The organism is Streptomyces nanhaiensis, assembly GCF_046614825.1.
GTDB lineage: Bacteria > Actinomycetota > Actinomycetes > Streptomycetales > Streptomycetaceae > Streptomyces > Streptomyces radiopugnans.
On record NZ_JBKJFM010000004.1, the window covers coordinates 56609 to 114279 of the forward strand.

Annotated in this window: 45 protein-coding genes (2 of these 45 running past the window's edge); 15 read left to right on the forward strand and 30 right to left on the reverse strand. The window is 72.8% G+C overall.

What is annotated here, in order from left to right; all coding sequences use genetic code 11:
* Nucleotides 1–1608: the 5' portion of a DNA gyrase/topoisomerase IV subunit B gene (locus ACLIYP_RS02420; RefSeq protein ID WP_412711516.1), read on the reverse strand. Its footprint begins 504 nt before the window's first position; only the first 1608 of its 2112 coding nucleotides appear in the window; its start codon is at nt 1606–1608; its stop codon lies beyond the left edge, outside the window.
* A gap of 471 nt (nt 1609–2079) precedes the next feature.
* Here ACLIYP_RS02420 and ACLIYP_RS02425 point away from each other — a divergent pair, with 471 nt between their 5' ends.
* On the forward strand, nt 2080–2310 hold the full coding sequence (locus tag ACLIYP_RS02425; protein ID WP_093662696.1) for a DUF7455 domain-containing protein: 231 nt from the start codon (nt 2080–2082) through the stop codon (nt 2308–2310).
* Nucleotides 2311–2670: 360 nt separating this feature from the next.
* On the opposite strand, the gene ACLIYP_RS02430 is transcribed toward ACLIYP_RS02425, so the two are convergent.
* The 4 genes from ACLIYP_RS02430 to ACLIYP_RS02445 form a co-directional block, all read right to left on the reverse strand.
* Entirely contained in the window at nt 2671–4248 is a 1578-nt protein-coding gene (locus ACLIYP_RS02430; protein WP_412711467.1) for an RNA polymerase sigma factor, read from the reverse strand.
* Between the two features lie 388 nt (nt 4249–4636).
* Nucleotides 4637–5671: a FadR/GntR family transcriptional regulator gene (locus ACLIYP_RS02435; protein ID WP_412711468.1), complete on the reverse strand. Its 1035-nt coding sequence runs from the start codon at nt 5669–5671 to the stop codon at nt 4637–4639.
* Between the two features lie 218 nt (nt 5672–5889).
* Nucleotides 5890–6657: an NUDIX hydrolase gene (locus ACLIYP_RS02440; protein ID WP_412711469.1), complete on the reverse strand. Its 768-nt coding sequence runs from the start codon at nt 6655–6657 to the stop codon at nt 5890–5892.
* Between the two features lie 55 nt (nt 6658–6712).
* Nucleotides 6713–7882 carry a DUF4192 domain-containing protein gene (locus ACLIYP_RS02445; protein ID WP_412711470.1) on the reverse strand — a complete coding sequence of 390 codons (1170 nt, stop codon included), beginning with the start codon at nt 7880–7882 and terminating at the stop codon, nt 6713–6715.
* 163 nt (nt 7883–8045) lie between these two features.
* Here ACLIYP_RS02445 and ACLIYP_RS02450 point away from each other — a divergent pair, with 163 nt between their 5' ends.
* Together ACLIYP_RS02450 and ACLIYP_RS02455 are read left to right on the forward strand one after the other, a co-directional pair.
* Nucleotides 8046–10211, forward strand: coding sequence for a RecQ family ATP-dependent DNA helicase (locus tag ACLIYP_RS02450; RefSeq protein ID WP_412711471.1), 2166 nt, complete (start codon nt 8046–8048; stop codon nt 10209–10211).
* A gap of 124 nt (nt 10212–10335) precedes the next feature.
* Nucleotides 10336–10968: a hypothetical protein gene (locus ACLIYP_RS02455; protein WP_412711472.1), complete on the forward strand. Its 633-nt coding sequence runs from the start codon at nt 10336–10338 to the stop codon at nt 10966–10968.
* Nucleotides 10969–11004: 36 nt separating this feature from the next.
* Here the strand turns inward: ACLIYP_RS02455 and ACLIYP_RS02460 are convergent, their stop codons facing one another.
* The 6 genes from ACLIYP_RS02460 to ACLIYP_RS02485 form a co-directional block, all read right to left on the reverse strand.
* Entirely contained in the window at nt 11005–11472 is a 468-nt protein-coding gene (locus ACLIYP_RS02460; RefSeq protein ID WP_412711473.1) for a hypothetical protein, read from the reverse strand.
* A gap of 235 nt (nt 11473–11707) precedes the next feature.
* Complete coding sequence (locus ACLIYP_RS02465; RefSeq protein ID WP_412711474.1) at nt 11708–12385, reverse strand: ribonuclease HII; 678 nt, start codon at nt 12383–12385, stop codon at nt 11708–11710.
* A gap of 128 nt (nt 12386–12513) precedes the next feature.
* A complete protein-coding gene (locus ACLIYP_RS02470) occupies nt 12514–14238 on the reverse strand; it encodes a DUF4153 domain-containing protein (RefSeq protein WP_412711475.1) in 1725 nt (574 codons plus the stop codon).
* Between the two features lie 238 nt (nt 14239–14476).
* Complete coding sequence (locus ACLIYP_RS02475; RefSeq protein WP_412711476.1) at nt 14477–15199, reverse strand: histidine phosphatase family protein; 723 nt, start codon at nt 15197–15199, stop codon at nt 14477–14479.
* A gap of 109 nt (nt 15200–15308) precedes the next feature.
* On the reverse strand, nt 15309–15917 hold the full coding sequence (locus tag ACLIYP_RS02480; protein WP_093851265.1) for a YdbC family protein: 609 nt from the start codon (nt 15915–15917) through the stop codon (nt 15309–15311).
* A gap of 95 nt (nt 15918–16012) precedes the next feature.
* Nucleotides 16013–16810 carry an SDR family oxidoreductase gene (locus ACLIYP_RS02485; protein WP_412711517.1) on the reverse strand — a complete coding sequence of 266 codons (798 nt, stop codon included), beginning with the start codon at nt 16808–16810 and terminating at the stop codon, nt 16013–16015.
* A 286-nt stretch (nt 16811–17096) separates the two neighbouring features.
* Here ACLIYP_RS02485 and ACLIYP_RS02490 point away from each other — a divergent pair, with 286 nt between their 5' ends.
* The gene (locus ACLIYP_RS02490) at nt 17097–17627 is read left to right on the forward strand and encodes a TerD family protein (protein WP_412711477.1); all 531 of its coding nucleotides are present in this window, start codon (nt 17097–17099) and stop codon (nt 17625–17627) included.
* A 99-nt stretch (nt 17628–17726) separates the two neighbouring features.
* Here ACLIYP_RS02490 and ACLIYP_RS02495 read toward each other — a convergent pair whose 3' ends face one another.
* On the reverse strand, nt 17727–20597 hold the full coding sequence (locus tag ACLIYP_RS02495) for a vitamin B12-dependent ribonucleotide reductase (protein WP_412711478.1): 2871 nt from the start codon (nt 20595–20597) through the stop codon (nt 17727–17729).
* 113 nt (nt 20598–20710) lie between these two features.
* Nucleotides 20711–21337 (reverse strand): transcriptional regulator NrdR, encoded by a 627-nt coding sequence (nrdR, locus tag ACLIYP_RS02500; protein WP_412711479.1) that lies wholly within the window; start codon nt 21335–21337, stop codon nt 20711–20713.
* Nucleotides 21338–21809: 472 nt separating this feature from the next.
* Between nrdR and lexA the strand changes: the two genes are divergently transcribed.
* The gene (gene lexA / locus ACLIYP_RS02505) at nt 21810–22547 is read left to right on the forward strand and encodes a transcriptional repressor LexA (protein ID WP_412711518.1); all 738 of its coding nucleotides are present in this window, start codon (nt 21810–21812) and stop codon (nt 22545–22547) included.
* A gap of 189 nt (nt 22548–22736) precedes the next feature.
* Here lexA and ACLIYP_RS02510 read toward each other — a convergent pair whose 3' ends face one another.
* The 3 genes from ACLIYP_RS02510 to ACLIYP_RS02520 form a co-directional block, all read right to left on the reverse strand.
* On the reverse strand, nt 22737–24818 hold the full coding sequence (locus ACLIYP_RS02510; protein ID WP_412711480.1) for an ATP-dependent DNA helicase: 2082 nt from the start codon (nt 24816–24818) through the stop codon (nt 22737–22739).
* Nucleotides 24819–24886: 68 nt separating this feature from the next.
* Complete coding sequence (locus ACLIYP_RS02515; RefSeq protein WP_412711481.1) at nt 24887–25645, reverse strand: GNAT family N-acetyltransferase; 759 nt, start codon at nt 25643–25645, stop codon at nt 24887–24889.
* Between the two features lie 29 nt (nt 25646–25674).
* A complete protein-coding gene (locus ACLIYP_RS02520; protein WP_412711482.1) occupies nt 25675–27681 on the reverse strand; it encodes an IucA/IucC family protein in 2007 nt (668 codons plus the stop codon).
* A gap of 284 nt (nt 27682–27965) precedes the next feature.
* Between ACLIYP_RS02520 and ACLIYP_RS02525 the strand changes: the two genes are divergently transcribed.
* Nucleotides 27966–29192 carry a trypsin-like serine peptidase gene (locus tag ACLIYP_RS02525; RefSeq protein ID WP_412711483.1) on the forward strand — a complete coding sequence of 409 codons (1227 nt, stop codon included), beginning with the start codon at nt 27966–27968 and terminating at the stop codon, nt 29190–29192.
* Between the two features lie 103 nt (nt 29193–29295).
* Here ACLIYP_RS02525 and panD read toward each other — a convergent pair whose 3' ends face one another.
* Nucleotides 29296–29712, reverse strand: coding sequence for an aspartate 1-decarboxylase (panD, locus tag ACLIYP_RS02530; RefSeq protein ID WP_412711484.1), 417 nt, complete (start codon nt 29710–29712; stop codon nt 29296–29298).
* Between the two features lie 721 nt (nt 29713–30433).
* On the opposite strand from panD, the gene ACLIYP_RS02535 reads away from it, so the two are divergent.
* Nucleotides 30434–30820, forward strand: a complete 387-nt coding sequence (locus ACLIYP_RS02535) for a hypothetical protein (protein WP_412711485.1) — start codon at nt 30434–30436, stop codon at nt 30818–30820.
* 241 nt (nt 30821–31061) lie between these two features.
* Here the strand turns inward: ACLIYP_RS02535 and ACLIYP_RS02540 are convergent, their stop codons facing one another.
* From ACLIYP_RS02540 to ACLIYP_RS02550, 3 genes are all read right to left on the reverse strand, one after another.
* On the reverse strand, nt 31062–31478 hold the full coding sequence (locus tag ACLIYP_RS02540) for a hypothetical protein (protein ID WP_412711486.1): 417 nt from the start codon (nt 31476–31478) through the stop codon (nt 31062–31064).
* Between the two features lie 381 nt (nt 31479–31859).
* A complete protein-coding gene (locus tag ACLIYP_RS02545; RefSeq protein WP_412711487.1) occupies nt 31860–32288 on the reverse strand; it encodes a hypothetical protein in 429 nt (142 codons plus the stop codon).
* A complete protein-coding gene (locus ACLIYP_RS02550) occupies nt 32288–38359 on the reverse strand; it encodes a DNRLRE domain-containing protein (protein ID WP_412711519.1) in 6072 nt (2023 codons plus the stop codon). The genes ACLIYP_RS02545 and ACLIYP_RS02550 overlap by 1 nt, the downstream gene beginning before the upstream one ends.
* Nucleotides 38360–38757: 398 nt before the next feature.
* On the opposite strand from ACLIYP_RS02550, the gene ACLIYP_RS02555 reads away from it, so the two are divergent.
* Entirely contained in the window at nt 38758–40002 is a 1245-nt protein-coding gene (locus tag ACLIYP_RS02555) for a sensor histidine kinase (protein WP_412711488.1), read from the forward strand.
* Here the strand turns inward: ACLIYP_RS02555 and ACLIYP_RS02560 are convergent.
* The 6 genes from ACLIYP_RS02560 to miaA form a co-directional block, all read right to left on the reverse strand.
* A complete protein-coding gene (locus ACLIYP_RS02560) occupies nt 39889–40494 on the reverse strand; it encodes a response regulator transcription factor (RefSeq protein WP_412711489.1) in 606 nt (201 codons plus the stop codon). The two genes, ACLIYP_RS02555 and ACLIYP_RS02560, sit on opposite strands and share 114 nt — an antisense overlap.
* Before the next feature lie 125 nt (nt 40495–40619).
* A complete protein-coding gene (gene hflX, locus ACLIYP_RS02565; RefSeq protein ID WP_412711490.1) occupies nt 40620–42119 on the reverse strand; it encodes a GTPase HflX in 1500 nt (499 codons plus the stop codon).
* A gap of 198 nt (nt 42120–42317) precedes the next feature.
* Nucleotides 42318–44492: a RelA/SpoT family protein gene (locus ACLIYP_RS02570; protein WP_412711491.1), complete on the reverse strand. Its 2175-nt coding sequence runs from the start codon at nt 44490–44492 to the stop codon at nt 42318–42320.
* Nucleotides 44493–44591: 99 nt separating this feature from the next.
* The gene (gene dapF, locus ACLIYP_RS02575; RefSeq protein ID WP_412711492.1) at nt 44592–45509 is read right to left on the reverse strand and encodes a diaminopimelate epimerase; all 918 of its coding nucleotides are present in this window, start codon (nt 45507–45509) and stop codon (nt 44592–44594) included.
* 52 nt (nt 45510–45561) lie between these two features.
* A complete protein-coding gene (locus ACLIYP_RS02580) occupies nt 45562–46128 on the reverse strand; it encodes a hypothetical protein (RefSeq protein WP_412711493.1) in 567 nt (188 codons plus the stop codon).
* A 50-nt stretch (nt 46129–46178) separates the two neighbouring features.
* Nucleotides 46179–47117 (reverse strand): tRNA (adenosine(37)-N6)-dimethylallyltransferase MiaA, encoded by a 939-nt coding sequence (miaA, locus tag ACLIYP_RS02585; protein WP_412711494.1) that lies wholly within the window; start codon nt 47115–47117, stop codon nt 46179–46181.
* Between the two features lie 349 nt (nt 47118–47466).
* On the opposite strand from miaA, the gene ACLIYP_RS02590 reads away from it, so the two are divergent.
* A complete protein-coding gene (locus tag ACLIYP_RS02590; protein WP_412711495.1) occupies nt 47467–47658 on the forward strand; it encodes a hypothetical protein in 192 nt (63 codons plus the stop codon).
* 52 nt (nt 47659–47710) lie between these two features.
* On the opposite strand, the gene ACLIYP_RS02595 is transcribed toward ACLIYP_RS02590, so the two are convergent.
* Together ACLIYP_RS02595 and miaB are read right to left on the reverse strand one after the other, a co-directional pair.
* Entirely contained in the window at nt 47711–48418 is a 708-nt protein-coding gene (locus tag ACLIYP_RS02595; RefSeq protein ID WP_412711496.1) for a class III extradiol dioxygenase subunit B-like domain-containing protein, read from the reverse strand.
* Between the two features lie 152 nt (nt 48419–48570).
* Nucleotides 48571–50058, reverse strand: coding sequence for a tRNA (N6-isopentenyl adenosine(37)-C2)-methylthiotransferase MiaB (miaB, locus tag ACLIYP_RS02600; protein WP_412711497.1), 1488 nt, complete (start codon nt 50056–50058; stop codon nt 48571–48573).
* 77 nt (nt 50059–50135) lie between these two features.
* Between miaB and ACLIYP_RS02605 the strand changes: the two genes are divergently transcribed.
* On the forward strand, nt 50136–51134 hold the full coding sequence (locus tag ACLIYP_RS02605; RefSeq protein WP_412711498.1) for a TAXI family TRAP transporter solute-binding subunit: 999 nt from the start codon (nt 50136–50138) through the stop codon (nt 51132–51134).
* A gap of 93 nt (nt 51135–51227) precedes the next feature.
* Here ACLIYP_RS02605 and ACLIYP_RS02610 read toward each other — a convergent pair whose 3' ends face one another.
* Nucleotides 51228–52655: a sensor histidine kinase gene (locus ACLIYP_RS02610; protein WP_412711499.1), complete on the reverse strand. Its 1428-nt coding sequence runs from the start codon at nt 52653–52655 to the stop codon at nt 51228–51230.
* A gap of 33 nt (nt 52656–52688) precedes the next feature.
* Nucleotides 52689–53450, reverse strand: coding sequence for a response regulator transcription factor (locus ACLIYP_RS02615; protein ID WP_412711500.1), 762 nt, complete (start codon nt 53448–53450; stop codon nt 52689–52691).
* 282 nt (nt 53451–53732) lie between these two features.
* Between ACLIYP_RS02615 and ACLIYP_RS02620 the strand changes: the two genes are divergently transcribed.
* The 5 genes from ACLIYP_RS02620 to ACLIYP_RS02640 all read left to right on the forward strand — a co-directional run.
* Nucleotides 53733–54509, forward strand: coding sequence for an amino acid ABC transporter ATP-binding protein (locus tag ACLIYP_RS02620; RefSeq protein ID WP_410536050.1), 777 nt, complete (start codon nt 53733–53735; stop codon nt 54507–54509).
* 53 nt (nt 54510–54562) lie between these two features.
* Entirely contained in the window at nt 54563–55396 is an 834-nt protein-coding gene (locus ACLIYP_RS02625; RefSeq protein WP_412711520.1) for a glutamate ABC transporter substrate-binding protein, read from the forward strand.
* A 101-nt stretch (nt 55397–55497) separates the two neighbouring features.
* Nucleotides 55498–56172 (forward strand): amino acid ABC transporter permease, encoded by a 675-nt coding sequence (locus ACLIYP_RS02630; RefSeq protein ID WP_412711501.1) that lies wholly within the window; start codon nt 55498–55500, stop codon nt 56170–56172.
* Complete coding sequence (locus ACLIYP_RS02635; RefSeq protein ID WP_412711502.1) at nt 56169–57077, forward strand: amino acid ABC transporter permease; 909 nt, start codon at nt 56169–56171, stop codon at nt 57075–57077. The genes ACLIYP_RS02630 and ACLIYP_RS02635 overlap by 4 nt, the downstream gene beginning before the upstream one ends.
* A 190-nt stretch (nt 57078–57267) precedes the next feature.
* On the forward strand, nt 57268–57671 hold the 5' end (the start) of the coding sequence (locus ACLIYP_RS02640; protein ID WP_412711503.1) for an FAD-dependent monooxygenase. Its footprint extends 1159 nt past the window's final position; only the first 404 of its 1563 coding nucleotides appear in the window; the start codon lies at nt 57268–57270; its stop codon lies beyond the right edge, outside the window.

The window sequence follows — 57671 nt, forward strand, 5'->3', positions numbered from 1 at the left end:
CGAGCCCGCCCCTATGACCTGGATGATCGCGCCGCACTCGGCGTTCTTCAGCATGTCGGAGACGGACGACTTCTGGACGTTGAGGATCTTGCCGCGGATCGGCAGCAGCGCCTGGAACTCGGAGTTCCGGGCGAGTTTGGCGGTGCCGAGCGCCGAGTCGCCCTCGACGATGAACAGCTCGCTGCGCTCGACCTCGTCGCTGCGGCAGTCGGCGAGCTTGGCCGGCAGGGCGGAGGACTCCAGCGCGGTCTTGCGGCGCTGGGCCTCCTTGTGCTGGCGGGCGGCGATGCGGGTGCGGGCCGCGGCCACGGCCTTCTCCAGCACCGAGCGGGCCTGCTGCCTGGCGTCGCGCTTGGTGGAGGTCAGGAAGGCCTTGAGCTCCTTGGAGACCACCTGGGCGACGATCCGGGAGGCGGCCGAGGTGCCCAGCACCTCCTTGGTCTGCCCCTCGAACTGCGGCTCGGCCAGCCGCACGGTGACGACCGCCGTCATGCCCTCCAGGGCGTCGTCCTTGACGATGTCGTCCTCGGCGACGCGCAGCAGCTTGGTGGAGCGCAGCACCTCGTTCACCGTGCGGGTGACCGCGCGCTCGAAGCCAGCGACGTGGGTGCCGCCCTTGGGGGTGGCGATGATGTTGACGAACGACCTGACCGTGGTGTCGTACCCCGTCCCCCAGCGCAGCGCGACGTCCACGCCCAGCTCACGGGTGACCTCGGTGGGGATCATGTGGCCGCGCTCGTCCAGGACGGGGACGGTCTCCTTGAAGGTGCCCTGGCCCGTCAGGCGCAGCACGTCGCACAGCGGCCGGTCCGGGGCCAGGTACTCGCAGAACTCGCTGATGCCGCCGTCGTAGTGGAAGACCTCCTCCTCGGGCTTCCCGGGAGACGCGCCGTCGAGCCCGCGCTCGTCGCGGACGACGATCGTCAGGCCGGGCACCAGGAAGGCGGTCTGGCGGGCACGCGCGTGCAGGTTCTCCAGGGAGAGCCGGGCGTCCTTGAGGAAGATCTGGCGGTCGGCCCAGTACCGCACACGGGTACCGGTACGGGTCTTGGGGATCTTCTTGCCCTTGCGCAGGCCGCTCGCCGGGTCGAAGGGGGCGTCCGGACCGGACTCGGTGAAGAGGCCCGGGACGCCGCGCCGGAAGCTGACGGAGTGCGTGCGGCCGTCGCGGTCGACCTCGACGTCGAGGCGGGCGGACAGCGCGTTGACGACGGACGCGCCGACGCCGTGCAGACCGCCGGAGGCCGCGTACGAGCCGCCTCCGAACTTTCCGCCGGCGTGCAGCTTGGTCATCACGACCTCGACGCCCGACAGCCCCGTCTTGGGCTCGATGTCGACGGGGATGCCGCGGCCGTTGTCCTGCACCTCGACGGAGCCGTCCTCACGGAGGATGACCTCGATGTGGTCGCAGTGCCCTCCGAGGGCCTCGTCGACCGAGTTGTCGATGATCTCCCAGAGGCAGTGCATGAGGCCGCGGCTGTCGGTGGAGCCGATGTACATGCCGGGCCGCTTGCGCACCGCCTCCAGCCCCTCGAGGACGAGCAGGTGCCGCGCGGTGTAGTTGGAACCGTCACGGTCCGCGCCCGTGAGCAGGGCGGTGGACGGCATGGGGTTTCCCCTGCCGGAGGCCAGGGGAGTCTCGGCGGTCACGCGGTTCGCTCCTCGCTGAATTTCGCTGGGGATGGCTGTCTTGCGGGTCAGAGGGTACCGAGGCCATGGAGAGCCAAGGTGAAGCCACCCAGGAGAAGGCCCATGCTAAACCAGCGTCGACCAAGCGTTCGATAACTCGTCCGGGTGACGTGTACATCACGTTCCCTTCCGGGCATGAACCATCTAGGCTCCGGGCACGTCCTCTGGAACGACACCGGCGAGACCGGCGCCGGAGGAGACAACCGAACACACAACACGAAGACGGCAAAGATCAACACATCTCTGTAAACGGCTCATTCGCCGCCAACCGGCAACATGTCAGCCACCTCACACAGAGATTTTCGAGGAAAAGCCACGAGCGGGAACGTTTTCGGCCTGGTTGGATGTTGACCCTGGTACGACAGCTCGTCGAGCTAGAGAAGAGGCGACGTGACTACTGTTCTGACCCCCGCGAGCCCGCTGACGGCCGCTGACCGCTGCGACCGCTGCGGCGCCCAGGCATACCTGCGTGTTGTGCTCGTCAGCGGTGGAGAGCTGCTGTTCTGCGCCCACCACGGCCGCAAGTTCGAGCCGGAACTCAAGAAGATCGCTGCGGAGATACAGGACGAGACCGAACGGCTCAACGCCACCCCCGCGACGGCGGGTGACGGCGAGCACTGACCTGCCGGCCGACGGCGAACGCGTCCCCATCCGACGAGCTCGGACCGGCCCAGGGCCGGACGCCACGGGCGGTCGCCCCCTCGCGGGGCGGCCGCCCGTTTGCCGTATCCGGGCACAGGCGAGCGCGGCGGGCGGCGACGTGGCGGGAAGGGCGCGAGGGCTCCCGCACGCCGGGAGACAGGCACGTGGGGCCTCCCTGAGCCCGCGGTCGTCCCCGCCTCACCCCAGAGTGAGCCATGCGGGCTACTTCCGCATCCGGAGAACCGCCCGCACCCGCCTGCCACGGTGCGGATGCCGAAGGGCCCGGAACCCCGCGGCGGGGTTCCGGGCCCTTCGGCATCCGCGGACGGACCCGGTGGGTCAGTCGAGGTAGTCCCGCAGAACCTGCGAACGGGAGGGGTGGCGCAGCTTCGACATCGTCTTGGACTCGATCTGGCGGATCCGCTCGCGGGTCACGCCGTAGACCTTGCCGATCTCGTCCAGCGTCTTGGGCTGGCCGTCGGTGAGGCCGAAGCGCATCGAGACCACGCCGGCCTCGCGCTCGCTGAGCGTGTCGAGCACGGAGTGGAGCTGCTCCTGCAGGAGCGTGAAGCTGACCGCGTCGGCCGGGACGACCGCCTCGGAGTCCTCGATGAGGTCACCGAACTCGCTGTCGCCGTCCTCGCCCAGCGGGGTGTGCAGGGAGATCGGCTCGCGACCGTACTTCTGGACCTCGACGACCTTCTCCGGGGTCATGTCGAGCTCCTTGGCCAGCTCCTCCGGAGTGGGCTCGCGGCCCAGGTCCTGGAGCATCTGGCGCTGGACGCGCGCGAGCTTGTTGATCACCTCGACCATGTGCACCGGAATGCGGATGGTGCGCGCCTGGTCGGCCATGGCGCGGGTGATGGCCTGGCGGATCCACCAGGTCGCGTAGGTCGAGAACTTGTAGCCCTTGGTGTAGTCGAACTTCTCGACCGCGCGGATCAGGCCCAGGTTGCCCTCCTGGATCAGGTCCAGGAAGAGCATGCCCCGGCCGGTGTAGCGCTTGGCCAGCGAGACCACCAGACGGAGGTTGGCCTCCAGGAGGTGGTTCTTGGCCCGGCGGCCGTCCTCGGCGATGATCTCCAGCTCGCGCTTGAGCTTGGGGGCGATCTTGTCGCTGTTGGCGAGCTTGTCCTCGGCGAAGAGACCGGCCTCGATGCGCTTGGCCAGCTCGACCTCCTGCTCGGCGTTGAGCAGGGGGACCTTGCCGATCTGCTTGAGGTAGTCCTTGACCGGGTCGGCGGTGGCGCCCGCGGCGGCGACCTGCTGGGCAGGGGCGTCGTCCTCGTCCTCGTCGGACAGGACGAAGCCCTCGTTCTCGCTCTTGGGCTCCGCCGCGGCGTCCTCGGCGACCTTGCCGCCCTTGATCGGAGGCTCGTCGACGACGTCCTCGTCGCCCTCGAGCAGCTCGTCGACGTCCGTCTTCTTGGCGGCGGTCTTCTTCGCGGGCGCCTTCTTGGCGGCGGTCTTCTTGGCGGCGGCCTTCTTCGCGGGCGCCTTCTTGGCGGCGGTCTTCTTGGCGGGCTTGGCCGCGGCCTCCTCGGCGGTCCCCTCCGCGTCCTCGGCGGGATCCTCGGGGGCCTCGGCCGGAGCGGCCTTCCTGACAGCGGTCTTCTTGGCGGCGACCGTCTTGGTCGCGGTGCGTTTGGCCGGGGCCTTCGCTGCGACGCTCTTCCGGGTGCGCTTGGGGGCCTCCGCGGCACTCACCATCAGCGTCACACCCTCCTCATCGAGGATCTGGTTGAGACTGCGCAGGACGTTCTTCCACTGGGTCGGCGGAATCTGGTCGGCCTCGAAGGCCCGACGCACATCGTCGCCGGCGATCTGCCCCTCGGCCTTTCCCCGCTCAATGAGCGCCATCACAGACGCGGACTCGGCGATCTCCGCAGGGAGCGTACGGGATGTGCTGGCCGACACGAACAACCTCTCGGAACGATGGAAACGGCTTCGGCCCCGCCCACGAGGGGATCCGGGACCTGCAAGCCCCGGCGGGGATGACCGGCGGCTCGGGCGGAGCGACAGGGGAGACTACAGCGCCGGATGCGGCGTCCGTATTCCCCCGGTAGCTGCCACCTCTTGAGTCATCGCGCTGCCACGCGAAGCGTTACGCCCAACCGGAGTGTCCCGGGTCACATGACATAGAAGGACAGAGACTCCCATACGGTGACTTATCACCGGCCACGGTCTTGGGGGGGCGGCACCGCGGGTCGGAACCGCGGAAGCGTGCGAACCGGCCGGAAGGACGTCGCCGGATCCCGCCGGGCGGGATCCGGCGACACCGTACTGGTGCGGCCGACGCCGGGCGTCAGTGCTCGCGGGGCGCCGGCACCACGTGGTCGGAACCGCCGCCCGCGGCCGGAACCGCAGTGGAGGCCTGGGCCTCGGAGGGAGCGGCCTGAGCGGGCGCACCGGGCGTCGCGGGGACGGCCGCCTCGGAGGAGACCGCGAGCAGCTGGCGCACCGCGTTCTCCGCGGCGACCGCCTCCCCGGAGGCCACGGCTTCGGCGATCCTGCGGTGGTGCGCCAGGGACGCCTCGGTGGGGCGCTCACATCCGGCGGCGGGCGCCCCGGAGACCTGAAGGGCCGCGCCGACGATGCCGGAGAGGTGCTCCAGCATCCGGTTGCCGGCGGCCTGCAGGAGCAGGGCGTGGAACTCGGCGTCGGCCCGGGAGAAGGTCAGGCTGTCGCCCTGGGCGAGTGTGTGGCCCATGATCTCGACCATGTCCGCGAGTCGCTGCTGCACCTCGTCGCCGCTGCGGTCCGCGGCGAGGCGGGCGGCCAGAGGTTCGATGGCCCAGCGCAGCTCGCACAGCTCGCGGCGCTGGTCGTCGCGCTGCGGGCCGAAGGCGCGCCACTCGATGATGTCGGGGTCGAGGAGGTTCCAGTCGCTGACCGGGCGGACCCGCGTTCCGACGTTGGGGCGGGCACTGACCAGGCCCTTGGCCTCGAGGACCCGGAGCGACTCGCGGACGACGGTGCGCGACACCTCGAAGCGCTGGCCGATCTCCTCGGGTACGAGGGGACGGTCGGCGCCGAGGTCTCCGGAGACGATCATCTGTCCCAGTTGCTGTACGAGTTGGCCGTGCAGCCCGCGCCCCCGGCTTCCGGCGGCACGTCGTCCGGCCCGGGCCATGTCCGCTTCGCCGCCGTCCCACGCGGGGACGGTGGTGGCACGGGTCGCGCCGGTCGACTCGGCATAGGCGTAACGGTCCGGCTCGCCCGAACCCGTGAGGCCGGAGTCGGCGGAGCGAGCCGAGGTCATCATGGTGTGCGCAAGGGTAGTCACGCATCCTTTGTCGGCGGTGCTCCGGACGGCCTTGAGGGCTTTGGTGAAAAGCACACGAAAGGGTGATCAGTGGCCTCCTCGCGATTGACGCCTTATCGGAAAGAAACGGTCTTCCGATCAGGCATATGCGGCAGGCGGCGCGCGCCTGTGGCGGCACGGGACCGCTGACGGCCCCGGATCCGCTGGTGAGAGGCGTGCCGGCTCGTCGAGGGGAAGGCCCGCGGACCGAGCGCCGCTCCGGGGTAAGACGGGGATCCGGCCCCTTCCCTCCCTCAGACCTCCGGGCGCAGCATCGGCGGGTTCAGCACCGTGGCGCCACCGGCCCGGAACAACTGTGCGGGCCGACCGCCCTGACGGGTCGTCGTACCGCCGGTGGGCACCAGGAAGCCCGGAGTGCCGGTGACCTTGCGGTGGAAGTTCCTCGGGTCGAGCGCGACGCCCCACACCGCTTCGTAGACCCGCCGCAGTTCCCCCACGGTGAACTCCGGCGGGCAGAAAGCGGTGGCGAGCGAGGAGTACTCGATCTTCGACCGGGCCCGCTCCACCCCGTCCGCGAGGATCCTGGAGTGGTCGAAGGCCAGCAGAGCGGGCTGCTCTCCGCTTCGGTCCGGACCGCCCCCGGAAGGCTGTCCGGACGGCAGCAGGGTGTCCACCGGCGCCCAGCGGACGCTGTCGGCGTCGCCGCCGGCCGTGGGGGTGGGCAGGTCGGGGGCCAGCACCAGATGGGCGACGCTGACCACCCGCATCCGCGGATCCCGCCCCGGATCACCATAGGTGGCGAGCTGTTCGAGATGGGCACCGGTGTGCCGGTCGTCCGGCCCCTGGACGTGCAGCCCGGTCTCCTCGGTGAGTTCGCGGGCGGCCGCGGCCCCGAGGTCCTCGTCGATGCGCACGAAACCCCCGGGCAGTGCCCACCGTCCCTGGTACGGAGGTTCACCCCGGCGTACGACCAGCGCGCACAGGGCGTGCCTTCGCACGGTGAGCACGACCAGATCGACGGTGACGGCGAAGGGGGGAAAGGCCGACGGGTCGTAGGGCATGACGTGATCATAGTCGTCTGCCTGACGATAAACAGAGGCTCGCTCCGCTCCGCCGTCAGCCCTGGACCGCCGCGGTCCCGAGGCCGCGCGCGGCCCGCTGCCTCCGCAGGCACCGCCTCAGCGGTTCGGGGTCGAGCCCGCTGTTGCACGCGCCGTGGAGCAGCCGCGCGAAGACGTACCCCGGATCCAGCTCCAGTGCCCGGCCCAGCGCCACACGCGCGCCGGGTTCGTCCCCACCGGACCAGGCGACCCAGCCTGCCAGGGTGAGCGGGGCCGCCGCGTGTTCGGCGTAGGCCCCGACGCACCGCCGGGCCAGCGCCCGCCACAGCCGCAGCGCGGGGGCGGCGTCCTCGCCCTCCATCCACTCCGCGGCCCAGTCCCGGGTGATCCTGTCCTGGAGGCCGAGGATCACGGTGGCGGCCTCCTCGTGGGAGAGGAGGCGGTCGTCCCCGGCATCGGCCCCGGCCACCCCCTCCCTCCGGCCCGCCGTCGCCGCGTTCCGGTAGCGGTCCAGCAGCCGCCCGGCGAGTGCCAGGGTCTCGGTACGCACCGTCGCGCGGTCGGCCTCGCCCAGCATCCGGGGCACCAGGGCCGTGCCCGCGATGTCGAGGGCCTGCTCCTGCGGTCCGGCGGCCGGTGGACCCAGCGGCGCGAGCCTGGCCGTCATCTCCTTCAGCGTGCCCTCCACCCGCAGCCCGGCGTACGCCGCCGCGGCCGCCATGGCGGAGGTGCCGGGCACGCCCAGCGGTGTGCCCTCGGCGGGGCAGCACCGGATGTCGGGGCAGCAGTAGGACCAGTAGCGGCCGCCGGAGACGCACAGTGCCTCGTACACCGGCATGTCCAGCGCTCCGCAGGCGGTCCGCAGCCTCTGGGCGAGAGGACGGAGCCGTTCCATGACGGCGAGGCCGCTCTCGCCGTCCGCAGGGTCCTGGCACAGGAAGACGAGTGCCGCGTCGGGGCGGTCGCCGCGCGGGACGCCGCTGCCGCGCAGGCAGTCGGCGAGTTGCTCGGCCAGTCCGGGCCATCCCTCCTCCCGCGCGGGGATGCCCACGCGGAGCCTGCCGCCGAAGCGGCCGCTGGGGCCGTGGAGGCCGACCAGGACGATGGAGTCGTCGGGGTGGTAGCCGAGCAGGTAGGGAAGGGAGTCGATCAGCTCGGCCGGACCTCGCAGGGTTACCTGGGTGGTGGCGGACGGCTGCCGGGTGGATTCGCTGTGCTGTGTCATGCCCCGACAGTGGCGCGGACGGGCGGGGCGCCGTGCGGTTCCGTCCACAGACGGCCTCAACAGGCATATGCGCCGATATGCCGGTGATCACATTTGCCGTATGGGTGTCTGGTTGTCCACAGGCGGTTCGCACGGTGTCGGTGCCATCGGGTTGCATGGGTGTATGAGCGAGGAGAATCTGCGTGCCGCGGCCGACGCCGTACTGGCCCGCCTGACCGGCGACACCACTGGTACGGCGAGGCTGCGCACCGACCAGTGGCGGGCCGTCGAGGCCCTGGTGGTGGAGCGCCGGCGGACCTTGGTGGTCCAGCGCACGGGCTGGGGCAAGTCGGCGGTGTACTTCGTGGCGACCGCGCTGCTGCGCGAGCGCGGTGAGGGGCCGACCGTGATCGTCTCCCCGCTCCTGGCCCTGATGCGCAACCAGGTCGAGGCCGCGGAGCGGGCGGGCGTGCGGGCCCGGACGATCAACTCCGCGAACACCGAGGAGTGGGAGACCGTCCACGCCGAGGTGGCCGCGGGCGAGGTCGATGTGCTGCTCGTCAGTCCGGAGCGCCTGAACAACCCCGATTTCCGTGATCAGGTCCTGCCGAAGTTGGCCGCCACCACCGGACTGCTGGTGGTCGACGAAGCGCACTGCATCTCCGACTGGGGCCATGACTTCCGGCCCGACTACCGGCGGCTGCGGACGATGCTCGCCGAGCTTCCCCCGGGCGTCCCGGTGCTGGCCACCACCGCGACGGCCAACGCCCGGGTGACGGCCGACGTGGCCGAGCAGCTGGGCACCGGCGGGACGGGGACGGACGCGCTGGTGCTGCGCGGCCCGCTGGACCGGGAGAGCCTCAGTCTGGGGGTGCTGCGCCTGCCGGACGCGGCACACCGGCTGGCCTGGCTCGACGGTCACCTCCACGAGCTGCCGGGCTCCGGCATCGTCTACACGCTGACGGTCTCGGCGGCCGAGGAGGTGGCGGCCTTCCTGCGGCAGCGAGGGCACACGGTGGCCTCCTACACCGGGCGGACGGAGAACGCCGACCGGGAGGCGGCCGAGGCGGACCTGCTCGGCAACAGGGTCAAGGCGCTGGTGGCCACCTCCGCCCTGGGCATGGGCTTCGACAAGCCGGATCTGGGCTTCGTCGTCCACCTCGGCTCCCCTTCCTCCCCCATCGCCTACTACCAGCAGGTGGGCCGGGCCGGGCGCGGTGTGGAGCACGCCGAGGTGCTGCTGCTGCCCGGCCCCGAGGACGAGGCGATCTGGCGGTACTTCTCCTCCCTGGCCTTTCCTCCGGAGGAGCAGGTGCGCCGCACCCTGGACGTGCTGGCGTCGGCCGACCGGCCGTTGTCGCTGCCGGCTCTGGAACCGCTGGTGGAACTGCGCCGCTCGCGGCTGGAGATGATGCTCAAGGTGCTCGACGTGGACGGTGCTGTGCGGCGGGTGCGCGGCGGCTGGGTCTCCACGGGAGAGCCCTGGTCCTACGACGCCGAGCGGTACGCCTGGGTGGCGCGGCAGCGGGAGGCCGAGCAGCGTGCGATGAAGGAGTACGCCGCCACCTCCGGGTGCCGGATGGAGTTCCTGCGGCGGCAACTGGACGACACGGAGGCGGCGCCCTGCGGGCGGTGCGACAACTGCGCGGGCCCGCGGTTCGGCACCGATGTCGATCCGGCCGCGCTGGAGGCCGCCCGGGGGGAACTGGGGCGTCCCGGCGTGGAGGTGGAGCCGCGCAGGATGTGGCCGACGGGGCTGCCCGCGATCGGGCTGGACCTCAAGGGCCGTGTCCCTCCGGGTGAACAGGCTGCTCCCGGCAGGGCACTGGGCCGGCTGTCCGACATCGGATGGGGCAACCGGCTGCGCCCGCTGCTGGAACCGCCTTCGCAGGACGGGCCGGTACCCGACGACGTGGCCGGCGCCGTCGTCTCCGTACTCGCCGACTGGGCGCGGGGACCGGGCGGCTGGTCCTCCGGAGAGGAAGGCGCGCCGGCCCGCCCGGTGGGGGTGGTGACGATCGGCTCGCGGACCCGGCCGCAGCTGATCAGGTCTCTCGGGGAGCGGATCGCGGCGGTCGGCCGGATACCGCTGCTGGGCACCGTGGAGTACGCCGACGGGGCGTCGGACACCCGTATCCCGCGCAGCAACAGCGCGCAGCGCCTCCGGGCCCTGCACGGCGCCCTGACCGTGCCCGAGCAGCTGGCGGAGGCGGTCGCGGCGGCAGGTGGCCCGGTACTGCTGGTGGACGACGTCACGGAGACCGGCTGGACCCTGGCCGTGGCCGCGCGGCTGCTGCGCCGGGCCGGAGCCCAGGAGGTGATGCCGCTGGTGCTGGCCGTACGGGGTTGAGCCGCCCGCCGGTACGCACGCCCACCGCCGCGGGAGGCTCCGGCGTGACCGGGGCGACTCTTTGTTCCATTGCCGCAACCGTGTTCACCCGTGAGAATTGATGCGGTGCCACGGAGGGAGGACCATGACCGTCGGCTTCGTCTCACCGCCGCCCGCCGAGACCCCGTCCCGTGCCGGACGCACTCTCGAACCCGCCGAGTGGGCCGCCGCCGGGATCCCTCTGCTGCGCAGTCCGCGCGAACTGGTCGCCGGTCTGCACACCCGCCACCGGCCCGGACCGGCCACCTCCGTCGTCGCGGTGCTCGACCCGGACGAGCGGATCATCGCCAGCGCGTCGTTCTCCCGGGCCAACTCCACTCCGGACGGCTGGGAGTGCCGCAACGTCCTGCTGTCCCAGTTGCGCAGGATCGTTCCGCACGACCTGCGCCGCCGCAGGCCCTCGCGGACCGCCGTCCTGCTGTGCTGCCGGGGGGACGGCCCGGGCTGGAGGGACGAGGACGGAGCGTGGATGTGGGGACTGCGCGACGCCTGCATCCTGCACGGCCTGAGGTGCGGGGCGTACATCACGCTGACCCGTGACGGCTGGCAGGTGCTCGGCGAGGACCGCGGCGGACGACGGCCGTACGTCGGCGGCCCCGCCGTCTGGGGCACACGACCGGAGAACGGAGGCCCGGGAGACGGGGGCCCGGAGGAAGGCGGCCGGGGGGACAGTGCCCCGAAGGCGCCCGGGGCACGGCGGGGTACGACGGCCCGCTGACCCGCCGGGCGGCGGGCCGCGGGCCGCAGCACCGGTTCAGAGCAGGGTGCGCAGCCGTCCCGGATCTCCGCAGACGATCAGCCGCGACCCCGTCCTGGCAAGGGCGGCGGGCAGCGCCCGGGCAGCCTGCTCGTCCGTCCCGCCGTTGACCGCGAGCACGACGACTGGGCGGCCGGTGGTGCGGTCCGCGGCCGACGCGTGGGCGTAGAAGACGTCTTCGCCCTCGGCCTGTTGGCGCCAGTAGGCGTCCTCGCCGAAGGTGAGCTCGTGCTGCGCCCAGGGGTGCTGCTCACCGGTGGTGAACACCAGGACGTCGGCGGGCGAGCGGCCCTCGTCGAGCAGCCTGTCGACGGTCTCGTCCGCGACCTCGACCGCGGTGGCCTCGGTGGCGTCGACGAGCTGGATCTGCGGTGCTGCCTTCCCCGGAGCGGCCCCGCCCGGGGCCGTCTTCGCCTCCGCCGCCTCCGATGCGGGGCGCGAGGGCCCGGCGGTGCGCGTCGGCACCGGCCTGCCGGGAGCGGGACGGCTGCGGTCGGCCCGCTGCGGCGTCGGCCGGGGTCCGGGAACGGGTGCGGAGGGGCGGGGAATCTGTGGGGCCCGGGCGGTACCCGTCGTGTTGCGGGGGCCGGGGACATTCGGGTGGATCTTGGGCTCCTCGGAGCTGTGCGGCATGGAGTGTTGTCTATCAAACGCCGGCGCGGAACGCGCCAGCGGGTTCGGAAAAAGATTCGGTTTCGGCTCAGAAGAGGCCGATCTGCTCGATCCGCTCGGCACGTGCCCGTTTCAGGTGCCGCCAGCGCGGCAGTGCGTCCAGGTAGGACCACGACAGCCGGTGGTGGGGCGTGGGCCCCAACTCCTCGAGGGCGGCACGGTGGACGGGCGAGGGATAACCGGCGTTGCGGTCGAAGCGGAACTCGGCGTGGTCGGCGCCCAGTTCGGCCATACGGGCGTCCCGGTGCACCTTGGCGATCACGGACGCCGCAGCGACCGGGACGCACGACCGGTCGCCCTTGACCACCGTGCGGACCCTCCAGGGCGCCCCCAGGTAGTCGTGCCCGCCGTCGAGGATCACCGCGTCGGGACGGACCGGCAGCGCCTCCAGCGCACGTACGGCGGCGAGCCGGAGGGCGGCCGTCATGCCCAGTTCGTCTATCTCCTCCGGGGAGGAGTGCCCGAGCGCGTGGGCGGTGACCCAGTCGGTGAGCGTTCCGGCGAGTTCGGTGCGGCGGACGGGCCCGATGAGCTTGGAGTCCGTCAGCCCTTCGGGCGGCCTGCGCAGCCCGGTGACCGCCGCGCATACGGTGACGGGCCCCGCCCAGGCGCCCCGGCCGACCTCGTCGATCCCTGCGACGACCTTCGCCCCCGTGGTGGCCCGCAGGGAACGTTCGACGCGGTGGGTGGGAGGCTCGTACGGCATGGCGTCAGCCAGGGTACGCCCCTCCGGCCGGCGGACGTCGCCCGGGGCCGGAGGGCCGCGCCCCTCCCCCGGCACTGCACGGCACGGCACGGCACGGCACTGCACGGCACCGCACTGCACGGCGCGGTTCAGCGGTACTCCGGAGTCCGCCCCTCCCGGTCCAGCCCCCCGCAGGGGAGCTCCATCCGGTCGGCGGGGCGGTCGGTGAGCACGGCACGGGCCCGCCTCTCGCCGTAACTGGTCGCGTACCAGGGCTTGTCCCCGTCGAGGACGTCCCGGGCGATGTCCCGCAGGGCGCAGGAGCGCTGGGGCTCGGGCAGGGTGTCCAGGGCCGGTACGGCGTCCGCGGAGAGCCCCCTCAGATACGCGAGGTCGATCTGCCCGGTGCGCTCGAAGCGCCGCACGTTCTGCTCGGCCACCAGCCCGTCCGGCGAGACCAGCCCGAAGCACAGCACGGCGGCCGCCGCGCTCGCCACCACCGCGCGCGGCAGCCAGCGCCCGCCGAACACCCCGGCCGCCATGATCAGGACGATGACGACGCCGAGCCACAGCTCGACCCCGGCCACGGACACCCTCAGCCTGGTCAGGCCGTACGCGTCGACGTACAGCTCCATGCGGCGCAGCGCCGAGAGCACCACGACGAGGGTCAGCGCGCAGAGGGTTCCCAGGACGGCGCGGACCAGTGTGCGGTCGCGGGCCGCGCCGCGCGGCGCCCAGCGCAGGGCCAGCGCGATCACGACGAGGGTCAGGAGGGTGACGGTCAGCAGCTGCCAGAAGCCCTGGCGGGCGTACTCCGAGTAGGTCAGCCCGGTCTCGCTGAGCACCTTGTCGTAGCCGCCGAAGAGGACGGCGAGCTGGATGGCGATGAAGACGGCGAACAGGGCGTTCAGCACGACCAGGGGAAGCGCCCACTCCATGCGCCCCCGGGGCCGCCCGCGACCGCCCTCGACGCGGTCCCAGCGCCAGGGGGCCGCGGCGGTGCGGGCCGCTCCCAGCGCGGCCGCGGCCCCCAGGACGAACAGGAGGGCGTGCGCCGGCCCGTCCGACACCGACACCTCGGGCACCAGCCCGGTCAGCAGGTCCGCGAAGGCCGCGTCCGCCCCCGCGAACAGCGCGCCGAAGACGGCCAGCAGCACGGCCGCGACGCCGGCCGTCCGGACGACGGGCCACCAGCGGTCGCGCGAGCCGTCCGCCCGCTCGCGCAGCCCGCGCCAGGCCCAGAGGGCGCCCGGCAGGACCTCGCCGAACACGCCGACGCATCCGATCAGCGTCCCGCGCCAGGTGCGCGTGCCGTGCAGGGCCAGCGATCCCGTCGCCAGGGCCGCCGCCAGCGCCAGGAAGGTCGGCCATCCCGCGTCCCGCAGCGCGGGCACCAGCAGCAGGGCCGTCCCGCCCGCGGCCCACACCAGTGACCACGGATGGATCCCGCGCCCCGCCGCCCGCCCGGCGAAGTACGCGGCCAGGGCGGCCGGCAGGGCGGCCAGCAGCACGTTGAGACCCAGCCCGTCGCCGAGCAGCAGCCCGGCCAGTGTTCCGGTGGCCAGCACGGCCCAGAGGGCGGCCCCGCCGATCGGCGGGGGTTCCTCCGGCCTCGCGGCCGTCACCCAGGCGGGCGGGGGCGGAGGCTCGTACGCGGCCCAGGACGACGCACCGTGGGACGCGCCGGACCGCCGGCCGCCCGGGGCGGCGCCCTGCTCCGCCGCACGTGCGGACTTCCGCGGCGGCCCGGTGCCGCCGGAGGTCGCCTTCCGGCGCGGGGCGTCCTCGTGCCCGCCCTCCCGCCGTACGGCAGCCTTCCGCGGGGTGTCGTCCGCCTCGTTCTCCGCGGGCACGCCGGACGGCTGATCGGACATGGGTCCCCCTCCCCCACCGCGCCTTTCCCCCCACCGCCCTGCGGTGATCAACGCGATGACTCGGGCGCCACCGTAGTGCGCCCCCGGCGCGCACCTCCGCCCCGAGCGCCGCTCTGTGACAGAGCGGTGACAAGGGTGGCGACAAGGGCGGTGACGGAGGCGACGGCGAGGAGCGCACCCGGCGCACGCCCTGTGGCCGGCCGGAGAGGCCGCGTCCGCCCGCCGCCGCGTCAGCGCCTCACCGGAACCTGCCGGGACGCCCGCGCACCCCGGACATCCCGTACGTCTCCCCGGACTCCCCCTCGTAGGGCCCGGCGTACGACTCGGGGGTGCACCAGCGCTCGAACGGCCGGTCAAGGTGGTACCGCCCGTCCGTTCCCAGCTCCAGGGCCCGCATCTCCCCGTTGCCCGGGTTGGACAGCGACTCGAACTCCGCGACCGTCCAGTGCAGCCACCTCATGCAGAACAGCCGCATGGTCAGCCCGTGCGTCACCAGCAGCACGTTCGGAGGATGGTCGGGGAACTCGAAACTGCGCCACAGGCTCTCCAGGAAGGCCCCCACCCGGTCGTAGACGTCCGCACCCGACTCGCCCTGCGCGAACCGGTAGAAGAAGTGCCCGTACGCGTCGCGCGCCGCCTTCTGCCGCCGTACGTCCTCGCGGTCCTGCCAGTTGCCCCAGTCCTGCTCGCGCAGCCGGGGCTCCTCGCGCATCCGCACCCGCGTCGGGTCCAGGCGCAGCGCGCGGAAGGTCTGGTGGGTGCGGCGGTACGGCGAGACGTAGGCCGAGATCCGCTCGTCGCCGAAGAGCGCACGCAGCCGCTCCCCGGTCGCCTCGGCCTGCCGGAATCCGCGTTCGGTCAGGCTCAGGGCGTGGTCGGGCACCCGCTCGTAGACCGAGTCGTCGAAGTTCCCCTCCGACTCGCCGTGCCGGACCAGGACGATGCGCCGGGGTCGTGCCATGCACCCACCCTAGGCGCGCGGCGGCCCCACAGCCCAACCACGGCCGGCGCGGGGGTGCCGGAACGGCTCCGGAGCAGGCGCGGGCACAGGCACAGCACGGGCACGGGCGTCAGACCGTCCAGGACGGCTCGAGGTCGATCACGTCACCGCCGACCGCCGCCACGTCCGCCCCCAGTTGGGCACGGAGCGCCAGCCGCTCGATCCGCTCCGTGCGGTACTTGCCGTGCTCCGCCGCCGAGTCCCACATCGACAGCACCAGGAACTCGTCCTCGGCCTGCGCCTGTGCGAAGACCCCTCTCAGCATCCCGGGAGACCCGGCCATCGCCGGGTTCCACACCTTCTCCTGCATCAGGGTGTAGTGCTCGATGCGCTCGCGGCGCACCCGGCAGTGGGCGACGCGCAGCAGGTCCGCGTCCGTGAACTGCGGCCGGAACCCCACCTTCACATCGAAGCGGTACTCGAACAGCCGGACCTGGGCGTCCTTGTAGGTGCCGTTCTGCGATGCCGCCAGCCGGTCGTGGGAGCGTGCCATGAACGAGTCGTAGAAGGCCCGGCTCTCCCAGAAGCCGAACAGGTGCGCGACGCCCGGCCGGGACCGGCTCCAGCCGCCGCCCTGCGCGCGGAAACCCGGCTCGCCCAGCAGGCCGGCCCACTTCCGCTGCCCCCTCTCGAAGCCGCGTCGGTCGACCACCGTGCAGCGCATCCACTTGACCAGCACCGCGCCATCGTACGGCCATATCGGTGACTGATCGCATGGCTTCGACCCCTCTCCGTCCGGCCGGGAGGCGATTGCGCCGCGGCCGGGCTCCCGCTTCACCGCACCGCGCCCGCCAGGTACTCCTCGTACGTGGTCCGGCCCACCGCGTGGTCCGGCGCCAGATGGCCGCCCGCCCGGTAACCGCGGAAGACCGCTCCCGGCAGCCGCAGCGGCAGCACCGGGCGGCGGCGGCCGCGCGCCCTGAGCGTCGCCCGGGTCAGGTCGGCGTGGTCGCGTACCTGTGGCCCGCCCATGTCGGGCACCCGTCCGGCGGGTTCGCCGACGGCCAGGTCCGCCAGCCGTTCGGCCACCTCCTCGGCGTCGACGGGCTGGAAGCGCACCCCTGCCAGCGCCAGTGCCACCGGCGACAGGCGCTGCGCGTCGGTGACCCTGGCGATCAGGTCGTGGAACTGGGTGGCCCGCAGGATGGTCCAGGGCAGGCCCGACTCCGCCACGACCCGCTCGGCCGCCAGCTTGGCACGGTAGTAGGGCAGCGGCACCCGGTCCACTCCGACGATGGAGACGTACACCAGGTGCGGACGGCTCCCCGCTCGGCGCGCCGCGCCGGCCAGGCGCCGGGTCGCGGCCACGTCGCCGCGTCCGAGCGTGGTCGCGCAGTGCACGATCACACCGGCGCCCGACACCGCCGCGTCGACGCCCTCGCCCGTGGTCAGGTCGCCGGTCGCCCACCGGCAGGGCCCGCGATCACCCGCCGGACGCGGACGGCGGCTGAGCAGTCGCACCGCGCGCCCCCGCGCCACCAGCCCGCGCACCACGGCGCGGCCGAGTGTGCCGGTGCCGCCGGTCACCAGTACGAGGGGTTCCGCATCCGCTCCGGGCTCCGCCGGCTCCACGGGTTCCACCACTCGTCCGCCTTCCCTGCCGTTTCCGCCGTCCTCGGCGTCGGCGCCGTCCACGGCGCCAGTGACGTCCCTTCCCCGTCCGGGACGGACGGGCACCCATGGACGCGGCTTCTCGCCCGTCCGCCCCGACGCCCGCCGGGGCCGGAGACCGGGTGCCGTGGACAAACTACCTGGTAGCAAGGAGAGTTGATGTGCTGTCATGGCGGCCGCGCGCATCGGTCCCCGATCCGGGGCGATCGCGTCCCGCAGCAGCTCAGTTCCTAGGAAGGGGAGCCTGGTGAGCAGTCCCAACAAGGGGGTGGAGAAGGTCGAGGTGGCGATCAGGTGGGATCCCAGCCCCTCCGAGTCCTCGCCCCACGACCTCGACATCATCGCCGCGACATACACCGCGGAGGACCCGCACGGCGAGCCCGCGTACGTCGTGCACTTCGACAGCCGCTCGCCCGACGGCACCATCAGTCTCGGCAGGGACAGCCGGACGGGTCTGGGGCTCGGCTACGACGAGGTCATGACCCTGGAACTCGGCCGGCTGGCCTCCTCCTACACCCGGGTGGTCGTGGGCGTGGCGGTCCAGCAGCACAGCGGACGCCGGACGTTCGGCGACGTGGCGCGCACCGGTGTGCGCATCAGGGAGGGGTACGTCGAGCTGGCCGAGCACGACTTCTCGGACGTGTCCGGGGCGACGGCCGCCACCGTCGCGGAGTTCACCCGCAACGGCACGGGCGCCTGGGAGTTCAGCGAGCACCTGCACGGGTTCGACGCCGACCCGGAGTCGTTCACCCGTCTGATGGGCGGCGCCCCCGTCTGACGTACCGGCCCGGCCGGTCGCGCGGAGGGTGCCGACCGCTTCGGCCGGCACCCTCCGGTTCCCCCGTGGTGCGGCGGAGGCCCCCCGCCGCACCGCGGGTCAGCTGCAGCCGCTGGTGGAGCCGCAGCCCTCGCACAGGTAGCAGCTTCCCGCACGGCGCATCTTGGTGCCGCAGGAGAAGCACAGCGGCGCGTCGGCGTTGAGGCCGAGCTGCATCTCCACCAGTTCGGTGGAGCTGTGCGCCTCCTTCGGCGCCGGGACCGGGGCCTGCGGCTCGGAGGTGCTGCTCACCGACCTGGGCGGCTCCACCTGGCGCGGGGCGGACTGGGCCAGGCTCTCGACGTCCAGCTCGTCGTCGGCCGGTTCGTAGGAACCGGTCTCCAGGTGGCGCTGGCGCTCCTCCGCGGAGTGGATGCCCAGGGCCGAGCGGGTCTCGAAGGGCAGGAAGTCCAGCGCCAGGCGGCGGAAGATGTAGTCGACGATCGACTGCGCCATCCGCACGTCCGGGTCGTCGGTCATGCCGGCCGGTTCGAACCGCATGTTGGTGAACTTCGAGACGTAGGTCTCCAGCGGCACGCCGTACTGCAGGCCCACCGAGACGGCGATCGAGAAGGCGTCCATCATGCCCGCGAGGGTCGAGCCCTGCTTGGACATCTTCAGGAAGACTTCGCCCAGGCCGTCGTCCGGGTAGGAGTTGGCGGTCATGTAGCCCTCGGCGCCGCCGACGGTGAAGGAGGTGGTGATGCCGGGCCGGCCCTTGGGCAGGCGCTTGCGCACCGGGCGGTACTCGACGACCTTCTCGGCCTCGGACTGCCGCTCCTCGGTCTTCCCCTCCTTCTTCTTGGCGGAGAGCGGCTGGCCGACCTTGCAGTTGTCGCGGTAGATCGCCAGCGCCTTCAGACCGAGCTTCCAGCCCTCGAAGTAGATCTCCTCGACCTCCTCGACGGTGGCCGACTCGGGCATGTTGACCGTCTTGGAGATCGCGCCGGACAGGAACGGCTGGGCTGCGGCCATCATCCGCACGTGCCCCATCGGGGAGATGGAGCGCTCGCCCATGGCGCAGTCGAAGACCTCGTAGTGCTCGGGGCGCAGGCCCGGGGCGTCGATGACGTTGCCGTGCTCGGCGATGTGCTCGACGATCGCCTCGACCTGCTCGGGCTGGTAGCCGAGCCGCTTGAGCGCCTTGGGCACGGTGTTGTTGACGATCTGCATCGAGCCGCCGCCGACCAGCTTCTTGAACTTGACCAGGGCCAGGTCGGGTTCGATGCCGGTGGTGTCGCAGTCCATCATCAGGCCGATGGTGCCGGTGGGGGCCAGCACGGACGCCTGGGCGTTGCGGAACCCGCTCTTCTTGCCCAGCCGGAGCACGTCCTGCCACGCCTCGGTGGCCGCGGCCCACACCGGGGTGTCCAGGTCGTCCATGCGCTTGGCGTCGGCGTTGGCGTCGGCGTGCTGCCTCATGACGCGCTGGTGGGCGTCGGCGTTGCGGGCGTAGCCCTCGTACGGGCCGACGATCGCGGCCAGTTCGGCGGAGCGGCGGTAGGAGGTGCCGGTCATCAGGGAGGTGATCGCACCGGCCAGCGCGCGGCCGCCGTCGGAGTCGTAGGCGTGGCCGGTGGCCATCAGCAGGGCGCCGAGGTTGGCGTAGCCGATGCCGAGCTGGCGGAAGGCTCGGGTGGTCTCGCCGATCTTCTCGGTGGGGAAGTCGGCGAAGCAGATGGAGATGTCCATCGCGGTGATGACCAGCTCGACCACCTTGGCGAAGCGCTCGGCGTCGAAGGACTGGTTGCCGGCGTCGTCGTCGCGCAGGAACTTCATCAGGTTCAGCGAGGCCAGGTTGCACGAGGAGTTGTCCAGGTGCATGTACTCGCTGCACGGGTTGGAGGCGGTGATGCGGCCCGACTCCGGCGAGGTGTGCCAGTGGTTGATGGTGTCGTCGTACTGGATGCCGGGGTCGGCGCAGGCCCAGGCGGCCTCGGCCATCTTGCGGAACAGCGCCTTGGCGTCGACCTCCTCGATGGTCTCGCCGGTCATCCGGGCGCGCAGGCCGAACTTCCGCCCGCCCTCGACGGCCTTCATGAAGGCGTCGTTGACGCGGACGGAGTTGTTGGCGTTCTGGTACTGGACGGAGGTGATGTCGTCGCCGCCCAGGTCCATGTCGAAGCCCGCGTCGCGCAGGGCGCGGATCTTCTCCTCCTCCTTGACCTTGGTCTCGATGAACGCCTCGACGTCGGGGTGGTCGACGTCCAGGACGACCATCTTGGCCGCGCGGCGGGTGGCGCCGCCGGACTTGATCGTCCCGGCGGAGGCGTCGGCGCCGCGCATGAAGGAGACCGGGCCCGAGGCGTTGCCGCCGGAGGAGAGCAGTTCCTTGGAGGAGCGGATGCGCGAGAGGTTCAGGCCGGCGCCGGAACCGCCCTTGAAGATCATCCCCTCTTCCTTGTACCACTCCAGGATCGACTCCATGGAGTCGTCCACGGAGAGGATGAAGCAGGCGGAGACCTGCTGGGGCTGGGCGGTGCCGACGTTGAACCACACCGGGGAGTTGAACGAGAACACCTGGTGGAGCACGGCGTAGGCCAGCTCGTGCTCGAAGATCTCGGCGTCGGCCGGGGAGGCGAAGTAGCCGTGCTTCTCGCCGGCGGCGCGGTAGGCCTTCACCACGCGGTCGATCAGCTGCCTGAGGCTGGTCTCGCGCTGGGGGGTGCCGACCGCGCCGCGGAAGTACTTGCTGGTGACGATGTTGACCGCGTTCACCGACCAGAAGTCGGGGAACTCCACGCCGCGCTGCTCGAAGTTGACCGAGCCGTCGCGCCAGTTGGTCATGACGACGTCACGGCGCTCCCAGACCACCTCGTCGTACGGGTGCACCCCCGGAGTGGTGTGGATGCGCTCGATCCGCAGACCCTTGCCGGCCTTGGCCCCCTTGGACCGGGCCCCTCGTGCCGGGTCGCTCGTCGTCTCTGTCATTCCGCCTCCCTGTACAGGCATAACGCCCTGACACACCCCGCACTTCCCGGGGTGTGGTGTTCGTTTCGATGGCCGGAGCGCGACGCGCTCCGGTCAGGTCCGTGCGGGGCCGCTCAGTTTCCGGCGGCCAGTGGCGCGGGCGGGGCGGCGGGGTTCTCGCCGCCCCCGCCGTCACGTCCGCCCCCGCCGTCACTTCCGTCTCCGGTCTCCCCGGCTCCGCCGCGGTCTCCGGTCCCCGCGGCCCTGGTTCCGCCCGGGACGCCTTCCCCTCCACCCGAGCCGTCGCCCGCCGGCGCCCGCTCGCCGCGCAGCTCGGCGATCGCGGCCTCGAAGTCCTCCAGCGAGTCGAACGCCCGGTAGACGGAGGCGAAGCGCAGGTACGCCACGAGGTCCAGCTCGCGCAGCGGGCCGAGTATGGCCAGCCCGACGTCGTGCGTGGACAGCTCGGCGCTCCCGGTGGCGCGTACCGCCTCCTCGACCCGCTGGCCCAGTTTGGCGAGCGCGTCCTCGGTGACCGGACGTCCCTGGCACGCCTTGCGCACCCCGGCGATCACCTTGTCCCGGCTGAAGGGCTCGGTGACCCCGCTCCGCTTGATGACCATCAACGACGCGTTCTCCACCGTCGTGAAGCGACGGGAGCAGTGCGGACACTGGCGGCGCCGGCGGATCGCGGTGCCGTCGTCGGTGGTGCGGCTGTCGACGACGCGGCTGTCGGGGTGCCGGCAGAAGGGGCAGTGCATCGCTTCCCACCCTCCTTCACCCTCGGTGGCGCAGCATGAGCGGCGCAGCGGAACAGCATTGGACAAGCGTTCGAGTACCCGGCGGGCGGGCCCCGAAGCGGCCACCAGCATAGGTGATGCCCGCCGCCCTTCAGGACCGGGGGACCACAACTTCTGGGTGGCTGCCGAACATCTAACCACTACATCTGGTGGCTGCTCGACGAACACGCCTTGCGTGTCGGAAACGCCGGAACGGCAAACGTACGAGAGGCTACCGTAGTGATCGGAGGCGATCCGCAGCCAATACACCGCCCTCATCGATCACGTCAGCTAATCTGCGAAATTTCACTCGAACGTGTGTTTGGCGCAACCTTTCGAAAGCACCTACCGTTGTCCAACCAGGGAGAACCGCTTGAGAGGGGCCGACGTGACCACCACCGCAGAGAGCGCCACCATCACCCCACGGGACAGTTCCCGGGGCCGGGCCGATCATGTGCAGGAAGCAAACGCCGTTCCCGGCGCGTCCGGCGACGCGAACGGCGCGGGGGCCCCCAAGCCCACCCGCTCGCTGCCCGGTCGCCCACCGGGGATCCGCGCCGACAGCTCCGGGCTGACGGACCGGCAGCGCCGGGTGATCGAGGTGATCCGCGACTCGGTGCAGCGCCGCGGCTACCCGCCGTCGATGCGGGAGATCGGCCAGGCCGTCGGCCTGTCCTCCACCTCCTCGGTGGCCCACCAGCTGATGGCTCTGGAGCGCAAGGGCTTCCTGCGGCGCGATCCGCACCGGCCCCGCGCCTACGAGGTGCGCGCCTCGGACGCGCCCACCAGCCAGACCACCGACACCACCGGCAAGCCCGCCGCCTCCTACGTCCCCCTGGTCGGCCGGATCGCCGCCGGCGGCCCGATCCTGGCCGAGGAGTCGGTGGAGGACGTCTTCCCCCTGCCCCGCCAGCTCGTCGGCGACGGCGAACTGTTCGTGCTCAAGGTCGTCGGCGACTCCATGGTCGACGCGGCGATCTGCGACGGCGACTGGGTCACGGTGCGCCGCCAGCCGGTCGCCGAGAACGGCGACATCGTCGCCGCCATGCTGGACGGCGAGGCGACCGTCAAGCGCTTCAAGCGCGAGGACGGGCATGTGTGGCTGATCCCCCACAACTCCGCCTACCAGCCGATCCCCGGCGACGAGGCCACCATCCTCGGCAAGGTCGTCGCGGTGCTGCGGCGCGTCTGACGCGCCGGCGGCACGCCGACCTCACGAGACGGCCTCACGGAGGCCTGAACAGACCGCCCCGGGACCACTGCGCCGGTCCCGGGGCCCGGCCCGCACCCCGGCGGGAGCTCAAGGCTCCGGGCCCCCGCCGGGCTCCTGCCCGCCCTGCTCGGCTGCTCTGCCCCGCACGGCTGCTCCGTCCTGCGCGCCCTACGCGCCCTCCCTGGCCGCGGCGTCGATGGCCGCCAGCGAACGGCGCACCTGGTTGCGGTCGGTGGTGTACCAGAAGTCCGGCATCGAGGCCCGCAGGAAACTCCCGTACCGGGCCCGGGCCAGCCGCGGATCCAGCACCGCGACCACGCCCCGGTCCCCCGTCGCCCGCACCAGACGGCCCGCCCCCTGCGCCATCAGCAGCGCGGCGTGGGTGGCGGCCACGGCCATGAAGCCGTTGCCGCCCGCCTCCTCCACCGCCTTCTGCCGGGCGCTCATCAGCGGATCGTCGGGGCGCGGGAACGGGATGCGGTCCATCACCACCAGCTGGCAGTTCGGGCCCGGCACGTCCACCCCCTGCCACAGCGACAGCGTCCCGAACAGGCAGGTCCCGGCGTCCGCGGCGAAGCGGCGGATCAGCTCCCCCAGGGTCTCCTCGCCCTGCAGCAGTACGGGTACGTCCAGCCGTCCGCGCAACTCCTCCGCGGCCGCCTGGGCGGCCCGCATCGAGGAGAACAGCCCGAGCGTGCGTCCTCCGGCCGCCTGGACCAGCTCGGTCAGCTCGTCCAGCATGTCGCCGCGGCTGCCCTCCCGGCCGGGCGGTGACAGGTGCTGGGCGACGTAGAGGATGCCCTGCCTGCGGTAGTCGAAGGGCGAGCCGACGTCCAGCCCCCGCCACTGCGGAACCCCGGCGTCCGCCTCAGCCGAGCCGCTCCCGTCCTCGCCGTCGCCGTCCTCGCCGCCGACGGCGCCCGCGCCCCCGGTCTCCGCCGCACCGCCGGAGCGCTCGTCCGCGCCGCCGGCCTCGGTGATCCGTCCTTCCGAGCTCAGCCCCAGGGAGGCGCCCACCCCGTCGAAGTCCCCGCCGAGCTTGAGCGTGGCGGAGGCCAGGACCACCGACCGGTCCTCGAACAGCTTCTCCCGCAGCAGCCCGGAGACCGCCAGGGGGGCGACCCGCAGCGAGGCTCCGTAGCGGTCGTGGCGCTCGTACCAGACGACGTCGTACTCCGAACCCTGCACGATGCGCTCGGCGACCGTGTGGACGTTCTCCACCGAGGCCAGGGCCTGGCGTCGGACGGCGTCCTCGTCCTGGACGGACCGGTCACGGGTGTTGCCCAGCGCGGTGATGACCGCGCGGGCCGCGTCGCGCAGGGCCGTCAGGGCGTACCCGAGGTCCTCGGGGATCTCCTCCAGCCGGCCCGGCAGCGCCAGCTCCATCAACCGCTCGAAGCCCTCCGCGGCCGTCTGGAGCCGGTCGGCCTCCTTCTCGTCGACCAGCTTGGCCGCACGGCGCACCGCCCGGTTGACCCCGCCGGGCGTCAGTTCGCCGGTGGCCACCCCGGTGACCCGGGAGACCAGTTCGTGCGCCTCGTCGACGATCAGGACCTCGTGGCCGGGGAGCACCGGCGCGCCCTCGATGGCGTCGATGGCCAGCAGCGCGTGGTTGGTGACGATCACCTCGGCGAGCTTGGCCCGCTCGCGCGCCGCCTCCGCGAAGCACTCCGCCCCGTAGGCGCAGCGGGTGGCGCCCAGGCACTCCCGCGAGGAGACCGACACCTGGGACCAGGCACGGTCGGAGACGCCCGGGGTGAGGTCGTCGCGGTCGCCGGTCTCGGTCTCGTCCGCCCAGTCCCGCAGCCGAAGCAGGTCCTTGCCCAGGCGGCTGCTGGGGGCCGCGGCCTCGAAGGGGTCGAAGAGGCCGTCCTCGTCGTCCTGCGGCACCCCCTCGTGGAGGCGGTGCAGGCACAGGTAGTTGGAGCGTCCCTTGAGCATGGCGTACTCGGGGCGGCGGCGCAGCAGCGGATGGAGCGCCTCCACCGTGCGCGGCAGGTCTCGTTCGACCAGCTGCCGCTGCAGGGCGAGCGTCGCGGTCGCGATGACCGTGCGCTCGCCGTGCGCCAGGGCGGGCACCAGGTAGCCCAGCGACTTGCCGGTCCCGGTGCCCGCCTGGACCAGCAGGTGGACGTTGCTGTCGATGGCCTCGGCCACGGCTTCGGCCATGGCGACCTGGCCGGGTCGCTCGGTGCCTCCGACGGCGGTGACCGCGGCGTGGAGGAGGTCGGTGAGGGCGGGCTTGGTCATAGGACCGCCACCTTACGCGGCGCCGCCGACAGCCGTGGCCGGTACGGCCCGCAGCTCACCCGGGGCAGTCACAGGGCATGGCGCAGCGTCCGGTCGCGGACCACCACGGCGGCCCGCTTGCCCGGGAGTTCGGCCTCGGCCGCCAGCCGGAAACCCGCCCTCAGGAAGGCCGCGACGGACGGGACGTTGCGGATGTCGGGTTCGGCGACGACCCGGCCGCACGCCGGCCGCCGGTCCAGGACGAGGTCGGAGACCGCCCGCAGCAGCACCGTGCCGACGCCGCGCCCCCGGTCCGCCGCAGCGCCGATCAGCAGGTGCAGCCCGGTGTCGTGCGGGCGCACCGGGTGGTACCGGGCGAGCGGGTCGAGATCGGCACGGTAGACCTCCCAGTAGCTCATGGGGACGCCCGAGAGCACCCCCAGGCACGGCACGCTGCGTCCGTCGCCGTCCACCTGGGCCCGCAGGTGCGCGGCGGTGGTCTCGGCGGGGCCGGCCAGGTGCCAGAAGGCCGCCACCGCGGGGTCGTTCATCCAGGCGGTGATCAGTCGCAGATCGCGTTCGACGCGGACGGGGACGAGCCGGAAGACCCCGGCGGCCGTGGTGACCGGTCCCCAGCCGGCGACGGTGTCCAGCAGGTCCGGCCGCGCCGCGGGCTCGTCCACCGGCCCGTACGGGCCGGTGGAAGGGCCATTCGCCGGACCGGTGGGCAGTCGCGGGTCGAGGGTGCCGGCGGCCGCCGGGGCCGACGTGTCCGCTGCCGCGACGCGCACGGCGGGTGCGGCGGGTACGGCGGGTGCGGGGCAGGCCGGTGGAACACCGGTGGTCATGGCGGTGCCTCCTGGGCGGTCCGGGCGGTTCAGGGCTTCACCAGGGGGTTGGCGACGGTGACGTAGACGGACTGGGTGTCCACCGGCCCGACCAGCTCGTCCAGTCCGTGCAGCCGGGTGAGGAGGTTGGCCTTGCACCGCAGGACCGGGGAGTGCAGCAGCAGGGCGGGCAGCGGTGAACGGCCGGCACCCCCGCCGGAGCCGTCGGCGGGGCGGTCGGCGTCGGTGAGGAAGCGGCGCAGCGCGGCGAGCAGCAGCCTCTCGTCGGCCAGGCCCTGGGAGCCGAACGCCCCGATCAGGCCCAGCACGTTGTTGACGCCCAGGTAGTAGGCGAAGCGCTCGTCGGCGACCTCGTCGGCGACGAAGGTGTCGCTGTCGGCCCCGATGCCCGGCAGGCGCCGCCGGAGCGCCTCGCGGTGGGACTCGCGGAAGTAGTACCCCTGGTTGTCGCGGTAGCGGCCGCCCACCGGCCAGCCGTCGCCGTCGAGCAGGACCACGGTGTTCTGCTGGTGCGCCTCCAGGGCGACGCCCGCCTCGGCGTCCAGCCACAGCACGGGGCGCACGACGGTGTGGAGGTAGCGCAGGAACCACTCGGCTGCGACGGTGGCCACCGGCCGCCCCGTACGGGCCGCGAGCCGGGTGACGGCGTCGGCCAGCCGGGAGCGGAGCGCGCCGCGGGGATCGCCGGGCCATGGCCGGGGGGAGGTCAGCCCGGCCAGGCACACGGCGTCGTCGCCGGGCCCGAAGGGGTTGTGCCGGACGACGGTGTCCAGCCCTGCCACCGGCTCCCCGTCGCCGTCGTCGACGGCGAGCCAGGCGGGGTCGCGCACGATGTCGAAGCCCGGGCGGCCGGGGAAGGCGGCCCGCCAGCGCGCGCCCAGGCCGGTGCGCAGCAGCCGGTGCACCTCCACTCCCCGGTGCAGCTCCTTGCGGAGGTTCTCCCGGCGGGAGTTGGTGATCCGCAGCCCCAGCGAGAGCTTGAGCATCGCCGGTACGCCGGGCCGGTGGACGGTGCGCACGGAGGAGGTCGGGTGCCAGGGGTCGCCGTGCGGGCCGAGGTCGTGCAGCAGGCCTGCCTCCAGCAGCGCCGCGACGGCGGGTCGGTGCCGCACCTCGCGGGCCTGCCAGGGGTGCAGCGGAAGGGGGACCGTCCCCTCGGGCAGGCGCAGCCCGGGTCCGGCCAGTTCGGCGGCGATCCGTTCGGCGGGCACGGTCCGGCCGCGGTCGGTCCAGGCAGAGTCGCAGGCCAGGACGGAGCGGTCGACGGCCATCCAGTGCAGGGGGAAGGATCCGCGCAGCTCGGGGGACCAGGCGCGCGCCTCCGCTTCGGTGAGCCCTTCGCGGCTCTTGGGCACCGGGTGCAGCGGGTGCCCGAGGACCAGGGACTGCTCGCCGTCCAGGAAGGGGTCGGCGGCGGGCGGCGCTTCGGGGCGGGCGCGGCGGTCGGCGAGGAAGACGGCGGTACGGCGTACGGAGTCGGCGACCCGGCCGACCAGTTCCGCGCCCTCCCCCGCGCCGGGCCCCGGCACCGCGGGGCCGCGGTGCGCGGCCTCCCGCGCCAGCAGGGCGGCCAGTGTCACCGCGTCGACGGGGGCGGTGCCGGGCGCGGTGCCCTCCAGGGCCGGCGGGCCGAAGCGGTGCCAGCCGGTGGCGGACCAGTGGCGGACAGGCACCCGCAGCACCAGGCCGCAGGAGGCCAGGGCGACGCGGAGGACGCTCCCGCCGCCGGAACCGGCGGAACCGTCTGATCCGCCCCGGCCGCCGGAGCCGCCGGGCCTGGGCAGGTCGTTCTCCCGCACCCAGCAGCGCAGCAGGTTCTCGGCGGCCGCGGCGTCGGCGGCTACGACCGGGTCGGGGTGCTCCAGCGGGTCGCCCGCCTCCCGCCCGCGGGTGTGCGCCTGTGGCACGGCACGGCTCGGCTGCCGGGGTACGACGGGGTCCGCGGTCACGGCGGGTTCCGCGATCACGGCGGGCCGTCCTCCCGCCGGGGCCGCCGCCTGCGTCGTCCTCCCGTCCGGAGCGGGACATGCGTTCACGGAAGTCTCCCTGGGGGTGAGGGCACCGCACCGGTGCGTGGTCGTCCGGTTCCCGTGGCACGGCGTCGCCGGTACGAGCGGCGCCGTATCTCCGCCCGTACCAACGACGCCGCCCCCGCCGGATCACGGTCCGGGGCGAGATCGTTGCCTCCCGGGCGAGTTGGAACCGCGGACCCCCCGTGCGCCGTCCCCCGCAGCACCGGCATAGTGGGGCCCGCCTCGCTCGGCGGGGTCCATGGCAGGCCGGTAGGTGCAGCGTTCCGTCTCAGGGGGATTCTCAGTCCATGTCAGCTACGAGCAGGAGGCGGTCCGCGCTGGCCGCAGCGGCGATGGCCGCGACCCTGGCCGTCACGGCCACCGCGTGCGGCCCCGCCGAGGACGAGTCCGGTGCGCAGGCCGGTCCCAGCGCCACCGCGCCGGACGGGGAGGGCGGGCCCGGCATCGACGGCCTCCGCCTGCCGAAGGAACTGCCCGCCGCCCTGAAGGACTTCGACCCCGAGAAGTGGAAGAACGGGGAGTGGCGGAACTGGGACAAGGACGACTGGCTGCGTGAGGCCAGGGACTTCGTCAACCCGATCATCGAGGGCCTGTGGGACCCGGACCGGATGAAGGACGCCGAGGAGAACGACCGCAGGGTCGACCCCGACGTCGACGACGGTGCCGCCGGCGGCGGCACGGGCGGTGAGGGCGACGAGGGCGTCACCGACCCCGACCCCGCGCCGAGGAAGGCCCGGCCGGTCACGGCGCCGTACCGCGAGAACGCCCCGGCGGTGGGCAAGGTGTTCATGGACACCCCCAAGGGCCCCATGGTCTGCTCCGGCACCGTCGTCGAGGACCCCCGCAACCCGGGGAAGTCCAACCTGGTTGCCACCGCAGGGCACTGCGTGCACGCGGGCTCCGCCGGCGGCTGGTTCCGCAACGTCGTCTTCGTGCCCGCGTACAACGACTCGGCGCTGAAGGCCTCCCGGCTGGAGCAGGCGTCCCAGGCCGAGATCGCGCCGCACGGCGTGTTCTGGGCGACCTGGGCGCAGACGACCGAGCACTGGATCTCCAACGGCGCCGAGACGGGCGGTCTGGGCGCCTCGCAGGACTTCGCCGTACTGCGGGTGGAGGCCGAGAAGAAGGGCGGCAAGTCGCTGGAGGAGACCGTCGGCACCGCCGTGCCGGTCGACTTCGGCAAGCCGTCGGTGGCCTCGCTCTCCTCCGTGCGGGCCTACGGCTACCCCGCCGCCCCGCCCTTCGACGGGCTCACCATGCACACCTGCACCGACCGTCCGGGCCGGCTGACCCTGAGCGAGTCGGAGTCCACGATGTACCGCATCGGCTGCACCATGACCGGCGGCTCCTCGGGCGGCGGCTGGTTCGCCGGTGGCTCCTCCGGCGAACAGACGCTGGTGTCGGTCACCTCCATCGGCACGATCGACCACACCTGGCTGGCCGGTCCGCGGCTGGGCGAGGAGGCCGAGGGCGTCCTGGAGGGCGTCAGCGAGAAGTTCGCCGGCGAGAACTGAGCGCGCCGGGCGTGACGTGCCGAGGGCCCCGCCGCTCCCTCCAGGGAGCGGCGGGGCCCTCGGCCTGTCCTGTCCGCGGGTGCGGGTGCGGTGCGCCGGGTGGTCAGACCATGGCCATCGGGCTGCGCACCGTGTCGCTGCCGGGCACCGGTTCGGACGGGTCGCTGCCCAGCTCCACGATGCGGTTGCCGGCGTCGACGTGCACCACCGCGGGCCGGTGGGAGCGGGCCTCGGCGTCGTCCATCTGCGCGTAGCTGATGAGGATCACCAGGTCCCCGGGGTGGACCAGGTGCGCGGCCGCGCCGTTGATCCCGATCACCCCGGAGCCGCGCCGCCCCTCGATGACGTAGGTCTCCAGGCGGGCGCCGTTGGTGATGTCGACGATGTGGACCAGCTCTCCGGGCAGCAGGTCGGCGGCCTCCATCAGGTCCGCGTCGATCGTGACGGACCCCACGTAGTGGAGATCCGCCTCGGTGACCGTGGCACGGTGGATCTTCGACTTGAACATGGTGCGCAGCACGGTGCCGACTCCTCGAAGGTGGGTAGGGTCGCGCTCCCGGGGCGGGATGCGCGCCGTCCTGCCCATCGTACGGCCGCGCCCCCGGCCGCCCGGTGGAGCGTGACCCGGATCACGGTCGGTCGACGGAAGCCGGGCGGTGCGGTGCGGTGAAGATGCCTTCGGGAGGGCTCTGAACGCTCGTGGTTTCCAGCCGTTCCAGCCGATGTGACGCCCGCCTCCGCGGGGAAGCGTGCCGGCTCCACCGCGCCACCCCGCGGAGGCGGGCCCTCCCCTCACCTCGCGGCGGGCGCCCACGGCGTGCCCGACACGAAGCGTTTCCGGAAGACCGTTCCGGAAGACCGTTCCGGGAGCCGTGAGGGCCGCTTCGACCGCCTCTGCCGCGGTCCTGCCGCTCGTGGCCCGCCCTGGGACCTTGAGGTAGCCGCAGGCCCGGATGAGGTCCGCGGCCGAGGCCCAGGTGTCGGCGACCACCACCTCGTCCAGGGCGTCGCACGCGTTGGTCGCGTCGACCAGGACCGCGGAGAGAACAACGAGGGTGGCCCCTTTCGCCATGAAGCACCGGGCGGCGGCCTCATCCGCTCCCGCACCTCACGTGTGGCCACGACGGCCGTGGCACCGCGCACGGCAGTGACGCAGGACCAGAGGGTGTCGGGGTACCGCACATGATGCCGACGGGTTTGTGGATGTGGTGCTCCGGGGCGAGCCCGGGAAACTTGTCCGCATGCCGAAGAAATCATCTCGCCGCGGCGGAGGCTTCGCGCGGATGCTGCAGTCGCTGGGGCCGGCGGAGGAGACCGGCGGCGAGTTCGTCCCGTCTCCGGCGACCGCAGGACTTCTCGTCGACGGCGACGGCGACGCATGGGTACTGGCCAAGCGCCCGCTCGACGCCCGGATGGCCAGGCGGCTCATGCGCCGGGCCGACGTGGTGATCATCGGTGACGGCGCGGGCGATGTCCTGCGCCGCGTCGGGACGGCGGCGCAGGACAGGGAAGCGGCGTGGGCCGAGGTCGAAGACCGCCTCGGCCGCGAGGACCACCCCAGCTACTCGGCTTTTCGCGGACGGTCCGACGACGGGAGGAGACTGCTCTACATCGAGCAGTCCTGCTGAGAGGCGTACCGGTTCGTGCGGTCGGCCGCCCGCGCGCGAGCCGTTCCCGTCCCCGCCGCCTTCACGCATGTCCGTGCCAAGGGTGCTGCCCCGCCCGTCACGCGGCCGCACACCCGGTCGACCGTGGTCCGGAGCACGGCCTGTCGGCCGCCGCCTCCCCGGCCCGCGGCGCAGACCCCGGCACCGCGGGCAGCGTCCTCAGGTCGGCCGTACGAACCGGTCGCCGAAGGTTCGGCACACCTCAGTGCCATGCGCCTTCCGTCCACGCCAAGACCTCCGCCGCGCCCCGGCGGACGGCTTCCTCCGGGGCCCGGGCGAGCTGTCCGCAGATCGCCGGGACATCCGGCGCACCGTCCGGTTCCGCGAGCGCGTCGTGCACCCCGGTCCGCATCCAGTCGGCCTGGTTGTCGTCGGCCTCGGCGGCCGCGAGAGCGATGAGTCTTACGGCGGCCGCCGTCCCCTCCAGAACCAGAGCCTCTGCCGTCCCACGGGTAACCGCCGTGTCCTCGGCGTCCAGCAGCAACCCCACCAGCGCTTGCGCCGCCTCGGGAACGTGGGCGAAGGGGGCGAGGCCACGCCCGGCGCGAACACGTCCCTGCCACGAGGGGGCCGAGGCCCCGGCCAGGGCCGCTTCCAGTCCCCTTGTCCTCTCCCGCATCACCGGACGGTCCCACGTCCCACGAAGAAGGTCGAGCCCGGGCCGGAACTGCCCGCACGCCCGCCGAAGGACGTGATGGCCCTCCGGGAGAGCGGAGCGGTTCATCACCCACAGACCGCCGAAGCGACCGGCATCATCGATCCCGAGCACCGTTCCCCCGCGAACAGAAAAGCGTCGCGGGTGGGCGCGGCCCCGGCCACCAGCGCCCAGCCGGTCCTCCCGTCATCTCCCGCACCACCGGGCGGTCTCGCGTTCCGCAAGGAGGATCGAGCCCGGGCCGGGGCTGCCCGCAGGCCCTTCCCGAAGGACATGGCAGCCCCTCGGGAAGGGCGAAGCGGCCTGCGGATGGGTGCCACGGCGCCCACCCACCCGCTTCCTTCCTCAATCAGCGATCAGGGGCCGCTCCCAGGGCTGCGGCTCCTCGTCTGAACCGAGGCGTCTCGTGGTGGAGTAGCGGACGCCCCCGACGGCATGTTCCAGGACCCCTACGGAGGAGAACGGGAAGGAACGCCGTTTCGTGATGGTCGCTCGACCGGAGAAGATACCCAAGAGCAGTTCCTCGACGTCCCCGTCGGCCACGTCCTCGAACACCCAGTCGTCGATAAGCAGGCGCACCGACGACGCAGCCGACGATCCTCCCATCAACCCGATGTACACGTCGGAGCCGGAGATGTCGCCGCTCCAGTCGGCGAACCAGCTGCCCCCCTCGACATCGCGCTGGGCGAAAGCGGTGTCCGGCGTCCCGAGGGAGCGCAGGGCCGCCTCCGCCCGTACCACTCCGAGAGGTCTCGTGTCTCGCTCTGAATCCATCACAGGAACCTTCCTACGCGTAGATCCCAGTGCCTGCCTCTGCCGAACTTCACTCTGAACACGGTACGGGCGGCTTTGACGCCGAGCGTCTTCTTGAAGCCCACGGCGCTCCACCCCACACCCCAGTTCCTGCGGTTCAGGATGCCCTGGCGCCCGCGGTGCTTGTCCCCGAAGAGCCTGCTGCGTTCACCGAACACCCTGTTGTTGTTCCATCTGGCCCCCCTGGCCCGGTACTGCAGGACCGCCTTGACATACTTCTTTTTCTTCTTGTACGCCCTGTAAGCCCGGTATCCGGTCTTCGCAGCCCGGTATATCTTCCCGCAGTGCCGGAAGCAGGCCCACCCGACCCTGACCGCGGCGATGGCCAGCGGAACCCATCTGCCGTCGAGGTCGTACTTGTTGCGCGGATCCGCGTAGGCGTATTCGTAGGCGTTGGCGCTGCCTCCCTGAACGGGGTCGGTGGACAGGAACCGGCCGGTGGCGGGGTTGTAGAGGCGGACGCCCATGAGGGTGAGGCCGGTGAGGGTCTCGGCGGAGCGCTGCTTGGCGCCCAGCCAGTTGTAGCGGGTGGCCGGCTGGCCCGGGCGGGGATTGCCGTACTCGTCGCTGTCCAGGGCGACAGGCGCCTGGCCGGCGTCCAGTGGGAGCTGGAGCGCCACGTCGCCGTGGATGGTGGACAGTTGCAGGACGGTGTCGCCGGTCTTGCCGGTGGTGGCGGCCAGGTCGCCGGAGGCGGAGTCGACGTTGCGGGTCAGGGCTCCGGTGGCGGTGTCCTCCACGATCCAGCGGGGGTTGTCGCCGTCGCCGTCGTAGTGGTTGCGCTTGGAGGCGGTCTGCGTCCAGGTGCTGCCGCTGCCGGTCTCCACCGTCCAGGAGCGGAAGCGCAGCGCGGCGTCCAGCGTCCAGGTCTGCCGCTTGCCGCCGGCGATCTGCCGGTGGACCAGGTCGTTGACGTGGTAGCCGACGGTGCCGTTGCCCGGGGCGGCGGTGGTGCGGCCGAACGCGTCGTAGGTGTAGCCGGAGTCGACGAGGCGGTCGGCGCTGTCGTAGGTGTGGCTGGTGGTGGTGCCTCCGGTGGTGGGGCAGTCGGCGCCGGGCGCGCCGACCGCGGTGGTCAGGGTCTTGCGGTTGGTCCGGGCGTCGAAGGTGTAGGCGCGGCGGGTGCAGACCGTGTCCGCAGTGTCCTCGACGATGGTGAGGCGGCCTGCCGCGTCGTAGCGGTAGGTCTGGTCGGACCAGCCCGCGTGGCTGGTGTTCTGCCCGTGGACGGACTCGGTCACGGTGTCGGAGTAGACCAGGGTGCCGTCGCTGTCGCGGGTGTAGGTGCGCTCGGTGGCCGCTCCGGTGGTGTCCTCGGTGACGGTGAGGGTGTAGCCGCCGGGCAGTTTCTCGGTGGCGACCGAGCCGTCGGCGTCGTAGGTGGCCGAGAAGGCACCGGCGACGGAGTCGGTGGTCTTCGTCACCAGGCCGCGTGGCTCGGTGGTGTGGTCGTAGGTGTAGGTGACGGTGGACGGGACGGTGTCGGTGGCCTTCACCGGCCGGTCGAGCAGGTCGTACTCGGTAGTGGTCTTCCCGCCGTCGGCGTCGGTGTAGGAGATGAGGCGGCCGAGCCGGTCGTACGCCTTGGTGATCGTGCCACCGGTGGGCGAGACGGTCCTGATCTCCTGCCCGGTGGCCGAGTCGTACTCGGTGGTGGCCTCGGGTACCGCCTGCCCGATCCCGCCGGTGGTCCTCACCGTGGTGGGACGGCCCGCGTCGTCGTGGGACGTGGTGGTGGTGCGGGTGACACCGTTCGCGGTCTCGGTGACCTTGGCCTCGTTGCCCCACCAGTCGTACTCGGTGGTGGTGGTCTGCAGTTGGGCGGGGTTGGTCCCGCCGCCGGTGATCTCGCCGCCGGGCGAGGTCGAGCAGACGAGGTCGGCCCACTCCGGACGCCCGGCACAGGCGCCGGTACCGGTGGCCGACCAGTAGGTCGTCACGCGGGTGGCGGCGTCGGCGCCGGTAGCGCCCGGTGCGATGACCTTCGTTTCACGGCCCTGTGTGTCGTAGGTCTTCTCCGTGGTGATGGCCAGACCACCCGGGTCCTGGATCGTCTTGGCCGGCAGGCCCTTGGCCCAGTCGTAGACGGTCCGCACCACCCGGGTCTCGCCGTGGGCGGTGGGGTGCTCGCGCACCTGCGCGCCCGTGGTGACCTTGGTGACCTGGTCCTTGACCGTGGCGGTGCCGTCGGTCGGGCGTCCGGCGTCGTACTCGTTGGCCGTCCAGCTCCGGGCGGTGACCGAGGTGCCGGCCGGGACCAGGGTGGTGGTGCCCGACTTCAGGTCGGCGGTCAGGTCCACGCGCCGCAGCGGCCCGAACTCCTCCAGTTCCCGGGTGCCGGTGTCGTCGTAGACCGACTTCGTCGCCAGCAGGTCGGCGCGCTCGGCCGGGGTGAGCTGGGCGATGCCCAGATCGGCCTGGACGGCCCGGTCCCCGGCCGTCAGTCCCAGGGCGACGGCCCGGTTGGCGGCCGACAGTTCGCGCACGGTGTTGCCGAAGCGGTCGGACTCGGTGGTGGAGATGTGACCGCCGGGTGCGGCGGAGTTGACCTCGCGTCCGGAGACGCCCAGGTAGTGCACCTGGGCCCGCCGGTAGGCGGCCGGGGTCAGCGCGCTGCCGGTGTGGGAGGCGGGGACGGCGTCGGCGGGGAAGACCGCGGTGGCGTCGGTGGGGGCATCCAGCTGGCCCCAGGTCCTGACGTCGTTCGCGCCCATGTTGTACGGGGCGACGGCGCTGCCGGTCAGGGGCACGTCGTAGACGACGCTGGTGGCCGCCTCTCCCTCGACCGTGCCGGTGGTGCCCTGCTTCAGGCCGGGCCGGGTGGCCTTGAGCAGCATGCCCTCACCGGCGGTGGAGGCGCTGCCGGCCTTGCCGTAGGCGAAGGTCCACGGAAGCTGGCCGGGTGGGGTGAGCTGGGTGACCCGCCCGGCGGCGTCGTAGGCGTACTCGGTCTTCAGCGCCGGGCTGATCAGCGGGTTCCATGCCTGGCGCAGCCGGCCGGATGTGTCGTAGGCGTAGGTCTGCACCGCCTTGGCGGTGGCGTTCGCCGCGCCGGGGGCGGTGGACCACAGCCGCAGTTCCTTCACCTGGCCGCTGTAGTCGCCGAAGGCTTCGGCGGTGGCGGTGGTGGCGGTGGCGTAGACGAACTCCAGCGCGCGGCAGCCCTTGGTGGCCGGGTCCGCGGTGCAGGCCGCGGCCGTGGCGGCCGAGGTCGGGGCGATGACCCGCTTGGGGCGGGCGAGCTTCTTGCCGCCGGCGGTCACCGTCTCGGAGACGATGGTGGTGGTGGAGTTGGTCAGGCCGTCCAGCAGGGTGGAGGAGACCTGCCAGGTGGTGGCCGCCGCGTCGGGCTTGGTGAAGGTGGTGACCGTGCCCTCGGTGTCGGTGAGGGTGAAGGAGCCGGTCACGCTGCCCCTGAGGGTCAGGTCCTCCGCCCCGGGCTCCGGAATCCAGCCGGTCCTGGCCGCGTTGGCGGTGAAGTGGATCGCGTCGCCCTCCTCCAGCACCACGTCCACGGCCGTGTCGGAGACCCTGCGCAGGTGGGTGTAGTCGGACTCCGTCAGCTCCGCGGCCGTGCCGGTCACCCACTCCTTGCCGAAGATCGGTGCCTGCCCCTCCTGCGTCGCACCCTTGTCGGGGGTGCGGGAGGAGGCGGTACGGGTCACCGACATGTCGAAGTGGGAGGCGTCGGTCTCCGACAGGGTGTAGTCGCCGGTGAGGAGGTTGACCGTACCGGGGCCGACCTCGCTGGTGGCGGCGCCGGTGGCGTTGCGGTCGACGACGGCGGTCAGCGGCTCGGTGGCGCCGGTGGCGCTGCCCGGGCCGGTGAAGTCGGCCTTGATCTGCACCGATCCGTCGGGGTCGACGGTGTCGGTGGCGTTCCACACCAGCCGCGCGTTCCTGCCGTTCGTCAGCGGCACCGGCCAGGCGGTCAGCGCCGTGCCGCCCGAGGTGACGTCCCCGGCCGGGATGCGCGTCCAGTCGTCGGCCTCGGAGCGGCGCCAGGAGAAGGACACGGCGTCGTACTTGCCCCCGTCGGCCTCGGCGACCAGCGGCAGGCGGCGGGCGGTGCGCTCGCCGTCGGACGGCTGGAGGAAGCCGCCGGGCCCGGCGTGGAAGGTGTACTCGATCGCCTCGGACTTGTTGTCCGCCTTGTCCACCGCCCGCACCTGGAGGGTGTGGGTGCCGTCCTTGGCCGGGGTGATGGAGAGGGCCTTGTCCGCGCCGGCGCCGCCGGTGGCGACCTTGGTCCAGGTCACGCCGTCCAGCGTCCACTCCAGCCAGTTGTGGTCGCTGCCGGCGGGCGGGGTGACGGTGAAGGTGCCGGCCTGCCCGGCGCCCCTGACCCAGGAACCCGACGGGTAGTCTGTGGAAGTGATCTTGGTGGGGGCGGAGGGGGCCGTGGTGTCGACGGTGAAGGTCTTCCACGCCGACCAGCCGAGGTTGTAGTGCGCCCCGTCGTACGGGCTGGTGCGGAACTTGTACGTCCTGCCGTTGCTGAGCACCCCGGCGGGGACGGTGACCGAGGCGACCTGGCCGCTGGGCACGTACTTGGAGACGATCACATCGCCGACCTGCGTGTTGGTGGCGGCATCGAAGATCTGGAAGGTGCCGTTGACCTTGTCCCCGTCGGCGTCGACGAAGGTGTCGCGCAGGGTGGGCGTGGTGGTGTTGACCACATAGGCGCCGCCGTAGGAGAAGTACGGCGGGCCGGCCTCCTGCTTGGTGCCGGTACGCGGCCGGTAGTTGTAGTTCACCACCAGCTTCGGCGGGTTGGCGGCGGCGTTGGCGGAGCTGACCTGCTTCCAGTGGGTCGTCGCGTCGGCGGCGGCGCGCAGGCCCATGTGGCCGCGGGAGGTCTTCGCCGACGCCCACGTCTGCACCAGACCGGTCACATCCGCGTTGATCCAGCCCGCTCCGCCGCAGGCCGCGCGGCCCTTGGTCTCGGTGGAGGAGTGGCGCTGGGCGACCCAGGTCGGCTGGTTGTCCCACCGGGTGGCGGTGGAGGGGGCGCCGGTCTCCCAGATCGTCCACTCGTACGGCTTGCAGTCGGAGTTGCCGGAGTGGACGTTCCACAGCGACAGCTTCGCGCCGGTGACCAGCGCGTCGGAGATCGGCGCGGTGTTCCAGGTGATGAACGACCGCGACAGCCTGGTGGTGCCGTCCGGGTTGGTGGTGCCCGGGTTGCCCAGGTGCAGCTCGGTGTTGGTGGACCAGTCGGTGGTCTCACCACGCTTGACCAGGGTGTCGAAGACGTTGGACAGCGCCGAGGTGGAGGGGTCCACCGTCACCGGGTACTTGGTGTCGGGGTCGGCGAGGAAGTCGGCGTCGGGGGTGATGACCAGGTCGACGCCGTCGCCGGTCTCGACGACCTTCCAGTCGACCTCCGCCCGGTTGGTGTGCTCGCCGGAGACCTCGTCCACGGCGGCGTCCCACATCACCGGTGCGGGCATCACCGCCCGCTTCTTCTTCCCCGAGGCGGCGTCGGTGAACAGCAGGCTGCCGTCCCTTTGCTGCTTGACCTTCAGCCCGTCGGTCTTCAGCGGCAGCGTGTAGGAGTACTCCTTCGCCGCGGGCCGCTTGTTGATCTCGACGAACTGCTCGAACCCGGTCCGGGTGGCCTCCACGACCACATCGGCGTCCGGCAGCGCACCGGCGTAGGTGGCGCGGGTGCCCTCCAGGGTCGGGGCGGGCAGGCCGCCCTTCCACTGCAGGGTGATCTGCTCCTTCCCCTCCCCCAGCGTCACCAGGTCGCGGGCCGGGGCCTTCTCCGCCGCCGCCAGGGACTTGGGCAGCGTGCCGCCCTTGCCCGCCAGGCTCAGCCCCGCCGGGTGGGCGGCGGCCTCGACCGAGCCGTCCGACCGCCGCTCCAGGTCGACGTCCACGTCGACCCACTCGCCGTCGCGCTGGAAGCGGACCGGACCGGCCGACAGCTCGGTCGTCAGGCTGCCGTCCTTGTTCACCCACGTCGTCGAGGTCTCCGTCCGCTCGGACAGCGCCTCGACCCGCCGGCCCGACAACCGCGCCGCCACCTTCGCCGAGGGGATGTCCGCGGCGCTCCGCGGTCCCTTCCCGCTCTCCGGCCGGGCCGGGGCCTGGGTCTTCTTCGCCGGGAGCGCGACGGCCTGGCCCGACGTGGCGACGACGAGCGCCGTCTCGGCGGTGAGCAGGGCCGCGGCGGCCAGGGCTATACGGGGCAACAGGCGTCTGCGGCGCTGCAGCGCCAGTACGGACCCCTCCCACTCCTCGGGCGGGGGTGTGTGGTCTCTCACCGGGTGTGTCCTTCTTCTCGACAGCACAGGTCGCCGCTGATCCGACCACCGGTCCGACCGGAAAAGAAGTGAGATCTTCACCGATTCCGCGTACAACTTCCCACAGGCTTCACAGGTGCCGGGTACTCCTCAACTCCCGCCGCCGCAAGGAGGGTTGGATGACCACCGGAAAGCGGAGCCGCATCCGGGCGCCGCAGAGCTCGTGGATCGCCTTCGGAACGGTCGCCCTGGTGATCGCCGGGTCGCTCACCCTGGTCGCGCTGGACGTGCTCAGCCGGCCGCTGAGCCGCCGCACGGTGGTCACCGGTCTCCTGCTGCTGATCGTCCTGCCCGCCGTGCTGCTCGGTCAGTACGCGCCTCCCCCCTACCGGCTCCCCTACCGCTGGCGGTGGTGGCTGCTCGGTGCACAGGCGCTGCTGACCTATCTGCCGATCCTGCTCTTCCCCAGCCCCTGGCTCAGCCTGCTGGGTTTCCTGGCCGGAGCGGTCCTGCTGACCGTTCCCCCGCCCTCCTCGGTGGTGATCGCGGCCGGTGTCGTCGCCAGCGGACCGCTGCTGGCCGGGACACTGGTCGACACCCAGCGCAGCTCCCTGAACGTGCTGGTGTCCACCGTGATCACGGCCAGCAGCGTCTACGGTGTGGCACACCTGGCCCTGCTCGCCTCCCGGTTGCAGGCCGGGCAGGCCCAGGCCGCCCGGCTGGCCGAGCAGCGCGAACGCGACCGGATCGCCCAGGACCTGCACGATCTGCTGGGGTCCTCGCTGGTGTCGATCGCGGTCCGGTGCGAGTCCGCGCTCCACCGTGCCGGGCCCTTCGAGGCGGACGCGTCCGGGTCGGAGGACCCGGCACGGCGCGCACTGGCCGAGGCCGCCGCGCTGGCCCGCCGTACGCACGCCGAGGTGCGGGCGGTGGCGCACGGACGGCTGTCGGTGTCGCTGCGTACCGAACTCGTCCACGCCCGGCGGCTGCTGACCCAGGCCGGCCTCACCACCCGTGTCACCGCCCCGCCGGACAGCCGGCTGCCGCCCGCGGTGGGCAACTGCCTGGGCGCGGTGCTGCGGGAGGCCACCGGCAACCTCCTGCGGCACAGCCGGGCCACGGACTGCGAGATCGTCCTGGCCGAGCACGGCGGGCGGGTGGAGCTCACCGTCGTCAACGACGGCGCTCCTCGCCACCGGCCGGTCGCCGGTGCTGGGCTGACCGGCCTGGCGGCCCGGGCGGCGGCGCTCGGCGGCGCCCTGACCTTCGGCGCCGGAGACGAGTCGTTCCGGCTGTCGGTGGTGGTGCCGCTAGATCCAGCCGTTGCGCTCGGCGATCCTGACGGCGTCGACGAGGGTGCGGGCATGGAGTTTGCCCACTGCGGAGGATATGCGGTTGCGCACCGTCCCCACCCCGAGGAATAGCTCCGCGGCGATCTCCCGGGCCCCCGCCCCGCTCGCGGACAACCGCAGCACCTCGGCCTCGCGCGCGGTCAGCGGATTCTCGCCCAGCTCCGAACTCCGCTCGGCCAGGCGGGGATCGACGGCCCGGCCTCCGGCCGCGACGGTTCGCACGGCCGAGGCGAGTTCGCCCGGTGTGGCGGTCTTCAGCAGGTAGCCCGCCGCTCCCGCGTCCAGGGCCCTGCGTAACAGTCCGGGGCGGTCCAGCGCGGTGAGCATCAGGCAGCGGCACGCCGGAAGCCTCTCGCGCAGCCGTCCGGCCACCGCGATGCCGTCCAGACCGGGCAGATCGATGTCGAGGACCGCGACATCGGGCCCGTGCCGCAGCGCCGCCTCCAGCGCGGACGGGCCGTCGGCCGCCTGACCGGCGACCTCGATGCCCAGTTGTCCGTCCAGGATCTCCGCCAGTCCCGCCCGCACCACGTGCATGTCCTCGGCGACCAGCACTTTGATCATGAACTCAGTATGCCCGCCCGTCCTCCGCCCGGTCCCGCCGGCCGACCACGCACGGCCGCGGGCCCGCCCCCGGAAAGGGGACGGGCCCGGTCGGCGGGGTCGGGACCCGCGCGCGGCGCGGGAGCTCAGGCTCCCGTGCCCGCGGTGACGTACGCCCTGAGTTCGGCCGCCAGCTCCTCGTGGACACGGCCCTTAAGCAGCGTGCCGCCCTCGGTGTGCTCCTCGGAGACGACCTCCCCGTCGGCGTGGACCCGGGAGACCAGGTCGCCGCGGGTGTAGGGCACCAGCACCGTCAGCTCCACGGCCGGGCGCGGCAGCTCCCGGTCGATCAGCTCCAGCAGCTCGTCGACGCCCTGCCCGGTGCGGGCGGAGACGGCGATGGCGTGCTTCTCGGCGCGCAGCAGCCGTGCCAGGGTGAGCGGGTCGGCCGCGTCCGCCTTGTTGACCACCACGATCTCGGGCACGTCCACCGCGCCGACGTCCCGGATCACCTCGCGCACGGCGGCGAGCTGCTCCTCCGGCGCCGGGTGCGAGCCGTCGACCACGTGCAGGATCAGATCGGCGTCGCCGACCTCCTCCATCGTGGAGCGGAACGCCTCGACGAGGTGGTGCGGCAGATGGCGTACGAAGCCGACGGTGTCGGCCAGGGTGTACGCACGCCCGCTGGGGGTCTCGGCGCGGCGCACGGTCGGGTCGAGGGTGGCGAACAGCGCGTTCTCCACCAGCACGCCCGCGCCCGTGAGGCGGTTGAGCAGCGAGGACTTGCCCGCGTTGGTGTATCCGGCGATGGCGACCGACGGCACCTTGTTGCGGCGCCGCTCCTGCCGCTTGACGTCGCGGCCGGTCTTCATCTCCGCGATCTCCCGGCGCATCTTCGCCATCTTCTCGCGGATCCGCCGCCGGTCAGTCTCGATCTTGGTCTCACCGGGACCGCGGGTGGCCATGCCACCGCCCGAGGACCCGGAGCCGCCGCCACCCATCTGCCGGGACAGCGACTGGCCCCAGCCCCGCAGCCTGGGCAGCATGTACTGCATCTGCGCGAGCGAGACCTGCGCCTTGCCCTCCCGGGACTTGGCGTGCTGGGCGAAGATGTCGAGGATCAGGGCGGTGCGGTCCACCACCTTGACCTTGACGACGTCCTCGAGGTGGATGAGCTGGCCTGGGCTGAGCTCACCGTCGCACACGACGGTGTCGGCCGCCGTCTCGACCACGATGTCACGCAGTTCCTGCGCCTTGCCGGAGCCGATGTAGGTGGCCGGGTCCGGCTTGTCGCGGCGCTGGATCACACCGTCGAGGACGATCGCGCCGGCGGTCTCGGCGAGGGCGGCGAGCTCCGCGAGGGAGTTCTCGGCGTCCTGCACCGTCCCGGAGGTCCACACGCCCACGAGCACCACGCGCTCCAGCCGCAGCTGCCGGTACTCGACCTCGGTGACGTCCTGGAGTTCGGTGGAAAGGCCCGCGACGCGGCGCAGGGCGGCGCGCTCGGAGCGGTCGTACTGGTCGCCGTCGCGCTCGCCGTCGATCTCGTGACTCCAAGCGACGTCCTCCTCCATCAGGGCGTCGGCTCGGCGGTACGTCTCGGCGAGGCGCTGGCCGTTCTGCGGAAGGGAGGAAGAGAAGGTCAAGTGAGTCCTTACGTCGTCGGAGTGAAGGTATCCGGGTCAACGTGCGCGGCGCCCGGAACATTCCCGCCGGCACGGACGCCGACGCGGGCCGCGGCCCGCCCCGGACACGATGATGGTGGCACGGTGCGGCCCGTCCGTCACCTGGTTTGCGCGACGGTCCGCCCTTCCGGGCGGACCGGGCTCCCCGGAACGGGCCCCTCAGGGCTGCGGGCGGGTGGCCCGGACGACGTCGTAGACGCCGGGCACCTCCCGCATGGCCCGCATCAGCCGGGGCAGCTCGCCGGCGTCCTCCAGCCGCAGGGTGTAGGTGTGCCGCACCCGGTGCTCCCTGGGCGGCTCCACCTCGGCGGAGACCACGGCGGCCCCTTCCGCCGCGATGGCCTCGGTCAGATCGGCGAGGAGGTGCGGGCGGCTCAGCGACTCGGCGTGCAGCGTCACCCGGCAGCCGGCGCCGGAGTCCTGCCACCGCACGGCCACGGTCTCGCGGCCGGCGCCGGTCATCCGGGCCACGGTCGGGCAGCCCTCCCGGTGGACGGTCACCGCACCACCGCGTACCGCGAAGCCGATCACGGCGTCGGGCGGCACGGGAGTGCAGCATCGGGCCAGCCGCACGGGGGCACCGGGCAGCCCGACCACGGCCGCGGACCTGTCGCGGGGCTGCACGGCCCGGCCGGGGGCGTCGGGCTCGGCGGCGGAAGCGGCGGAAGCGGCGGAGGCGGGAGGGGGAAGGGGTGTCCGGGCCCCGGCAGGCGGGGCCGTACGGGCCTCTCCGCCCGTGCTCTCCGTCCGCCCGCCCTCCGCCGGCCCGCCGTCCTCCGCGCAGGCGTCGAGCCAGGTGCGGATGGCGATCCGCGCGGTGGGGGTGCGGGCGTGCTCCAGCCACTGGGGGGAGGGGCCGGACGTACCCTCGGGAGCCATCAGCAACTGCAGCGAGTCGCCGTCGCGCAGCACGGTGCCCAGTGCCGCGAGCCGTCCGTCCACTCGGGCTCCGACCAGGGCGTGCCCGGCCGCGCCGTAGCGGGCGTAGGCGGCGTCCACGCAGGTGGCGCCCGCGGGCAGGTGGAGGGCGGCGGTCCGGCCGGGGCCGCCCGGGTCGGTGCAGAAGACGGTGATCTCGCGGTCCTGGGCGAGGTCGTCGTGCAGCTCGGCCCAGAAGGTGTCCGGGTCGGGTGCGTGGCTCTGCCACTCCAGCAGCCGCTCGAGCCAGCCGGGGCGGGTGGGGTCGGCGCGTCCGTCGTCCGCGGCGGCCGTCTCGCCGGCGGGGTCGGTGTGGGAGGCGCCGGAGGTGCGGTGCGGGTCGCCCAGGGCGATCACCCCGGCCTCGGCGACCCGGTGCATCCGGCGGGTGCGGACCAGGACCTCGGCCACCCGCCCCCCGGTGTCGGCGACGGCGGTGTGCAGCGACTGGTACAGGTTGAACTTCGGCACGGCGATGAAGTCCTTGAACTCCGACATCATCGGCGTGAAGCAGGTGTGCAGTTCCCCCAGGACCGCGTAGCAGTCCGCGTTCTCGGCGACCAGGATCAGCAGCCGCCCGAAGTCGCAGGGCCCCAGCTCGCCGCGTTTGGCGCGGGCCCGGTGGACGGAGAGGAAGTGCCGCGGCCGGATGAGGACCTCGGCCGCGATGTCCGCCTCGCGCAGTACGGCCCGCACCGATTCGGCGATCTCGGCCAGCGGGTCGGCACCGGCGTTGTGGTCGCGGATCAGCTCCCGGGTGCGGGCGTACTCCTCGGGGTGGAGGACGGCGAAGACCAGGTCCTCCAGCTCGGTCTTGAGCGCCTGCACGCCCAGCCGCTCGGCCAGCGGGATCAGCACGTCGCGGGTGACGCGGGCGATGCGCGCCTGTTTCTCGGGCCGCATCACGCCCAGGGTGCGCATGTTGTGCAGCCGGTCTGCGAGCTTGATGGACATCACCCGCACGTCGTTGCCGGTGGCCACCAGCATCTTGCGGAAGGTCTCCGGTTCGGCGGCGGCGCCGTAGTCCACCTTCTCCAGTTTGGTGACGCCGTCGACGAGGTAGCCCACCTCCTCGCCGAACTCCGCCCGCACCTGTTCCAGCGTCACATCGGTGTCCTCGACGGTGTCGTGGAGCAGGGAGGCCGTCAGGGTCGTGGTCTCGGCGCCGAGTTCGGCCAGGATCAGGGTGACGGCCAGCGGGTGGGTGATGTAGGGCTCGCCGCTCTTGCGCGTCTGCCCCCGGTGCGAGGACTCCGCCAGGACGTAGGCGCGGCGCAGGATGTCGAGGTCGGCGCCGGGGTGGTGGGCGCGGTGCGCCTTGGCCAGGTGCTCGATGGCGTCGGGGAGGGCGTGGCGGGGCGACGGGCCCAGGAGGGCCGCACGACCGAGCTTGCGAAGGCTCCGTACTGCGCTCATGGCACCTCCCACTGCGCCGGGGGGCTTGATCCTACCGAGCCTCCCACACGCCGCGTGCCGCCTCCCGTCCGCAGTGGCCGGGATCACCCGTTCGAGCGGTCAGCCCCCGGGGAGCGTGAGCAGGCCGGGGTCGATCGTGCCCTCGGCCACGATCACGGCGGGGCCGGTCATCTCGACACCGCCGTCCGGATGTTCGGTGATCACCAGCCGCCCGCCGGGGACGTCGACGGTGTAGGTGACCGCAGTGCCGTCAGCGGCCGGGTCCGCACCGTCGCGGCGGGCGGCGGCGACCATGACCGCGCAGGCGCCCGTACCGCAGGAGCGGGTCTCGCCGGAACCGCGCTCGTGCACCCGCAGGGCCACGTGGCGCGGCCCCCGGCCGACGACGAACTCGACGTTGACGCCCTCCGGGTAGGCGGCGGCCGGCGCCACGGCCGGAGCGGTGCACAGGTCGCCGGCGTGGGCGAGGTCGTCGACGAAGGCGACGGCGTGCGGATTGCCCATGTCGACGCTGAGCGCGGGCCAGCTGCGCTCCCCCACCGTGACGGTGACGTCCGTCTCCGTGCCGCCGGGCAGCTTGGCGGCGCCCATGTGGACGGTGACGTCGCCGTCCCCGGCGAGGCGCACCCGGCGCACACCGGCCCGGGTGGCGACGGCGAGGGCGCCGGCCCCGGCCAGTCCGGCGCGCTGGAGGTAGCGTGCGAAGACCCGTACGCCGTTGCCGCACATCTCCGCGACGCTGCCGTCGGCGTTGCGGTAGTCCATGAACCACTCGGCCTCGCCGGCCATCGAGCGCGCCTCGGGGTGGGCGGCGGAGCGCACCACCCTCAGCAGGCCGTCCCCGCCGATCCCGGCGCGCCGGTCGCACAGCCGGGCCACGGTCCCGGCGGGCAGGTCCAGCGCCCCGTCCGGATCGGGGATGATCACGAAGTCGTTCTCGGTGCCGTGCCCCTTGAGGAACGGCACGGGCGTGCCTGCGGTCCCTGCTGCGCTGTCCACGGTGTCCACGGTGTCCATCGTACGGGGGCGGGCCCGGCCGCCGGACCGGTGGAGCCGGGCCGGCGGCGCACTAGCGGAGCCGGGCGACGCGCCAGACGGCCAGCGCCACGAGAGTGCCGGTGACCAGCGCGTACAGGGCGACCAGGCGCCAGTCGGGGCGCTCGCCGGAGCCGCGCGGCGGCAGCCCCGGCCAGGTGAGGCCGACGCGACGGGCGGCCATCATGCCCCAGCCGGCGGCGCAGCAGCTGAGGAGAAGCCCGAGCATGGCGACCACCGCCCCGCCATCGCCGAGCCCGAAGGCGAGCGGGAAGGCGAACATCAGCGAGCCGGCCGCGCCCAGGCCCACGATCGGGGCGAGCTGCCACAGCCGCAGCTTGCGGGGCGGGCGGAGTTCGCCGTAGGACTCGTCCCCCTCGGCGGAAACCTCCCCCAGCGCATCGAGGCCGTCCCCGTCCTCCGGTGGGCCCATGCCGTCCAGGCCCACCGGGCCGTCGCCGGCCGCGCCGTCGGCGCGGAGCTGCTCGACGACCGGTTCGTCGCTGTTGCGAGGGCCGGCCTCCATCGCCACGTGCCCTCCCAACTCCCGGCTCTGCGGCTCGTTCGGCGGTCGATGCTCGCCGATGCTCGATGATGGCACGCCAGGACGGCCGTCCAGCGCCCGCTGGGCGTCCCGATGCCATCACGTGATCAGGCTGTGACCGCTCGTTCGAGGAGGGCCAGAGCCCGGTCGGGGAGTTCGCCGCGGTCGTCCGCCGCACCGCTGAGCCAGTGGACGCGCGGGTCGCGGCGGAACCAGGAGTCCTGGCGGCGTGCGAAGCGCTTGGTGGCGCGTACGGTCTCGGCGCGCGCCTCGTCCTCGGTGCACTCGCCGGCCAGGGCGGCCAGGATCTGCTGGTAGCCCAGGGCCCGCGAGGCCGTACGGCCCTCCCGCAGTCCGGCGCGCTCCAGTTCGCGCACCTCCTCGACCAGCCCGGCCTCCCACATCCGGTCGACCCGGCGGGCGATCCGCTCGTCGAGTTCGGGGCGCCCGACGTCGACCCCGATCTGGAGGGTGTCGTAGACGGACTCGGGGCCGGGGAGATTGGCGGTGAAGGGGCGGCCGGTGATCTCGATGACCTCCAGGGCGCGGACGATCCGGCGGCCGTTGCCGGGCAGGATCGCGCGGGCCGCCTCGGGGTCGACGGCGGCGAGCCGGGCGTGCAGCGCCCCGGAACCGGACTCGGCCAGCTCGTCCTCCAGCCGGGCCCGCACGGCCGGGTCGGTGCCGGGGAACTCCAGTGCGTCGACGGCGCCGCGCACGTAGAGCCCCGATCCCCCCACGAGCACGGGGGTGCGCCCCCGGGCGAGCAGGCGGTCGATCTCGGCACGGGCCAGGCGCTGGTACTCGGCGACGCTGGCGGCGACCGTGACGTCCCAGATGTCCAGGAGGTGGTGCGGAACGCCCTGGCGCTCCTCCCGCGTCAGCTTGGCGGTGCCGATGTCCATGCCCCGGTAGAGCTGCATGGAGTCGGCGTTGATCACCTCGCCGCCGAGATGCCGGGCGAGGGCGACGCCCAGGTCGGACTTTCCGGCCGCGGTGGGGCCGACCACGGCGATGACACGGGGATTGGGGGGTGAGCTGCTCACGGCCCAAGTCTCGCAAATACGCGGGGAGGGATCCGAACGGGTTGTGCGGTGCCCCGGTACCGAGGCCGCCCGCCGCGGCGTTCCACCGGCCCGCGCTCCGGAGGCCCGGGCCGGACGACGGGGCGCGGACCGGTGCGCCGCTCCGCGGGGCGCGGAATTGCGGCCACGCGAGTAAGGTCTGGTGTGTATACGGGGGCATTTACGTCATTAACCCCCATTCACCGTGATTCGGAGGCGGCCCGGAGGAATGCCCCCGCCCCTTCCCGCCCCGTCCGCGGAGCCGGAGCGGATCACGGACTCCGCCCAGGGCGGGGGCCGCCGGAGAGCACGAGAGAACGGAGTGACCGTCATGGGCATCATGGACAGGGTCAAGGGCATGGTGGGCCGGCACGGCGGAAAGGCCGGGGAGACCTCCGGTGACAGGACCGGAGGCAGGCACCGGCGCGGCACCGGGACCCGCGACGCGAAGATCCGGGAGGCGCGGGAGCGGATGACCCGTGAGAGGGACGAGAAGGGGGACACCGCCGGCCCCGGCGCCTGAGCGGCCGCCGCCCCGCCGCGGAGCGGATCCGGGCGGGGACGGGGCGGGCGGCCTACGACCAGCTGGCCACCAGGTAGCCGACGCCGTAGGGCGCCTGGTCGTACAGCAGCCGCCCCTGGAGCCCCGCGCCCTCGGCCGCGCCGGCCAGCACCTGCCAGCAGGCCCGGCCGGACGCCTTCAGCTCGTAGGCCAGCTCCTCGTCGAGTGCCAGCAGCCCGGCGGGGTCGGCGGCGCCCAGGGCTCGGGCCGCGTCCGCGTCGAAGGCGGGGGCGCGCTCGTCGAAGTACCCCGGCGCCTTGATCGTCCGGCAGGCGCTGCCGTCGCCCATCGCCAGCAGCGCGACGCGCTCCGCGGAGGCGGCCAGTTCCCGCCCGGTCCGCGCACAGCGCTCCCTCGGCAGCGGCTCCCCCACGCCGAGCCCCTCCACGGGCGCCGCGCTCCAGCGCGTGCGCTCCAGCAGCCAGGCGCCGACGGCCAGGGACGGCGGCAGCGGATGCCCGGCGGGCGGGCCCTCGCCCAGCCGGACCTCCAGATCGACGCCGAAGGGGCGGAAGGAGCCGGTGGCGCCCTGCGGATACCTGCCCCGGCCCGCCGGCTCCGCGGCGCCGACGACGACGAGCCGGTCGGGACGCGCGGCGGCCAGGACGGCGACCGCGTCGTAGCAGGCGGCCCGGGCCTCGTCCATCTCGTGCGCGGCGCCTCCCGCCACCTCGGGCACCAGCAGCGGCGGGCAGGGGCATACGGCTGCGGCGACAAGCATGGCGCGCAGCCTACCGCCCCGGGGCCTCACCGCGATCGGGCGCGCAGGGTGCTCGCACACGTCTGACCAGCGCACACCCGGCGCACGTCTGGCTCACGGCCGGCGCGCGCACGCCAGGCCTGCGCGCGGGTGCGCGCCGGAAGGCGGACGTGTCAGCGGGCGGTGCAACCGCCAGGCGCGGCGGGCAGCGGCTCGGGGACGCCGACGGTCGGCAGCCCGAGCATCACGCCCCGGGGCTTCGGCTCGGGCGAGGCGTTGCGCCGCTCCCATGCGTCCCCGGCGCGGGTGCGCCGCACCCCCAGCACCGCGCCCTCGGCCAGCAGGTGGTGCGGGGCGGCGTAGGTGACCTCGACGGTGGCCATGTCCCCCGGGCGCGGCACGTCCTCGTCGGGACGGGTGAAGTGGACCAGGCGGTTGTCGGGGGCACGGCCGGACAGCCGCCGCGTGGCGCCGTCCTTGCGGCCCTCGCCCTCGGCGACCATGACCTCCAGCGTCCGCCCGACCTGCTTCTTGTTCTCGGCCCAGGAGATCTCCTCCTGGAGGGCCACCAGGCGCTCGTACCGCGCCTGCACGGTCTCCTTGGGGACCTGCCCGTCCATCTCGGCGGCCGGGGTGCCGGGGCGCTTGGAGTACTGGAAGGTGAACGCCTGCGCGAAGCGGGCCTCGCGGACGACGTGGAGGGTCTGCTCGAAGTCCTCCTCGGTCTCGCCGGGGAAGCCCACGATGATGTCGGTGGAGATCGCGGCGTCGGGGATCGCGGACCGGACCTTCTCGATGATGCCCAGGAAGCGCTCCTGCCGGTAGGAGCGGCGCATCGCCTTCAGCACGCGGTCGGAGCCGGACTGCAGCGGCATGTGCAGCTGCGGCATCACGTTCTCCGTCCCGGCCATGGCGGCGATGACGTCGTCGGTGAAGTCGCGCGGGTGCGGGGAGGTGAAGCGGACCCGCTCCAGCCCGTCGACCTTCCCGCAGGCGCGCAGCAGCTTGGAGAACGCCTCGCGGTCGCCGATGTCGGAGCCGTAGGCGTTGACGTTCTGCCCCAGCAGGGTGATCTCGGTGACGCCCTCGGCGACCAGCGCCTCGATCTCGGCCAGGATGTCGCCGGGCCGGCGGTCCTTCTCCTTGCCGCGCAGCGCGGGGACGATGCAGAACGTGCAGGTGTTGTTGCAGCCGACCGAGATGGAGACCCAGGCGGCGTACGCGCTCTCGCGCCGGGTCGGCAGCGTGGAGGGGAACGCCTCCAGCGACTCGGCGATCTCGACCTGCGCCTCCTGCCGGACGCGGGCGCGCTCCAGCAGCACCGGCAGACTGCCGATGTTGTGGGTGCCGAAGACCACGTCGACCCAGGGGGCCCGCTCCACGATGGTGTCGCGGTCCTTCTGCGCCAGGCAGCCGCCGACCGCGATCTGCATGCCCGGCCGGGACGCCTTCTTCGGAGCGAGGTGGCCGAGGTTGCCGTACAGCTTGTTGTCGGCGTTCTCCCGCACCGCGCAGGTGTTGAAGACGACCACGTCGGCGTCGTCGGCGTCCCCCGGAGCCCGGACATAGCCCGCGTCCTCCAGCAGGCCCGACAGGCGCTCGGAGTCGTGGACGTTCATCTGGCACCCGTAGGTGCGCACCTGGTAAGTCTTCGCACTCATCTCAGTCGACAGGGTACGTGCTCCCGGGCCCGCCCCGCCCCTCCCTTCCGCGCACCGGCCCTGGCAGGATCGAGGACATGGTCTCCCCGCACGTACGGCGCCCGTGGGCACGGCGGCCGCTGGCGGCCGCCGCGGCCGCGGCGGCCGTGCTCGCGCTGCTGCTGTGGTGGCTGCTGCCCGGCGGCGGCCCGGCGCCCGGCGGCCAGGTCGTCTTCACCACCGGCGCCCGGGGCGGGGTCTACGAGCGATACGGGGAGTTGCTGAAGGAGCAGCTGGGCCGCGACCTGCCCGATGTGGACGTGACCCTCGTGCCCAGCCAGGGCTCGGTGCAGAACATCGAGCGGCTGGTCTCCGGCGAGGCCTCCTTCACCATCGCCGCGGCCGACGCCGTCGCCGCCTACGTCAACTCCGGCGGAAAGGACGCCGACCGGCTGCGGGCCTGCGCGCGGCTGTACGACGACTACATCCAGCTCGTCGTACCGGCCGACTCGCCGGTGCGCGCCGCCGAGGACCTGGAAGGACTGCGGGTCGGGCTCGGACAGCGGCGCTCGGGGGTCAACCTGATCGCGGGCCGGCTGCTGAAGGCCGCCGGCCTGGACCCCGGCAGGGACGTCCAGCCGGTGCTCCAGGGCATCGACCGGATGCCGGAACTGCTGATCCGCGGGGAGCTGGACGCCTTCTTCTGGTCGGGCGGGCTGCCGACCGGTGCGATCGAGGAGCTCGCGAAGGCCGTCGAGATCCGGCTCGTCCCGCTGGGCGACCTGGTACCGGTACTGCACGAGCAGGAGCCGCAGACCCGCTCCTACCGGGCGGCCCTGATGCCCTCCGACGCCTATCCGGCCGTCCAGGACGGCAAGGCCGTGGAGACGATCGCGGTGGCGAACCTGCTGGTCACCATGGACGGCACGGACGCCGCGCTGACCGAGGGGATCACCCGCTCGGTGATCAACAGCCGGGACCGCATCGGCCGCGAGGTGCACGCCGCGCAGAGGGTCGACCTGCGCACGGCCATCTACACCCATCCGCTCCCGCTGCACCGGGGCGCCGAGCGCTACTACCGCTCCGTGAAGTCCTGACCCTGGTCCGGGGAGCCCGTCCCGGGCGCGCCCGGGACGGACGCGCGGCGCCCGCCGGCGCCACGGCCGCGGCCCCCTCGGAGCCTTGGAGCATCACCCCGCGTCCGGCGCGTTCCGCGGCAGGCCGATCACCACGCGCAGGCCGTGCGGCTCGTTGTGGGCGAAGGAGATGTCCGCCCCGCCCGCGGCGAGCAGCGCGCGGGAGATGGACAGGCCCAGGCCGGAGCCGGAGACGTTCTGGTGGCGGCCGCTGCGCCAGAAGCGGTCCCCGATCCGGCTCAGCTCGTCCTCGGTGAGGCCGGGCCCGTGGTCGGCGACCTCGACGGCCACCCGCCCGCCGCCGGCGGTGACGGTGACGGTCACCGACTCCCCGGCGGGAGTGAACTTCACCGCGTTGTCCACGACCGCGTCCAGCGCGCTGGAGAGCGCGACCGGGTCCGTCCAGCCGGTCACCGCGCCCTGCCCGGCCGCGCGCAGCTCCACCCCCTCGCGGTCGGCGACCGGACGCCAGGCGGCGACGCGTTCGGCGGCGAGCGCGGCGATGTCGGTCAGCCGCAGGTCGGCGGGCGTGTGCTCGGCCAGCGCGAGGTCGAGGAGGTCGTCGAGCACCCGGGCCAGCCGCTTGCCCTCGGCCCGTACCGAGGCGATCTCCTCGTTGTCCTCGGGCAGTTCCAGTGCCAGCAGGTCGATGCGGAGCAGCAGGGCGGCAAGCGGGTTGCGCAGTTGGTGGGAGGCGTCGGCGACGAAGGCGCGCTGCTGCTCCAGAACGGTCTCGACGTGGTCGGCCATCTCGTTGAAGGACAGGGCCAGGCGCTGGAGTTCCGGCGGCCCGCTCAGGGCGGCCACCCGGGAGGCCAGCCGCCCGGTGGCGATGTCGTGGCTGGCCTTGTCCAGTACGCGCACCGGTTCGAGGACCCAGCCGGTCAGCCGGACGGCGAGGGCGACGGCGACGAGCATGGCGGCCGCCTCCCCGGCGGCCAGCGGCAGCCAGTCGTGCAGGACGCGCGAGCGCATCGGCCCGGTGGGGGAGTCGGTGAGGACGACGGCGACGACGTCGCCGTCGCGGACGACCGGCGAGGCGACCGCGATCCGGTCGTCCTGCCAGGGCCACACCTGGGGCGGATCGTGGCTGCGGCGGCCGGCCAGGGCCTCGGCGAACGCCTTGGCGCCCTCCCCCTGGCGCGGGGGCCGCCAGGTCGCCGGGGCCGCGGCCATCGTGCTGCCGTCGCGGTAGAAGACGCCGGCCCTGATGCCGTAGAGGTCGTGGTACCGGCCGAGTTCGTCGCGCAGCGTCGCCAGCCGCTCGTCCTGCTGCCGGGCCTCGGCGGTGGTGGGGCTGCGGGCCGGGGGGCGGGTGGTGACGTACTGGGCCAGGGACGCGAAGCGCGCGGTGTCGTCGATGCGGTCGATGACGACGTGCTGCTGCTCGGCGGCGGCCATGCTCGCGGCGAGCGGGAAGCCGAGGGCGAGCAGGACACCGGCCATCAGGGCGATGAGGAGGGCGAGGAGGCGTGTGCGCACGGCGGGCGGTCCTCTTCCGTCCCGGCCCCGGCCTCAGCCGGCGGGGGCGACGAGCCGGTAGCCGACTCCGCGCACCGTCTCGATCAGGGCGGGCAGGGCCAGCTTGGAGCGGAGCGAGGCGATGTGCACCTCCAGGGTGCGGCCGGTGCCCTCCCAGTTGGTGCGCCACACCTCGCTGATGATCTGCTCACGGCGGAAGACGACGCCGGGGCGCTGGGCGAGCAGCGCGAGCAGGTCGAACTCCTTGCGGGTCAGGGGAACCGCCTCGCCGCGCACCGTGACCCGGCGGGTGTCGGTCTCGATGGTCAGCGCCCCCAGGCGCAGCTCCCCGGTCCCCGCGCCCCGGGCGCTTCCGGTCTCCCCGCCCTCGGCGCGGTCGGCGCCCGGATCGCCCGGTGCGCCGGCCGGGGCGGTGGCGGCGGTGGGGGCGGTGCGGCGGCTGACGGCGTGGATCCGGGCGAGGAGCTCGGCGGTGTCGTACGGCTTGACCACGTAGTCGTCGGCGCCGAGGTTGAGGCCGTGGACACGGGAGCGCACATCGGCCCGCGCCGTGACCATGATCACCGGGGTGCTGGTGAGCCGCCGGATGCGTCCGCACACCTCGAAGCCGTCGATGTCGGGCAGGCCGAGATCGAGCAGCACCACGTCGAAGGGCGGCGCGGCGCCGTCGGGGAGCAGGCGCCGCAGGGCCTCCTCGCCCCCGCGGGCGTGCACCACGTCGAAGCCGTGCCGGGTGAGCACGGCGGACAGCGCCGCGGCCACGCGGTCGTCGTCCTCGACGAGCAGCAGTCTCATGGCCCCTCCTCTCCCCCGGTGCTCCCCCGTGTGTCTCCCCCGGGCCCTCCCCGGCGTGGCAGTCATCCACCCCGATCCGGCCCCGCGCGTCAAGACCCGGCGGGCCGCGGCCCGCACGAACCCCTACGTTAAGCAGCCGATACGCCGACCGGTGAACCTTTCGGGCGATACATCCCTTTGCGGCTGAATCGTTATGCTCAAGTTCAGCTCAGATGGGATGACGCTGCTCAACGGTGGTCACTAAGGTCCCCTCAACCGACGAGGACGGAGCGAATGACGCCGATGAGCAACGTATCGGTGACCAAGGACGCCGCACCGACGGCGGAGAACCTGGTCGTCCTGGACAATGTCAACAAGCACTTCGGTGCCCTGCACGTCCTTCAGGACATCGACCTGACCATTGCGCGGGGCGAAGTCGTCGTCGTCATCGGACCCTCGGGGTCCGGGAAGTCCACGCTGTGCCGCACCATCAACCGCCTGGAGACGATCGACTCCGGGACGATCCTGATCGACGGCAAGCCCCTGCCCGCCGAGGGCAGGGAACTGGCCCGGCTCCGCGCCGACGTCGGCATGGTCTTCCAGTCGTTCAACCTCTTCGCGCACAAGACGGTGCTGGAGAACGTCATGCTGGGCCAGCTCAAGGTCCGCCGCGCCGAGAAGAAGGCGGCGGAGGAGAAGGCCCGCTCCCTGCTCGACCGGGTGGGCGTGGCCAACCAGGCCGACAAGTACCCCGCCCAGCTCTCCGGCGGCCAGCAGCAGCGCGTGGCCATCGCCCGCGCGCTGGCGATGGACCCGAAGGTGATGCTCTTCGACGAGCCGACCTCCGCGCTCGACCCCGAGATGATCAACGAGGTCCTGGAGGTCATGCAGCAGCTCGCGCAGGGCGGCATGACGATGATCGTCGTCACCCATGAGATGGGCTTCGCCCGCTCCGCCGCGAACCGGGTGGTCTTCATGGCCGACGGGCGGATCGTCGAGGAGGCCACTCCCGACCAGTTCTTCAGCAACCCGCGCAGCGACCGCGCCAAGGACTTCCTGTCGAAGATCCTCCACCACTGATCCGGCAACGGCTCAGCGGACCTTTGCACGATACGACTCCAGGGATGTTCACCATGACCCTCCGCAAGTCCGGCCTCGCGGCCGCCACCGCTGTCGTCCTCGCCCTGACCGCCACCGCGTGCGGCGGCGGCGGTGACAGCGGCTCCAACGGCGACAAGATCACCATCGGCATCAAGTTCGACCAGCCGGGCCTGGGCCTGAAGACGCAGGACGGCGAGTACACCGGCTTCGACGTGGACGTGGCCAAGTACGTCGCCAAGGAGCTGGGCTACGACGAGAAGAACATCACCTGGAAGGAGGCTCCCAGCGCCGAGCGGGAGAACATGATCTCCAACGGTGATGTGAAGTTCATCGTCGCCACCTACTCGATCACCGACGAGCGCAAGGAGCGGGTCGACTTCGCCGGCCCGTACTTCCTCGCCCACCAGGACTTCCTGGTCCGTGCCGGTGACGACTCCACCTGGAACCAGGACGAGCTGAACACCAAGGAGCTGAAGCTCTGCTCGGTCACCGGCTCCACCTCCGCGCAGAACGTCAAGAACAAGTTCGCGCCGAAGGCCGACCTGCAGGAGTACGGCGGCTACTCGGAGTGCCTGACCGGCCTGGAGAACGAGGCCGTCGACGCCCTGACCACCGATGACTCCATCCTGGCCGGCTACGCGGCGCAGAAGGAGCACCAGGGCAAGTTCAAGCTCGCCGGCCTCAGCCTCAGCGACGAGGCCTACGGCATCGGCCTGAAGAAGGGCGACACCGAGCTGCAGAAGCAGATCAACGACGCCCTCACCAAGATGGTCGAGGACGGCTCCTGGGAGAAGGCCGCCGACAAGCACTTCGGCCCGGCCGCCTACGACTACGAGTCCGCCCCGGAGATCACCGAGAAGAGCTGACGACGGCAGGCGCGGCGCGCCGCCCCCGAACGGGCGGCGCGCCGCGCCTTCCGACGCCGTCCGACGAGACGCCATCCGACGAGGCGAGAGCGCGGGAGAACGTGTTCGACTTTCTTGATTCCGGGCAGTACGACGTGCTCGGAGCCTTCTGGGTGACGGTGCAGCTCACCTTGTACTCGGCGATCGGCTCCCTGGTCTGGGGGACGATCCTGGCCGGTATGCGGGTCAGTCCGACGCCGCTGATGCGGACCTTCGGCACCGTCTACGTCAACGCCGTGCGGAACACCCCGCTGACGGTGATCATCGTGGCCACGTCCCTGGGCCTGTACCAGACGCTGGGGATCACACTGGCCGGCGGCGACTCCAAGGAGATCGGCTTCCGGCTGGCGGTGCTCGGTCTGATCGCCTACCACGCCACCTTCGTGTGCGAGGCGCTGCGCTCGGGCATCAACACGGTGCCCGTCGGCCAGGCGGAGGCGGCGCGCGCGCTGGGACTGGGCTTCTTCCAGGTACTGACCCTCATCATCCTCCCGCAGGCGTTCCGGTCGGTCGTGGCGCCCCTGGCGAACGTGCTGATCGCCCTGACCAAGAACACCACGGTGGCGGCGGCCATCGGTGTGTCGGAGGCCGCGCTGCTGATGAAGGAGATGGTGGAGATCGAGAGCGACGCCATCTTCCTGGTCTTCGCGGTCTTCGCCTTCGGGTTCGTTGTCCTGACCCTCCCGACCGGCATGCTGCTGGGCTGGGTGAGCAAGCGCGTGGCGGTGAAGCGATGAGTGACCTGTCCGTTCTCTACGACGCGCCGGGACCGCGCGCCAAGGTCCGCAACCTGGTCTACTCGGCGGTCTTCCTCGTCCTCCTCGCCCTCGTCCTGTGGTGGGTCCTGGACACGATGGCCGGCAAGAACCAGCTCGCCGCGGAGAAGTGGAGCCCGTTCGTCACCGACTCCCGGGTGTGGACGACGTATCTGATCCCCGGGCTGCTGAACACCCTCAAGGCCGCGGCGCTGGCGATCGTCATCGCCCTCCCGCTGGGCGCCCTGCTCGGCATCGGCCGGCTGTCGGAGCACCGGTGGGTCAGCCGGCCGGTCGGTACGGTGGTGGAGTTCTTCCGCGCCATCCCGGTGCTGCTGATGATGGTCTTCGCCAACCAGGCGTACGCGCAGTTCACCGACATCGACTCCGAAGTGCGCCCGCTGTACGCCGTGGTGACCGGCCTGGTGCTCTACAACGCCTCGGTCATCGCCGAGATCGTGCGGGCGGGCATCCTGTCACTGCCCTCGGGTCAGACGGACGCGGCCAAGGCCATCGGCATGCGCAAGAGCCAGATCATGCTCTACGTGCTGCTGCCGCAGGCGGTCACGGCGATGCTGCCGGCGCTGGTCAGCCAGCTCGTGGTGATCGTCAAGGACACCGCCCTGGGCGGCGCGGTGCTCGGCTACGCCGAACTCCTCAACCAGGCACGGGTGATCACCGCCAACTACGGCGCCAACACCATCGCGGCCCTCACCGTGATCGCGTTGATCTTCATCCTGCTGAACTTCCTGCTCACCAGCTTCGCGAGCTGGCTCGAGGGGCGTCTGCGGCGCGGCAAGCGGTCCACCGGCGCCGTGCTGCACGGCGGCGCCGACACGGAGATGGAGTTCGACGAACCCCACGTCGAGCCCCACACGCGGAAGTAGCCGCGCACCGCGCCCGTCTTCCGCGCCCGCTGCGCACCTACTGCCTGTGCCCCCGTCGCTTGACGGGGGCACAGGCAGTAGGTTGCATACGAGGTGTGATCGTGTACCGGGCTCCATCGGCTCCACCCCCTCTTCCCTCCCCGGACCTTCTTCCCTCCCCGGACCGTGAGAACTGCGAGGGCCGCCCGTCGTGGACCCGGTGATCGTCGTCGGCGCGGGACCTGTCGGGCTGGCGCTGGCACTGGCGCTGGCGCGTCACGGTGTGCCGTCGGTGGTGCTGGACGGCGGTGACGGCGAGGTGGAGCAGCGCACGGCGCGCACCTGCGTCCTGCGGCCGGACACGGCGGCGTACGCGGCGACCCTGGGCGGTGCCCGGTGGGCGGCGTGGCGCACCGAGCGGCGGCGGCAGCCGGTGCGGCGGGTCGAGTTGGACGCCCTGACCTCACCGGTGCACATACAGCAGTACGCGCTGGAACGCGGCATGCGGGCCGCGCTGGAGCGGGAGCCGCTGGCCGAGATCGTCACCGGGGCCCGCCTGGACGAGCTGGAGCAGGACGAGCGGGGGGTCTCGGCGCACACCCGAGGCGCTCCCGG

What these genes read in the sequence shown, in the direction of transcription:
- ACLIYP_RS02440 (WP_412711469.1), bottom strand. Translation starts at nt 6,657, where the DNA reads ATGCCCTACGACCCGTCGGCCTTTCCCCCCTTCGCCGTCACCGTCGAT.
- ACLIYP_RS02445 (WP_412711470.1), bottom strand. Translation starts at nt 7,882, where the DNA reads ATGACACAGCACAGCGAATCCACCCGGCAGCCGTCCGCCACCACCCAG.
- ACLIYP_RS02450 (WP_412711471.1), top strand. Translation starts at nt 8,046, where the DNA reads ATGAGCGAGGAGAATCTGCGTGCCGCGGCCGACGCCGTACTGGCCCGC.
- ACLIYP_RS02455 (WP_412711472.1), top strand. Translation starts at nt 10,336, where the DNA reads ATGACCGTCGGCTTCGTCTCACCGCCGCCCGCCGAGACCCCGTCCCGT.
- ACLIYP_RS02465 (WP_412711474.1), bottom strand. Translation starts at nt 12,385, where the DNA reads ATGCCGTACGAGCCTCCCACCCACCGCGTCGAACGTTCCCTGCGGGCC.
- ACLIYP_RS02470 (WP_412711475.1), bottom strand. Translation starts at nt 14,238, where the DNA reads ATGTCCGATCAGCCGTCCGGCGTGCCCGCGGAGAACGAGGCGGACGAC.
- ACLIYP_RS02475 (WP_412711476.1), bottom strand. Translation starts at nt 15,199, where the DNA reads ATGGCACGACCCCGGCGCATCGTCCTGGTCCGGCACGGCGAGTCGGAG.
- ACLIYP_RS02495 (WP_412711478.1), bottom strand. Translation starts at nt 20,597, where the DNA reads ATGACAGAGACGACGAGCGACCCGGCACGAGGGGCCCGGTCCAAGGGG.
- nrdR (WP_412711479.1), bottom strand. Translation starts at nt 21,337, where the DNA reads ATGCACTGCCCCTTCTGCCGGCACCCCGACAGCCGCGTCGTCGACAGC.
- ACLIYP_RS02510 (WP_412711480.1), bottom strand. Translation starts at nt 24,818, where the DNA reads ATGACCAAGCCCGCCCTCACCGACCTCCTCCACGCCGCGGTCACCGCC.
- ACLIYP_RS02515 (WP_412711481.1), bottom strand. Translation starts at nt 25,645, where the DNA reads ATGACCACCGGTGTTCCACCGGCCTGCCCCGCACCCGCCGTACCCGCC.
- ACLIYP_RS02525 (WP_412711483.1), top strand. Translation starts at nt 27,966, where the DNA reads ATGTCAGCTACGAGCAGGAGGCGGTCCGCGCTGGCCGCAGCGGCGATG.
- ACLIYP_RS02535 (WP_412711485.1), top strand. Translation starts at nt 30,434, where the DNA reads ATGCCGAAGAAATCATCTCGCCGCGGCGGAGGCTTCGCGCGGATGCTG.
- ACLIYP_RS02540 (WP_412711486.1), bottom strand. Translation starts at nt 31,478, where the DNA reads ATGCGGGAGAGGACAAGGGGACTGGAAGCGGCCCTGGCCGGGGCCTCG.
- ACLIYP_RS02545 (WP_412711487.1), bottom strand. Translation starts at nt 32,288, where the DNA reads ATGGATTCAGAGCGAGACACGAGACCTCTCGGAGTGGTACGGGCGGAG.
- ACLIYP_RS02555 (WP_412711488.1), top strand. Translation starts at nt 38,758, where the DNA reads ATGACCACCGGAAAGCGGAGCCGCATCCGGGCGCCGCAGAGCTCGTGG.
- ACLIYP_RS02560 (WP_412711489.1), bottom strand. Translation starts at nt 40,494, where the DNA reads ATGATCAAAGTGCTGGTCGCCGAGGACATGCACGTGGTGCGGGCGGGA.
- ACLIYP_RS02570 (WP_412711491.1), bottom strand. Translation starts at nt 44,492, where the DNA reads ATGAGCGCAGTACGGAGCCTTCGCAAGCTCGGTCGTGCGGCCCTCCTG.
- dapF (WP_412711492.1), bottom strand. Translation starts at nt 45,509, where the DNA reads ATGGACACCGTGGACACCGTGGACAGCGCAGCAGGGACCGCAGGCACG.
- ACLIYP_RS02590 (WP_412711495.1), top strand. Translation starts at nt 47,467, where the DNA reads ATGGGCATCATGGACAGGGTCAAGGGCATGGTGGGCCGGCACGGCGGA.
- ACLIYP_RS02595 (WP_412711496.1), bottom strand. Translation starts at nt 48,418, where the DNA reads ATGCTTGTCGCCGCAGCCGTATGCCCCTGCCCGCCGCTGCTGGTGCCC.
- miaB (WP_412711497.1), bottom strand. Translation starts at nt 50,058, where the DNA reads ATGAGTGCGAAGACTTACCAGGTGCGCACCTACGGGTGCCAGATGAAC.
- ACLIYP_RS02605 (WP_412711498.1), top strand. Translation starts at nt 50,136, where the DNA reads ATGGTCTCCCCGCACGTACGGCGCCCGTGGGCACGGCGGCCGCTGGCG.
- ACLIYP_RS02615 (WP_412711500.1), bottom strand. Translation starts at nt 53,450, where the DNA reads ATGAGACTGCTGCTCGTCGAGGACGACGACCGCGTGGCCGCGGCGCTG.
- ACLIYP_RS02620 (WP_410536050.1), top strand. Translation starts at nt 53,733, where the DNA reads ATGAGCAACGTATCGGTGACCAAGGACGCCGCACCGACGGCGGAGAAC.
- ACLIYP_RS02625 (WP_412711520.1), top strand. Translation starts at nt 54,563, where the DNA reads ATGACCCTCCGCAAGTCCGGCCTCGCGGCCGCCACCGCTGTCGTCCTC.
- ACLIYP_RS02635 (WP_412711502.1), top strand. Translation starts at nt 56,169, where the DNA reads ATGAGTGACCTGTCCGTTCTCTACGACGCGCCGGGACCGCGCGCCAAG.